The organism is Blautia segnis, assembly GCF_014287535.1.
GTDB classification, from domain to species: domain Bacteria; phylum Bacillota; class Clostridia; order Lachnospirales; family Lachnospiraceae; genus Blautia_A; species Blautia_A acetigignens.
This window is the reverse complement of record NZ_JACOOT010000038.1, coordinates 57,672-115,342: the sequence shown is the minus strand read 5'-3', so window position 1 is coordinate 115,342 and position 57,671 is coordinate 57,672. Positions and strand designations below refer to the sequence as shown.

At 42.3% G+C, this 57,671-nt stretch carries 53 protein-coding genes, 1 CRISPR repeat array and 1 riboswitch (1 of these 55 only partly in view); of the genes, 8 read left to right on the top strand and 45 right to left on the bottom strand.

Going from position 1 to position 57,671, the window contains the following annotated elements; all coding sequences use genetic code 11:
• Nucleotides 1-160 precede the first annotated feature (160 nt).
• A complete protein-coding gene (locus H8S54_RS16370; protein WP_186901838.1) occupies nucleotides 161-1,000 on the top strand; it encodes an AraC family transcriptional regulator in 840 nt (279 codons plus the stop codon).
• Between the two features lie 102 nt (nucleotides 1,001-1,102).
• Nucleotides 1,103-1,865: direct repeats of the CRISPR family, unit length 36 nt; unit sequence GTTTGAGTACCATCTACTTTTACATCATTCTCAAAC.
• A 55-nt stretch (nucleotides 1,866-1,920) separates the two neighbouring features.
• Here the strand turns inward: H8S54_RS16370 and csn2 are convergent.
• The 26 genes from csn2 to H8S54_RS16240 all read right to left on the bottom strand — a co-directional run bounded on the left by csn2 (nucleotide 1,921) and on the right by H8S54_RS16240 (nucleotide 28,920).
• The gene (csn2, locus tag H8S54_RS16365) at nucleotides 1,921-2,586 is read right to left on the bottom strand and encodes a type II-A CRISPR-associated protein Csn2 (protein ID WP_207725629.1); all 666 of its coding nucleotides are present in this window, start codon (nucleotides 2,584-2,586) and stop codon (nucleotides 1,921-1,923) included.
• Nucleotides 2,587-2,588: 2 nt separating this feature from the next.
• Entirely contained in the window at nucleotides 2,589-2,894 is a 306-nt protein-coding gene (cas2, locus tag H8S54_RS16360) for a CRISPR-associated endonuclease Cas2 (protein ID WP_186901836.1), read from the bottom strand.
• Nucleotides 2,895-2,898: 4 nt separating this feature from the next.
• On the bottom strand, nucleotides 2,899-3,771 hold the full coding sequence (cas1, locus tag H8S54_RS16355) for a type II CRISPR-associated endonuclease Cas1 (protein WP_186901835.1): 873 nt from the start codon (nucleotides 3,769-3,771) through the stop codon (nucleotides 2,899-2,901).
• Nucleotides 3,768-7,808 (bottom strand): type II CRISPR RNA-guided endonuclease Cas9, encoded by a 4,041-nt coding sequence (gene cas9 / locus H8S54_RS16350; RefSeq protein ID WP_186901834.1) that lies wholly within the window; start codon nucleotides 7,806-7,808, stop codon nucleotides 3,768-3,770. Before cas9 ends, cas1 begins: the two co-directional genes overlap by 4 nt.
• A 301-nt stretch (nucleotides 7,809-8,109) precedes the next feature.
• Nucleotides 8,110-8,451 (bottom strand): arsenate reductase family protein, encoded by a 342-nt coding sequence (locus tag H8S54_RS16345; protein WP_186901833.1) that lies wholly within the window; start codon nucleotides 8,449-8,451, stop codon nucleotides 8,110-8,112.
• A gap of 130 nt (nucleotides 8,452-8,581) precedes the next feature.
• Entirely contained in the window at nucleotides 8,582-8,761 is a 180-nt protein-coding gene (locus tag H8S54_RS16340) for a chorismate--pyruvate lyase (RefSeq protein WP_186901832.1), read from the bottom strand.
• A 3-nt stretch (nucleotides 8,762-8,764) separates the two neighbouring features.
• Entirely contained in the window at nucleotides 8,765-9,373 is a 609-nt protein-coding gene (locus tag H8S54_RS16335) for an HDIG domain-containing metalloprotein (protein ID WP_186901831.1), read from the bottom strand.
• A 113-nt stretch (nucleotides 9,374-9,486) separates the two neighbouring features.
• Nucleotides 9,487-9,714, bottom strand: a complete 228-nt coding sequence (locus tag H8S54_RS16330) for a purine biosynthesis protein PurH (protein ID WP_186901830.1) — start codon at nucleotides 9,712-9,714, stop codon at nucleotides 9,487-9,489.
• A 216-nt stretch (nucleotides 9,715-9,930) separates the two neighbouring features.
• Nucleotides 9,931-10,278 carry a molecular chaperone Hsp90 gene (locus H8S54_RS16325; protein WP_186901829.1) on the bottom strand — a complete coding sequence of 116 codons (348 nt, stop codon included), beginning with the start codon at nucleotides 10,276-10,278 and terminating at the stop codon, nucleotides 9,931-9,933.
• Nucleotides 10,279-10,423: 145 nt separating this feature from the next.
• Nucleotides 10,424-11,686 carry a M20/M25/M40 family metallo-hydrolase gene (locus tag H8S54_RS16320; protein WP_186901828.1) on the bottom strand — a complete coding sequence of 421 codons (1,263 nt, stop codon included), beginning with the start codon at nucleotides 11,684-11,686 and terminating at the stop codon, nucleotides 10,424-10,426.
• A 33-nt stretch (nucleotides 11,687-11,719) separates the two neighbouring features.
• Nucleotides 11,720-12,676, bottom strand: coding sequence for a tRNA dihydrouridine synthase DusB (dusB, locus tag H8S54_RS16315; RefSeq protein WP_186901847.1), 957 nt, complete (start codon nucleotides 12,674-12,676; stop codon nucleotides 11,720-11,722).
• A gap of 83 nt (nucleotides 12,677-12,759) precedes the next feature.
• The gene (locus H8S54_RS16310; protein ID WP_021926114.1) at nucleotides 12,760-13,098 is read right to left on the bottom strand and encodes a DUF6145 family protein; all 339 of its coding nucleotides are present in this window, start codon (nucleotides 13,096-13,098) and stop codon (nucleotides 12,760-12,762) included.
• A 23-nt stretch (nucleotides 13,099-13,121) separates the two neighbouring features.
• On the bottom strand, nucleotides 13,122-13,919 hold the full coding sequence (locus H8S54_RS16305; protein ID WP_021926113.1) for a biotin--[acetyl-CoA-carboxylase] ligase: 798 nt from the start codon (nucleotides 13,917-13,919) through the stop codon (nucleotides 13,122-13,124).
• Nucleotides 13,919-14,920 carry an ornithine carbamoyltransferase gene (gene argF / locus H8S54_RS16300; protein ID WP_021926112.1) on the bottom strand — a complete coding sequence of 334 codons (1,002 nt, stop codon included), beginning with the start codon at nucleotides 14,918-14,920 and terminating at the stop codon, nucleotides 13,919-13,921. Before argF ends, H8S54_RS16305 begins: the two co-directional genes overlap by 1 nt.
• Nucleotides 14,921-14,939: 19 nt before the next feature.
• Nucleotides 14,940-15,881 carry an SPFH domain-containing protein gene (locus tag H8S54_RS16295; protein WP_021926111.1) on the bottom strand — a complete coding sequence of 314 codons (942 nt, stop codon included), beginning with the start codon at nucleotides 15,879-15,881 and terminating at the stop codon, nucleotides 14,940-14,942.
• Between the two features lie 17 nt (nucleotides 15,882-15,898).
• On the bottom strand, nucleotides 15,899-16,327 hold the full coding sequence (locus H8S54_RS16290) for an NfeD family protein (RefSeq protein WP_021926110.1): 429 nt from the start codon (nucleotides 16,325-16,327) through the stop codon (nucleotides 15,899-15,901).
• Nucleotides 16,328-16,341: 14 nt separating this feature from the next.
• Nucleotides 16,342-17,124, bottom strand: a complete 783-nt coding sequence (locus H8S54_RS16285; protein WP_186901827.1) for a TrmH family RNA methyltransferase — start codon at nucleotides 17,122-17,124, stop codon at nucleotides 16,342-16,344.
• Between the two features lie 95 nt (nucleotides 17,125-17,219).
• Complete coding sequence (locus H8S54_RS16280) at nucleotides 17,220-17,876, bottom strand: potassium channel family protein (RefSeq protein ID WP_186901826.1); 657 nt, start codon at nucleotides 17,874-17,876, stop codon at nucleotides 17,220-17,222.
• A 55-nt stretch (nucleotides 17,877-17,931) separates the two neighbouring features.
• Nucleotides 17,932-19,224: a TrkH family potassium uptake protein gene (locus H8S54_RS16275; RefSeq protein WP_243176856.1), complete on the bottom strand. Its 1,293-nt coding sequence runs from the start codon at nucleotides 19,222-19,224 to the stop codon at nucleotides 17,932-17,934.
• Between the two features lie 111 nt (nucleotides 19,225-19,335).
• Nucleotides 19,336-20,325 carry a 6-phosphofructokinase gene (pfkA, locus tag H8S54_RS16270; RefSeq protein ID WP_117853022.1) on the bottom strand — a complete coding sequence of 330 codons (990 nt, stop codon included), beginning with the start codon at nucleotides 20,323-20,325 and terminating at the stop codon, nucleotides 19,336-19,338.
• Between the two features lie 105 nt (nucleotides 20,326-20,430).
• On the bottom strand, nucleotides 20,431-23,916 hold the full coding sequence (locus H8S54_RS16265; protein WP_186901825.1) for a DNA polymerase III subunit alpha: 3,486 nt from the start codon (nucleotides 23,914-23,916) through the stop codon (nucleotides 20,431-20,433).
• Between the two features lie 102 nt (nucleotides 23,917-24,018).
• A complete protein-coding gene (locus tag H8S54_RS16260) occupies nucleotides 24,019-24,864 on the bottom strand; it encodes a CvfB family protein (protein WP_117852791.1) in 846 nt (281 codons plus the stop codon).
• Between the two features lie 288 nt (nucleotides 24,865-25,152).
• Complete coding sequence (locus H8S54_RS16255) at nucleotides 25,153-25,893, bottom strand: amino acid ABC transporter ATP-binding protein (protein ID WP_330600207.1); 741 nt, start codon at nucleotides 25,891-25,893, stop codon at nucleotides 25,153-25,155.
• Between the two features lie 2 nt (nucleotides 25,894-25,895).
• Nucleotides 25,896-26,687, bottom strand: coding sequence for an amino acid ABC transporter permease (locus H8S54_RS16250; RefSeq protein ID WP_021926102.1), 792 nt, complete (start codon nucleotides 26,685-26,687; stop codon nucleotides 25,896-25,898).
• A gap of 23 nt (nucleotides 26,688-26,710) precedes the next feature.
• Nucleotides 26,711-27,526, bottom strand: a complete 816-nt coding sequence (locus tag H8S54_RS16245) for a transporter substrate-binding domain-containing protein (RefSeq protein ID WP_408610298.1) — start codon at nucleotides 27,524-27,526, stop codon at nucleotides 26,711-26,713.
• Between the two features lie 176 nt (nucleotides 27,527-27,702).
• Nucleotides 27,703-28,920 (bottom strand): glycerate kinase family protein, encoded by a 1,218-nt coding sequence (locus H8S54_RS16240; RefSeq protein ID WP_186901824.1) that lies wholly within the window; start codon nucleotides 28,918-28,920, stop codon nucleotides 27,703-27,705.
• Between the two features lie 298 nt (nucleotides 28,921-29,218).
• On the opposite strand from H8S54_RS16240, the gene H8S54_RS16235 reads away from it, so the two are divergent.
• Complete coding sequence (locus tag H8S54_RS16235; protein WP_186901823.1) at nucleotides 29,219-30,238, top strand: SPFH domain-containing protein; 1,020 nt, start codon at nucleotides 29,219-29,221, stop codon at nucleotides 30,236-30,238.
• A complete protein-coding gene (locus tag H8S54_RS16230) occupies nucleotides 30,238-30,447 on the top strand; it encodes a TA system antitoxin ParD family protein (RefSeq protein WP_021926098.1) in 210 nt (69 codons plus the stop codon). Before H8S54_RS16235 ends, H8S54_RS16230 begins: the two co-directional genes overlap by 1 nt.
• 57 nt (nucleotides 30,448-30,504) lie before the next feature.
• On the opposite strand, the gene H8S54_RS16225 is transcribed toward H8S54_RS16230, so the two are convergent.
• From H8S54_RS16225 to H8S54_RS16205, 5 genes are all read right to left on the bottom strand, one after another.
• A complete protein-coding gene (locus H8S54_RS16225; protein WP_021926097.1) occupies nucleotides 30,505-31,335 on the bottom strand; it encodes an alpha/beta hydrolase in 831 nt (276 codons plus the stop codon).
• 158 nt (nucleotides 31,336-31,493) lie between these two features.
• Nucleotides 31,494-33,506 (bottom strand): beta-galactosidase, encoded by a 2,013-nt coding sequence (locus H8S54_RS16220; protein WP_186901822.1) that lies wholly within the window; start codon nucleotides 33,504-33,506, stop codon nucleotides 31,494-31,496.
• A gap of 189 nt (nucleotides 33,507-33,695) precedes the next feature.
• Nucleotides 33,696-35,681 (bottom strand): extracellular solute-binding protein, encoded by a 1,986-nt coding sequence (locus H8S54_RS16215; protein ID WP_186901821.1) that lies wholly within the window; start codon nucleotides 35,679-35,681, stop codon nucleotides 33,696-33,698.
• 37 nt (nucleotides 35,682-35,718) lie between these two features.
• Nucleotides 35,719-36,648, bottom strand: a complete 930-nt coding sequence (locus H8S54_RS16210) for a carbohydrate ABC transporter permease (protein ID WP_021926094.1) — start codon at nucleotides 36,646-36,648, stop codon at nucleotides 35,719-35,721.
• A gap of 16 nt (nucleotides 36,649-36,664) precedes the next feature.
• Nucleotides 36,665-37,606 carry an ABC transporter permease subunit gene (locus H8S54_RS16205; RefSeq protein WP_186901820.1) on the bottom strand — a complete coding sequence of 314 codons (942 nt, stop codon included), beginning with the start codon at nucleotides 37,604-37,606 and terminating at the stop codon, nucleotides 36,665-36,667.
• Nucleotides 37,607-37,950: 344 nt separating this feature from the next.
• On the opposite strand from H8S54_RS16205, the gene H8S54_RS16200 reads away from it, so the two are divergent.
• Entirely contained in the window at nucleotides 37,951-38,589 is a 639-nt protein-coding gene (locus H8S54_RS16200) for a YesL family protein (protein ID WP_186901819.1), read from the top strand.
• A gap of 78 nt (nucleotides 38,590-38,667) precedes the next feature.
• Here H8S54_RS16200 and H8S54_RS16195 read toward each other — a convergent pair whose 3' ends face one another.
• Both H8S54_RS16195 and H8S54_RS16190 read right to left on the bottom strand, forming a co-directional pair.
• On the bottom strand, nucleotides 38,668-39,369 hold the full coding sequence (locus tag H8S54_RS16195; RefSeq protein WP_021926091.1) for an L-ribulose-5-phosphate 4-epimerase: 702 nt from the start codon (nucleotides 39,367-39,369) through the stop codon (nucleotides 38,668-38,670).
• Between the two features lie 196 nt (nucleotides 39,370-39,565).
• Nucleotides 39,566-40,276 (bottom strand): acyl-[acyl-carrier-protein] thioesterase, encoded by a 711-nt coding sequence (locus tag H8S54_RS16190; protein ID WP_117852772.1) that lies wholly within the window; start codon nucleotides 40,274-40,276, stop codon nucleotides 39,566-39,568.
• A gap of 266 nt (nucleotides 40,277-40,542) precedes the next feature.
• Nucleotides 40,543-40,639: riboswitch (purine riboswitch) on the top strand.
• A 118-nt stretch (nucleotides 40,640-40,757) separates the two neighbouring features.
• Here H8S54_RS16190 and H8S54_RS16185 point away from each other — a divergent pair.
• Nucleotides 40,758-42,086, top strand: a complete 1,329-nt coding sequence (locus tag H8S54_RS16185; protein ID WP_186901818.1) for an amidohydrolase family protein — start codon at nucleotides 40,758-40,760, stop codon at nucleotides 42,084-42,086.
• A 213-nt stretch (nucleotides 42,087-42,299) separates the two neighbouring features.
• Here H8S54_RS16185 and H8S54_RS16180 read toward each other — a convergent pair whose 3' ends face one another.
• The 3 genes from H8S54_RS16180 to H8S54_RS16170 all read right to left on the bottom strand — a co-directional run bounded on the left by H8S54_RS16180 (nucleotide 42,300) and on the right by H8S54_RS16170 (nucleotide 45,813).
• Nucleotides 42,300-43,607: an ATP-binding protein gene (locus H8S54_RS16180; RefSeq protein WP_021926088.1), complete on the bottom strand. Its 1,308-nt coding sequence runs from the start codon at nucleotides 43,605-43,607 to the stop codon at nucleotides 42,300-42,302.
• 401 nt (nucleotides 43,608-44,008) lie between these two features.
• Nucleotides 44,009-45,010, bottom strand: a complete 1,002-nt coding sequence (locus H8S54_RS16175) for a GTP-binding protein (RefSeq protein ID WP_117852766.1) — start codon at nucleotides 45,008-45,010, stop codon at nucleotides 44,009-44,011.
• Between the two features lie 224 nt (nucleotides 45,011-45,234).
• Nucleotides 45,235-45,813: a hypothetical protein gene (locus H8S54_RS16170; RefSeq protein ID WP_186901817.1), complete on the bottom strand. Its 579-nt coding sequence runs from the start codon at nucleotides 45,811-45,813 to the stop codon at nucleotides 45,235-45,237.
• A gap of 358 nt (nucleotides 45,814-46,171) precedes the next feature.
• On the opposite strand from H8S54_RS16170, the gene H8S54_RS18690 reads away from it, so the two are divergent.
• Nucleotides 46,172-46,825, top strand: coding sequence for a LytR/AlgR family response regulator transcription factor (locus H8S54_RS18690; RefSeq protein ID WP_330600210.1), 654 nt, complete (start codon nucleotides 46,172-46,174; stop codon nucleotides 46,823-46,825).
• Between the two features lie 23 nt (nucleotides 46,826-46,848).
• Nucleotides 46,849-47,934, top strand: coding sequence for an ATP-binding protein (locus H8S54_RS16160; RefSeq protein ID WP_186901816.1), 1,086 nt, complete (start codon nucleotides 46,849-46,851; stop codon nucleotides 47,932-47,934).
• A gap of 73 nt (nucleotides 47,935-48,007) precedes the next feature.
• Here H8S54_RS16160 and H8S54_RS16155 read toward each other — a convergent pair whose 3' ends face one another.
• The 3 genes from H8S54_RS16155 to H8S54_RS16145 form a co-directional block, all read right to left on the bottom strand.
• Nucleotides 48,008-49,570, bottom strand: coding sequence for a DUF5605 domain-containing protein (locus H8S54_RS16155; RefSeq protein WP_117852758.1), 1,563 nt, complete (start codon nucleotides 49,568-49,570; stop codon nucleotides 48,008-48,010).
• A 66-nt stretch (nucleotides 49,571-49,636) separates the two neighbouring features.
• Nucleotides 49,637-50,272 (bottom strand): beta-phosphoglucomutase, encoded by a 636-nt coding sequence (gene pgmB, locus H8S54_RS16150; protein WP_117852756.1) that lies wholly within the window; start codon nucleotides 50,270-50,272, stop codon nucleotides 49,637-49,639.
• A gap of 9 nt (nucleotides 50,273-50,281) precedes the next feature.
• The gene (locus H8S54_RS16145; RefSeq protein ID WP_330600206.1) at nucleotides 50,282-50,752 is read right to left on the bottom strand and encodes an alpha-L-rhamnosidase C-terminal domain-containing protein; all 471 of its coding nucleotides are present in this window, start codon (nucleotides 50,750-50,752) and stop codon (nucleotides 50,282-50,284) included.
• Nucleotides 50,753-51,030: 278 nt separating this feature from the next.
• On the opposite strand from H8S54_RS16145, the gene H8S54_RS16140 reads away from it, so the two are divergent.
• Nucleotides 51,031-51,270, top strand: a complete 240-nt coding sequence (locus H8S54_RS16140) for a DUF6061 family protein (protein ID WP_006858432.1) — start codon at nucleotides 51,031-51,033, stop codon at nucleotides 51,268-51,270.
• 76 nt (nucleotides 51,271-51,346) lie between these two features.
• On the opposite strand, the gene H8S54_RS16135 is transcribed toward H8S54_RS16140, so the two are convergent.
• The 6 genes from H8S54_RS16135 to H8S54_RS16110 all read right to left on the bottom strand — a co-directional run.
• A complete protein-coding gene (locus H8S54_RS16135; protein ID WP_006858431.1) occupies nucleotides 51,347-53,560 on the bottom strand; it encodes an FtsX-like permease family protein in 2,214 nt (737 codons plus the stop codon).
• Nucleotides 53,550-54,317: an ABC transporter ATP-binding protein gene (locus tag H8S54_RS16130; RefSeq protein ID WP_006858430.1), complete on the bottom strand. Its 768-nt coding sequence runs from the start codon at nucleotides 54,315-54,317 to the stop codon at nucleotides 53,550-53,552. Before H8S54_RS16130 ends, H8S54_RS16135 begins: the two co-directional genes overlap by 11 nt.
• A gap of 111 nt (nucleotides 54,318-54,428) precedes the next feature.
• Nucleotides 54,429-55,442: a sensor histidine kinase gene (locus H8S54_RS16125; protein ID WP_015529841.1), complete on the bottom strand. Its 1,014-nt coding sequence runs from the start codon at nucleotides 55,440-55,442 to the stop codon at nucleotides 54,429-54,431.
• On the bottom strand, nucleotides 55,439-56,107 hold the full coding sequence (locus H8S54_RS16120; protein ID WP_006858428.1) for a response regulator transcription factor: 669 nt from the start codon (nucleotides 56,105-56,107) through the stop codon (nucleotides 55,439-55,441). The genes H8S54_RS16125 and H8S54_RS16120 overlap by 4 nt, the downstream gene beginning before the upstream one ends.
• A gap of 108 nt (nucleotides 56,108-56,215) precedes the next feature.
• Entirely contained in the window at nucleotides 56,216-56,962 is a 747-nt protein-coding gene (locus H8S54_RS16115; protein WP_006858470.1) for a DUF6040 family protein, read from the bottom strand.
• Nucleotides 56,901-57,671, bottom strand: partial view of a MobA/MobL family protein gene (locus tag H8S54_RS16110; protein ID WP_015529842.1) — the end only. Its footprint extends 951 nt past the window's final position; the window shows 771 of its 1,722 coding nt (coding positions 952-1,722); its start codon lies beyond the right edge, outside the window — the gene reads right to left on this strand; its stop codon occupies nucleotides 56,901-56,903. Before H8S54_RS16110 ends, H8S54_RS16115 begins: the two co-directional genes overlap by 62 nt.

Here is a 57,671-nt window from a genome sequence, read left to right as displayed (position 1 = left end):
GCATATATTGTACCTATCCGTTGTCCCTGCATTTTCTGTTCTGTACAATTCTACTGTTTTTTCCTCCAAGTATCATACTGCCGTTGATTTTCTTCCACAATACAGTAAAAACGTAGTATAATATTGATACCACAGAACTTCCACAGGAGATTTTCAGCATATGAACAACAACTTCCACATTTTCCCAAGCGAGAACTTCATTGATCTGTGTCTCTATCAATACGGACATGAAAAATGTGCCCCCGGACATTTATTTGGTCCGGCGACACGGAATCATTATCTGTTTCATTATGTGCTTTCCGGAACAGGAACCCTGATGGCTGCTGATTCCAAGGGAGAAAACCACAGCTACCAGATTCGCAGTGGACAGGGCTTCATGATTTTTCCCGGCCAAATTACTACGTATATTGCAGACGTAAATGTACCCTGGGAATATGTATGGGTGGAATTTGACGGACTACGGACTACGGAAATTCTGAATGTCTGCGACTTCTCTGCTGATTCTCCTGTTTATCGTACCCGTTCTGCCGAGCTGCGGGAAAAAATGGCCAAAGAGCTTTTGTATATTTCTGAGCATTCAGACCAGTCTGTGTTTCATCTGATGGGACATCTGTATCTTTTTCTGGATTTACTGGCGCAGTCAGCTCCTGCACCAAAGCCTGCTGTCAACAGCAAAATGAGTGATTATTATATCAAAGAAGCGATTAATTTTATTGAACAGAACTTCCAGAATGATATTTCTATCGAAGATGTTGCCGCTGTGTGCGGTATTAACAGAAGTTATCTGGGGCGAATTTTCCGCACCAGCACCGGCCGCTCCCCACAGGAGTTTCTGATCAGCTACCGCATGACAAAAGCGGCTGAGCTTCTGAAGCTGACGACTCTCTCTGTAGGTGATATCGGCTGCGCAGTAGGGTACGAAAACCCTCTCCATTTTTCACGGGCGTTTAAAAATGTGTATGGGATTTCACCCAGAGAGTGGAGGAATTTGCATAAATGAAAATAGCGGGTATCACTGTTTCCAGGGATACCCGTTGGTTTGTTTAATACCACTTTACATCATTTTCAAACCGCGTGGGTCAGAATCCCCGTCTGAAGTCTGGTTTCCGTGCTATCTACTTTTACATCATTCTCAAACAATCCTTACCACGGGTATTACAGAAGCAATGTTTGAGTACCATCTACTTTTACATCATTCTCAAACTATCCTCAGCCTTACAGCAAGCCTCAACCCAGTTTGAGTACCATCTACTTTTACATCATTCTCAAACCATTACAAGGCCGATTTAAGACGTTCAAGAGTTTGAGTACCATCTACTTTTACATCATTCTCAAACGGACTACAACAAAGGGGCGTTAACGCCACGGTTTGAGTACCATCTACTTTTACATCATTCTCAAACATATCGTTAATTACTTTTCTCAGATAAGCTGTTTGAGTACCATCTACTTTTACATCATTCTCAAACATATGGAACTACTTTAAAGCACAAGGATGGTTTGAGTACCATCTACTTTTACATCATTCTCAAACAAAATATATGCTGTTGGTGCAAATTCCATGGTTTGAGTACCATCTACTTTTACATCATTCTCAAACATTGTAGTATTTTCCTTTACTAATCCGACTGGTTTGAGTACCATCTACTTTTACATCATTCTCAAACGGTTGAAATGCCAGAATCTCCGGCATACATGGTTTGAGTACCATCTACTTTTACATCATTCTCAAACGGATTATTATAACACAACCTCCTGTATTTGTTTGAGTACCATCTACTTTTACATCATTCTCAAACGATAACGTCCATCGCCTCGGTCGATGACTTGTTTGAGTACCATCTACTTTTACATCATTCTCAAACCTCAAATTCAAAAATGAAATGCCATCATCTGCATAAAGCATGGTACTCAAACACTTTAATAAATTTCACATCCGTCTTTATCTATAATATAACGAATCCCCCCTTTCAGGCAAGTCCTTTCCTGGTTTTCGATAAATAATGCATGGACTTCCTGGTATGTGATTTCCTGAATCAGCTCCTGCATTTGATTATCCGTCAGGAAACTTCTAAGATTAATAAAAACAAACACTTTTACAGACAATACCTCGATTGCATTCTTTATATAACAAACTAATCGTTCAAAGAATTTTTCTGTAGAGTCCTCGATTTTCACATCCATTATTTTTAATAACCCCGCCACATCCATTTCATTATTAAACTGCAAAATATGGTTTGTATTGCTTTCTAAGTCCAGAAGATATTCCTGAATATGCTGGGTTAACTGCAATGTCTTTGTATACATCATCTCATCCTTCGACAACTCATTTAGTTCTGCATACAGCTTATTAATAATTTTTCGCCCATTTAACTCCACAGCAAATGGATCCGTGATTATTTCTACATATTTAGAAATATCCAATTCTTTTATCCCTTGCGATAAAACAAACTTTCCCTCACATCTTGCACATTGCCCGTAGAGTTCCTGCAAATATCCAGCAAACAACTCAGGTGATTCAATAATCCACTCTGTAAATACAATTTTATCCTTCAGCAATTCACCCGACAAATCTGGATGTACCATTTTCACAGAACCACCAGCCTTTCATCACTATCCAAAACTTCACTTTTTACTTCTCCGATTATAATATCCATTTTGGCATATTGTTTTTCTGTCACCGTAAGCAATTGAATCAGTCCCTCTTCCGGTTTATTCTTATGAACATTATCCACAATTGCATTTACCGCTGTTCCATTCAAAGCCAGCTTACAGTAAACAGATTCCTGAAGCATCATAAACCCATTTTTTAGCAAAAACTTTCTAAACTTAGAATAGGCCCTTCTATTTTCACTTGTGATAACTGGCAGATCAAAAAATACCAATACTCTCATAAACCTATAACTCAATCTTATAAACCTGAATCAAAGAACTATCATCCTCATTCAACGCATCCAGTACACTTCTGCAGTATATTTTTATGGCATTATTTACATACTGTTTTCTCCCGTCAATCTGCACCTCCTGGTTTAATACATCAACAAGCTGTAACTTTTCATCATGGTCAAATTCTTCCAGATTCATCTGTTTTACTTTCCAATCGATCAAAACCCGAAAAGGCTCCATGAAATCCGATGCCAAATTAAATTGATTGAACATATTATCATGAAAAATTCCAAGCTGTGTCAGATAGCCGTTCGCAGTAATCTCTCTTGTAAAAGCAGAAAGAATAATAGAATAGCCATAGTTCAATGCCGCATTTATGTTACAGTCCGCCGTACGAGTAAAATTCATTCCGAAAAGTGCATTGAAATATACTTTTGCCGCATGCCCTTCCCGATTCGTCTTATCTCCCCATTCAATTTCAGTCAGATATGAGGCTAATAATTTTGACTCTTCCTTTCCCAGTATGTCCAATAACTCTTTCTGTTTTCTTATTTTTTCTGAAACGATTTCTGTCCAGACAGCCTCTTTGGTATTCTGCTTCCAGACAATCTGTTTTCTTATCTTGTTGCTCGTATCATGGCTTCCATAATAGTTGACCAGTTCGCAGGACGGATTTCTCTTCTCATCACAAAATATAACCTTAATTTTTCTTTTGGCCAGTTCTGCGATTAAACTTGTAGTCAATGATACCGCTGTAGACTCAATCAATACAGTCGAAATCTCGCTTAGAACAATCTTTGTTACCTCATCACTGCGAACTACCATATACCCTAACTGCAAATCTAGCTTCGCACGTTTTGAAATAACAATTATCCGCCAACTCATAACTTCAATAAATCAATCTTCTTTTCAAAAATACCGGAAGAAGACTGATTTATAATGGAAATACTTTTACACTCTGTAATATTGCTGTTCATTGCAATTCTTCCAGCCTTTGCAGGACCTCCAATTAATGTCAAATTTGCACAACCACTTTGACTTTGAAACATATGAAGAATTTCATTCAAAACAATACATTTGTCTTCTATTCTTAATTTTATAAAATTGTTCCTCTTTTCAGTCAGTGTAATTACCTGCACAGATAAACGCTTCTTATACATTGTATTTTGAAGCTTGTCCAAAAAAGTATCATATAAGCGCAATAAGTCTTCTTCTAAAATACCATCAACATTATATATCTGCAGGTTCTTATTTTCCTTTCGCCTCTGAATGAATTTGAGTATTTTCTTCAGACATTTTTCATCATTTGGAGACAGTATTAACTGATTTGCACATTTAAAAATCAGCTGTGAACCCGACCGCCCGGACAACCACATTTTAAAGCCATCTACATCAAATAACGTATCTGCTCTTATTTTTCTCAATACGATCTGAGGCTCTTTTAAGCCTCTGTCTTTCTCCAGATATTCGATTGCCGCGTCCTCGTTTTGCTCAATTCTGTTCTTTAAATATAACGGGACAAATTCTAAACTCCGAATTTCTCTTCCCTTTTTATCTCTTGATTTTACAAGCATGAAATATGCCCCTGTGGCTTTATTATATCCTCCATACTTATTAATATCTAACAGCCTTCCATCACTTGATTTTATTGGAATTTGACCCTTTCCCTTTTTCATAATCATCTGGTCAAATAATCCGTCTTTTACCTCATAAGATCTTCTTGTGACAAGAATATTATTCTTTTGCATTACCTTTTTTACTGTAATAATGGTACCTTTTTCTCCTGCCTTCCAGGCAATTTCTCCATTTCTTACTATGTCACGTGCAACTCGTCCACGTTTTTTAGGCTTGAACATTTCCTCTAAATTATATGTTCTACCAGGATTTTCTTTTATATACCAGGCGGCATTTTGAGTAAATTTCACGTAATATGAATTGCCAACCACAATATTTAAATATGCATCTTTTGCATGATGTAAGTCATTCATTTCACGTACTTTCATCAGCTCAAAATCTTGTCGGAAATTTGATACGGTTCTTGCCTTCACATATACAATTGTTGAATTAGGAAAAGCTTCTTTTAAAATATCGGCAACGATTTTTGTTCCCTGCCTTGTTTCAACAATCTGCCTTTCAATAAAACCAGCCAGTTCGTTTTCGTCAAACTTTGTTGTTCTAACCAAACGTTCATATTTTTTCTTACTTATGAAGCCTCCATCTAATAAAGACTTCCATAATGTTTTTCGTGCTTTCTGAATCTCTGGATTTATTGGATAGATATCTTCTTTTAATTCATTTTCTTTTCTCTCAACCAAAACCCGGTTATCCAGGCTGTCATCCATTGTTCTTGACTGTGGATAAATATGATCAATATCATACATATTATTATCCCATAATTTTTCAAAATCAATGGGACGGCCAGAATACATACAACGTCCTTTTTGTGTGTAATATAAATACAGTTTATCTCGTCTTAGCTCATGATCCTCTCGCTGTTCTAAACTTGAAACAATTTCGCTTTGTTCTTCTTTATAATTTCGATATAAATCCAACAACTGTTTTTTTCGAGATTCTGTTCTCTTACTTTCCTGTTTCTCTCTTGCCATTTCAACAAAAATTCTTTTCGGATCTGTTCCCATGCATTTGCGGATTTCTTTTACAACCTTCAACGTCTGCCAAATTTGGCGTTTTACCGCAGGCGAAACATATAAATTTTCAATGCTTTCATAATCAAGACTTACTTTTTCTGACCCAGAATTATAATCCTCCACATATTTCATAAATCCCAACGGTCCATATAGAAGCTGCATTAAATTATCGTTTGTTTTCCATAATGCAGTAATAATGTTTATAAATTCTCCAGTTTCAGGATCGGGAACTGTAACCTCTTCCAGAAATTTCTTTGAAAGTTTTCCCCAACCCTTGTATGACAATGTACAAATAGCTTTCATCTGACCTTCTGTTAGCTTCGGAAAAAGCTTCTTCAATCTCTGTTTCAGAAGTTTTTTATCTTCTCCAAACAAAACAATATTTAAGATGATCATTTCTTTTTCTTGCTGATTCAGTTCTGCGCCTGTTAGCTTTTCTTTAAAATCATGAAATGAGTTTAGTGATGCTTTAAAATCTCCATCAATGCCTGTAATATCTACAGTTCGATCCGCAATTCCTTCACATACCAGATAATTTCTTAGCTTCTTCTGTGTTACTTTCCGGCATCTGCAAAACACATCCGTATAAATTTTCTGTTTCAATTCTGGTGAAATAGAAGCACCATTTAGCTTCACATTATTTAATTCGTTCAACACCATGAATTTACTATATAATAATGAATCCTTCGGCAAGACATCTTCACCTGCCAAATACGTACATTTATTTGTCATTCTTCTAATAAATACTTCCGCACTTGACTCTGTATCAATAACATCATTAAAATTCCAGGGATAAATCTTATCGTAGCTTTTTCGCACTGCCCAGCTGAATTTTCCTCTGCAACCTGCGCTCTCTCCGCATAATGGTCCCACATAATACGGAATTCTAAATTCATAAAGCTGTATGATTTTATCACTGTTCTCTCGTATAAAAGGAATTTTTGCTTCCATATTTTTTAGAATTGATTTCAGTTCAAACAAATGCACCTGATACGGAATAACACTATTCCCCTTATTAATCTGCTTGGGTAGAAAATTTTCACAGTTTATTTCATTTTCCAGGTATTCTTTTATAACGGTATCATCTATTTTAGATAAAACATTTTTCTTTAAGAAATCGTAAAACTCTATTTGACTACAGCATTTTCCGGCAAGAGAAACTTTACGTCCGTTTTTCTTTGTCATTCCCACATATGCACAATAATTGTTCAACTTAGCATCTGTATTCACGAAAATATTTTTATAATCTTCCTTGGACAAATTACTTCGCACTATTTTCTTTAAATACATTAAGTCCTTTTTATGCTTTTCATATACCTTTACTTTCGCAGCAGATATAGAGACACTATCGCCTAAAATATCCGCCAGAACAGACCAGTCGTACACAGCCTTTGCCGACTCAATGATGTAAAACTGTTCCCCTAAGGTTAATGTTACCGCTTCTATATAATCATCATATCCACTGTCTGAAAATGAAATTTTTGGTCTTTCACTCTCATTTAAATCGTCATTTCCAAAAATATCACTCAGTTTAACTGTTCCGCCAGAAATTAATGTAAAAATTGCTTTTTCACATGCCGTTTTTGCACCAGATAATCTTATCAATTGAGATTTCTTGGCAGATCTGGTAAGATTCCGATTCTTCAAAATATTTTCAATGGCACTAATCTGAGCAGAATCAATTTCAAGATTCCAGTCTAATTCCTCTTCAGCTACATTTTGGAGCAGAGTTAAAAAAGTACTGTCAAATTTCTTGATTTTACTAATATCACCAGAAAGTAAAAAATGCCCTCTATGTTTTATCATATGGTGAAAAGCAAGGTATAACAAACGAATATCTGGAGTCTCCTCTGTTTCCATAAGCCATTTTCTAAGATGATATATGGTCGGAAATTCTCTATGAAAGTCTTTGTCTGTAAATCCTGAATCAACAAATAAAGCATACGGAAGTTCAGGACAATTTCCAGATTCATCTCTTTTATCTTCGGGATAATATTTACTTTCTTTCATTCTCAGGAAAAAACCCGGATCAATTTTGCTAATTTCCTCGGCAAAAATTTCCTGTAATATCTGAATTCTCCAATTTCTCCTGTCCAGCCTACGCCTGCTGGTTCTGAATGTTCTTCTTTCCTCTGCAGTTGATGCGCTGTCAAATAATCGCACGCCCCAAAGTGATTCTCCATGTTTTTTCAAGATATGATATTCTGAATCTGTTACTGCCCAGCCCAGAGAAGCTGATCCCATATCCAGTCCCAAATAATATGTGTTTTCCATAAAATTCCCCCTAATATTTCTTGACTTTTACAGTTCTTATCCGTATACTAAAAATAGTTTAGTACCATAAACTTTACATCATAAGTTCAAATAAAAATTTATTCAAATCGTCATGTTGCATGACCCCACAGTGTGTGGATAAAAAGACTCGCTTTTCGCGGGTCTTTTTCATTTCTTAGCCCACTTATTATTTCGATTGTAACATTGTTTTTGTGAACTTACAGCATCCAGTTTACTATAAAATCTCACAAACTTTTAAGGGATTTTTTGTAAACATCTATCAAACTATTTTTGTAAAAACTTATTTCCACCCCTTCCACACCTCTGGCTGGTAGCCGAGGGTGGATTGTCTGCCGTTTCGGACTACTGGGGTTTTGATGACCTGAGGATTTTCAAGGACTTTGGCTAGTTTATCTTCTTCGGCGATGTATTTGATCAGGGCGAGAAGATCTTTGTCCTTGCAGTTCTGGTTGATCATGTTTTCCAGGCCGCCGTTAGCCTGAGCTACAGAAGTAAATTCACCTTTGCTCATGCCTTTTTCTTTCATGTCAATGAACTGGTATTTGATTCCGCGTTCTTTGAAAAAACGCTCGGCTTTTTTGGTGTCGTTGCATTTCTTGGTTCCGAAAATCTGAATATTCATAGATATAACTCCTTCTTCTAATAAATTTCTCAAGAAATTTTTCACAGATAATTTGAGATTTTCCCAAAATAAAATTTCAGGGTGACTCGGGATTGTTCCTTTGTCACCCTGTTCTGTGCATTATTAAAAATTATCCGATTACTTCGTACTGCATCATTTCATATTTCAGCTTGGTGCCTTCTTTGATTTCTGCGGGCAGAAGTGCGCGGGCTACTAATTTAAGTTCCGGGGAGTCCACGTCGGTTCGGCGCAGGTTTGCGTAATCTCCGTCTATGGAAACAACTTCGTAGTACCAGATTTCTAATATCATTTTTTATTCCTCCTGCTCTGCTGCCATCTCTGCGTTAATGGTATCTTCACTTGCAGCCATTGCCTGTAAGGTCATGGTCAGAAGCTTCTCCAAATCCCAGCCAAGCTGCTGTGCGCCTCTTTCGATTACCTCACGGGAGCATCCGGCAGCAAAGCCTTTGCTCTTGTATTTTTTCTTGAGAGATTTCAGCTCCATATCCTTGGTACTCTTAGATGGGCGCATCAGTGCTGCTGCCCAGATAAGTCCGGTAAGCTCGTCTGCTGCAAAAAGTACTTTTTCCATCTCGTGCTCCGGTTCAACATCAAGAGTTGTTCCACAACCAACGGTAATGCCATATCCATGAGATACAACTGCATGAATCACATCCTCGCCTACTCCGGCTTCACGAAGCATTTCAGGCGCTTTCAGGCAATGCTCTTCTGGGTAAAGTTCAAAATCAATATCGTGAAGAAGTCCCACGATTCCCCAGTATTCTGCGTCGGCACCATAGCCAAGCTCATTGGCATACCATTTCATAACAGCTTCTACAGTCAGGGCATGCTGAATATGAAATGGATCTTTGTTGTATTTTTTCAGTAATTTAAATGCCTCATCTCTTGCAATTGTTTCCATCTTCTGTCTCTCCTTTATGTCTGTTGTTCTTAATCTCTCATATGATTTCAAAGCACTTTCACTTCGGCATCATTTTGTACCGACTAATTTTCGCTTCATAGTGAAACGCAAATTTACATTGGACAGCGGTTTCTTCCTGGCATGTCCTCGCCTTTTACGTATCTGGCATTGAACTCCATGTTGATCTGACGGAGTTCCTTTTTGCCTTCAATGTAATCCTGATACATTTCTGCAAGTCCGGCCATGCAGCCATCACAGTTTGCCTCTATGTTTCCCAGGGATTCTGCAACTATTTTTTCCCGCTCCTCGCGGGTTGTCTCTGAAATTAAATATCCAGCCATCTTATACCTCCAAAATAACAGCTCTGTATTATTTTTACCACTATACAACATTAAAGTGAATTTGTACATAAGTTTCTTTTATTTCATTCACACAATTCCGGCAATATTAAAATAAGAGAAAGAATCTCTTCAGACCCTTCCTCTTAAATAAACTTTCCTGTTATCTGCAAGCGACACGGCACTTGTACCACGCACGCCTGCAAACCCTTTTATAAATTATTTCAGGATTTCATCCTTCTTATTCAGCAGTGCCTCGCAAGCTGCGCATGCAGGGCAATCACAGTATTTCTCGCCTGCTTCCTTGCGCTCTTTCGCATGAATCAGGACGTTCTTAACGCCATCTGCGCCAAATACTTTTGCACCCATATCAGACTCTGCGAAAGCAATCAGCCCGTCGATCGGCATGATGTCTGCTTCCAGCTCTGCAACATAAGCTTTAGCAGCCTCTGCTTCTCCCTCTTTTCCAACAGCATCCAGATAATTCTGAGCTGCCTCTTTGATTTCCTTGCAAGCTGACGGTGCTGCCAGCAGATCAGCGGTTAATTCCTGAATTGTTTTTCCCATAGTAAAATCCCCTTTCTGCGATATCGTATTTTCAACATTCCGGGAGAACTTTTCTCCTGGAGCGTGCCCTCAAAAGGCTTTCTGCTAGATGTGCGTGACACTTTGCGAGAATGATTTTTCAAATACATTCTAATTTTATTATAGCTTACTCCTTTGAAAAATCAACGTTAAAGTCGGTAATATGAGGAAGCTGATATTTACGGATTCCTTCAAAACCGGACAGTGCCAGGAGCAACAGCAAATCTCGCTGGGGGCCTTTCCAGGTTTCGGTGTGTTCGTACCATTCGTGGATGGTATGTTCGCCGCCGCCTTTGCCGCCCCAGCCCACAGTAATTGCTGGAATTCCAAGGCTGATGGGAATGTTTGCATCGGTGCTTGCGGCGCCTATGTAGAGGGTTTCCATACCAATCACCTGGTTAGCAACGTTGGCTGCCTGTACGATTTGGCATTGTTTTTCCTGGGTTCCGGCAGGGCGTTTGCCTTTTTGTTCAAAGGTAACAGTAATGCAATCAGAGTCATTAATTCCAAGTCCCCAGCGTGCATTCTCTTCCTCCACGGCTTCCTCTACCGCCTTATGGAACTTAGCGGAAAGTTCCGCTAACGCATTTGCATCCAGAGACCGCATATCTACCAGCATAGACGATTCCTCTGCGATTACATTCACAGAAGAGCCACCGTTTACTACGCCCACGGTGAATGTAGTTTTTGGGGCTGATGGAACCTGAAAATCGCTGATTTTGGCGATTGCGCGTCCCATTGCGTGGATGGGGCTTGGAATGCCGAAGCCGGTGTAGCTATGCCCGCCCGTACCGTGGAACGTTACCAGGTAGCGCTCACTTCCTACTGCCTGATAAATAATCCCCGAGGTATTTTTATCATCAATAGAAATAAATCCATCAAATGGATGACGTGCACTCCCATCAACACCAAAAACATGCTTCGTCCCCCGCAAATCTCCCAGTCCCTCTTCACACACATTCGCGCAGAAAACAATATCTCCCTCGCCACGGATTCCTACAGCATTCATTGCTCTTGCGATGCTAAGAAGTTCTGCCACAGCTCTTGTATCATCTCCGATTCCCGGACAGCTGTAGCGGTTTCCATCCTGCTTCAGCGTCAGGTCTGTTTCCATCGGGAAAACTGTATCAGTGTGTCCTGCAAGCACAATACGAGGACCATTTCCGTTTCCCTTTCGGACACCCAGAACATTTCCCACCTCATCAATGTGTACATCTTCAAGACCAGCTTCCTGCATCTTACCAAAAACATATTCTGCTTTCTTCTCTTCCTGATAAGAGGGCGCCGGAATCTGGCACATTTCCAAAGTTTCCTGCAACGTCCTCTTGTCGTCCTTTTCTAAAAACCTAAATGCTTCCTGAACCGTCTTGCATCTTAATAACTCTTCCATGATAGTGATTGCTCCTTACCTGCCGTATCCTTGCTACAGCCGCTCCAACAGCTGCTGTAATTCCTCATAGCTGCTGATGTTGTTGGACTCTCTGCGAAGTCCGGCACTATGAGGCATTCCGGCTGTATACCATGCCACATGCTTCCGCATTTCACGAATTCCGATAAATTCGCCCTTCATCTGGATTTGCGCCCTCGCATGCTTCAAAATCGTTTCCTTAATCTCTTCCAGCGTCGGTCTTTGCAGTTCTTCGCCCGTTGCAAAATAGTGATTCATTTCCCGGAAGATCCAGGGATTTCCCTCAACAGCCCTTCCGATCATTACAGCATCGCAGCCGGTCTGGCAAAACAAAGCCTCTGCCTTTTTCGGAGAATCCACATCTCCATTTCCAATTACCGGAATGGATACTGCTTCTTTGATCCTGGCGATAGTTTCCCAGTCTGCGGTTCCGGAATAATACTGCTGCCTTGTCCGTCCGTGAACTGCAATCGCAGCCGCTCCGGCATCCTCAATACGTTTCACAATATCAATAATATCAACAGGCTCTTTCTCAAAACCAATTCGCACCTTCACAGTAAGAGGCTTACTGATTGCGGAGGATACGCTTTTCACAATATCTGCGATCAGCTCCGGGTTCTTCAAAAGTGCAGATCCTTCTCCGTTATTTACCACCTTGGGCACCGGACATCCCATATTGATATCCAGAATATCAAATGGCTCCCCTTCAATCTCCTTTGCCACCTCTGCCATCAGCTGTGGCTCACTTCCAAATAACTGGAGAGAAATGGGGTGCTCCACAGGATCTATTTTCATAAGCTCCCTGGTATTTTTGTTCTTATAGGAAATTGCCTTGGCACTGATCATCTCCATACAGAGAAGCCCAGCTCCCTGCTCCTTGCACAGTCTGCGAAAAGCAAGATCTGTCACCCCTGCCATAGGAGCAAGAACAAAACGGTTAGGAATCTCTACATTTCCAATTTTCCATGACATTTTTTCAGGAATTTTATGCATGATATTCCCATTTTTCAAGTTACTGTCTAAATTACTATTCATATTAACCTTTATGCTCTGTTTTATTTTTCTTCCACATCTTCTCCCAGGAAAAATACCCGGTAATACATTTCCAGGGATTCCAGAAGTTCCTGTTTTTCCTGGCGAAGCTGTTTAATCTTCAATGCCCCACCGATGTCATCATAAAAGCCATCTGCTTCAGCCGCTTCTGTCTTAAACTGAAGATCGCCCTGATCATCAAACTCCAGAGTAAAGATTCCTCCGATTTCCTCTGTATAGAGTACACACATAATCTGAAGCTCTTTCTTCACATGATCCGGCAGAGAATTAAAGTCTTTATTAAAATAATATTTCTGCTCATAAGCACTTGCACCGCAAAGCACTACATTATCCTGATACAAATAGATACCACCTTTCTTTTATTTCACACGTAGCTGTACAAGCCCCGCACAGAAACCTCTCCTGCGCTGACTTCCACTACTGTTCCATCCGTTTTTTCCACAAGCAGCTCCCCGCTGTCGGTGATTCCCCTGGCAATCCCTTCATAAGGCTCCTTCGCCAGTACACGGACAGGCTGATTATAATTAGCCAGAATGCTTTCATACTCAGCTTTGAGTCCGCTGAGATTACAAGTTGCTGCAAATTTTTCATAATAATTTTCAAAGGCTTCCATTACAAGTCCCGGAATCTGGCTTCTGTCAAACTCTCTTCCGCTTTCCAGATAAAGAGAAGTGGCTTTGTCTTCCATTTCTGCAGGAAACTCTCTGATATTTACATTAATTCCCACGCCTATGACCGCATAATCGATTTTTCCATCACGAACTCCCATTTCAGTGAGAATCCCGCATATCTTTTTGTGGGAAACCACCACATCATTGGGCCACTTAATGCTTACCTCAAAGCCAAGCAGCTTCACAGCTTTCGCCACTGCCATACCCATTACCAGCGTCAGCATAGGTGCATACTGAGGCTCAAACTCCGGTCTCAAAAGAATACTCATCATTACGGAGGTTCCTTCCGGTACCTCCCAGGAGCGTCCAAGACGTCCTCTTCCTGCAGACTGAAATTCTGCAAGGGCAAGCGTTCCCTGCGGTGCGCCTTCTTTGGCAAGGCGCTTGATCCACAAATTTGTAGAATCCGTTTCTTTTGCAAAATGGACGGTTTTGCCCGCCCATTTTGTGTGTATCTGATCTGAAATTGTATTTTCGTTGTAAGCAAACATTATCTTGTCTCCGGCTCTCCTAAAGTAGCAACCATAACTGCTTTGATTGTATGCATACGGTTCTCTGCCTCATCAAATACCTTGGAAGCTGGGGACTCAAATACTTCGTCCGTTACTTCCATATCGGTAAGGTTGAAGCGCTCGCCCATCTCTTTGCCGATCTTGGTCTTAAGGTCATGGAATGCAGGCAGGCAGTGAAGGAAGATTGCTTTCTCACCAGCGTTCTTCATAACTGCGGAAGTTACCTTGTAAGGTGTCAGGTCATGGATTCTCTCTTCCCATACTGCATCCGGCTCGCCCATGGATACCCATACATCTGTGTAAATAACATCTGCATCCTTGGTTCCAGCCTCCACATCCTCAGTAAGAGTGATGGTTGCGCCAGACTGTGCAGCGTACTCCTGGCACTGTGCTACAAGCTCCTCATTCGGGAAATATTTCTTGCTTGTGCATGCTACGAAATGCATTCCAAGCTTGGAGCATGCTACCATCAGGGAGTTGCCCATGTTGTAGCGGGCATCCCCCATGTATACCAGCTTAATGCCCTTCAGGTATCCGAAATGCTCACGGATAGTCAGCATATCAGCAAGCATCTGAGTAGGATGATACTCATTTGTCAGACCGTTCCAAACCGGAACACCTGCGTATTTGGCAAGCTCTTCTACGATGTCCTGGCCAAATCCGCGGTACTCAATACCGTCATACATTCTTCCAAGAACTCTTGCAGTATCTGCAATGCTCTCTTTCTTGCCGATCTGGGAACCTGTTGGATCCAGATAGGTGCTTCCCATTCCAAGGTCATGAGCTGCAACCTCGAAGGAGCAGCGTGTTCTTGTGCTGGTTTTTTCAAAGATCAGGGCAATGTTTTTGCCTTTGTAATACTCAGTCAGCTCGCCAGCTTTTTTCTTTGCCTTTAAATCAGCGGATAAATCAAGAAGATACAGAATTTCCTCTGGTGTAAAGTCTTTCAGTGTCAAAAAATTTCTGCCTTTTAAGTTCATAATAATTCTCCTCTTTTGTTTATTCTTCAGTCTTCTTCTCATCCACTACAACTTCCTTCAAAGAAGCTGCAAGGCCCGCCAGGTTCTGAATCTCGGACGGGATAATGATCTTGGTAGACTTGCCGTCTGCCACTTTTGCAAGTGCCTCGAAGCTCTTCAGGGTAAGGACTGCACTGTCTGCTCCGGCTTCCTTAATCATGCGAAGACCTTCTGCATTTGCCTTCTGAACCTTCAGAACAGCCTCTGCCTGACCTTCAGCTTCCTTGATCATGCGCTCCTTCTGCGCCTCTGCACGAAGAATTGCAGCCTGCTTTTCGGCCTCTGCGTCAAGAATGGCTGATTCCTTTTTACCTTCTGCTACAAGAATAGTAGACTTCTTCTCACCCTCTGCAATAAGTATAGCTTCTCGTCTCTCACGCTCTGCCTTCATCTGCTTCTCCATTGCTTCCTGGATCGCAGCTGGCGGAATGATGTTCTTAAGCTCTACACGGTTTACCTTGATTCCCCACGGATCTGTGGCTACATCAAGTGACGCGCGCATCTTGGTATTGATAACCTCACGGGAAGTCAGTGTTTCATCCAGTTCCATATCACCGATGATGTTACGCAGAGTAGTAGCGGAAAGATTCTCGATCGCCATGATCGGGTTCTCTACGCCATAAGCATAAAGCTTCGGGTCTGTGATCTGGAAAAATACAACGGTATCGATCTGCATGGTTACGTTATCTTTGGTGATAACCGGCTGAGGCGGGAAATCAACAACCTGCTCTTTCAGGTTAACCTTCCTTGCCACACGCTCAACAAATGGGAGCTTAAAGTGTACGCCAGTTCCCCATGTTGCCTGATAAGCGCCTAAGCGCTCAAGTACGATCGCATATGCCTGAGGTACGATACGAATGCAAGATGCAAGGATCCATAACACCAGAATAATGACGATCAATAAAACTATCACTTTTCCCATATTTCCGCCTCCTGTTTTTATTTAGGCTCCACGATCAATCTGACGCCATGAACCGCCTTGATCGTTACTACAGTGTCAACCGGAATTGTTTTGGTATCATCGGATGTCCGGGCCATCCATTCAATATCATTAATGCGAACCTGTCCGGTCTGTGCCAGATTGTCGATTTTTTGAATCACAACAGCTGTTTTGCCCAGAAGACTATCCACATTTGTTTTCTCTGTGTTCTTATTCATAAGCTTCATGGCTACCGGTCTTGTGAAAATCAGAAGCACAAGAGAAACACCAAAAAACAGAAGAAGCTGAGGCACAATTCCAACTCCAATACCAGATGCAATGGCAGCTGCCAATGCGCCGCCGGCAAACCAGATGGTAGTAAGCGCCGTAGTAAGCCCTTCAATGACCAAAAGCACTGCCAGAATTCCCAGCCATATGATTGGTTCCATAAGACTCCCCCTTTTTATCGTCTCTGCCTTGCTGCTTCATACATCAGTATTCCTGCTGCCATAGCTGCATTAAGAGATTCCACTTTCCCGCACATGGGAATACGGATAAGACAATCCGCTGCTTCTGCGGCTGCTTCTGTCAGCCCGTTTCCTTCATTTCCAATCAGAAAAGCAGTGCCACCCTGATAATTTTCCTGATCATAGGAATTTTTTCCCTTCAGATGGGCAGCAAAGGTACGGATCCCTTTTTGCTTCAGTTCTGCTTTTAATGATACCACATCCTCCACATATAGAAAAGGCATTCTGTAAACAGATCCCATAGTGGAACGAATGACTTTTGGATTTGTGATATCCACACATGTTTTTGTGAGAAAAACTCCGGATACTCCGGCTCCTTCTCCGGTTCTGAAAATAGTTCCCGCATTTCCCGGATCCTGCAGATCCTCCAGTATCATAATAAGAGGAGAATCACCCTTCAGGATATCCTGCATTGTCCACACAGGCTTTCTCAGCACAGTAAGAATTCCCTGCGGGGTTTTGGTATCACACATCTGACGAAAAACATGATCTGCTACAATCTCTGCTTTTCCCTCAGGCAGCATGCTTATCTGCTCCATTAATGAACTATCCGAAGTCAGGGATTCCGTTACATAGACTTTAGAAATCCAATCCCTGGGAGCCTCCCCGAACATCTTCCGTCCTTCTGCTGCAAATAACCCCTGCTCTCTGCGGGCTTTTGCTTTCTGATTCAGCTGTATAATGTTTTTTACCTGTGTATTGCTCGCACTGGTTATCATAAATTATCCTCTGATGCTGGTACAATGAGCCTTAAATACCTAACCTATTGATTTATCTTAATTTTCATCATACCCGGTTGTTAGTTTTATTTAAATCATATGGTACGTTTCACCCGGTTCAGATCCTGATTTTTTCCGGCTGCGACCAAAACGCATCCTTCTTTCAGTTTCTCTGCGGGATCTATGTTTACATTCACTTCGTCGCCAAGCTTCACAGCCACTACATTGATTTTATATTTCTCCCGGATTTTCAGCTCCGCCAGACTTTTCTCTGCCCAATCCGCCGGTATACGGAATTCAGCCATACTGAACTCTGATGATAACTCAAAAATATCTTCAAAACCATTGGAGGTCAGATTTCGTGCTACTCGAAGTCCCATGGAACGCTCCGGATAAATCACCTGATCGGCCCCGATTTTTTCCAGAATACGTCCATGAAGCGTATTCATAGCCTTGGAAACAACACAGGGAACGCCTAAATCCTTAGCCTGCATTGTTGCAGTAATACTGGCTTCCATATTTTCTGCAACAGCAACAATTGCCACATCCACATTCTGTACTCCAAGAGACTTCAGTATATCTGGTTCACGCACATCTGCCCGTACCGCATAGGTAACAGTCTCCGCAATCTCCTGAATATTTTCATCCTTATCATCGATTGCCAGCACATCATAATCTGCATTCGCCAGTTCTCTGGCAAGTGTCATTCCAAACTGCCCTAATCCGATTACTGCAAAAGATTTTGCTTTCATGGTCTGCCCTCATGTTTTCATAGTATAAATGCTTTTTAATGATTTTATTTTCTGGTTATCCAATCATAATATTTTCTTCTGCCAGATGTACCTTCTCAGATTTCTTCTGTGCACGAGATACAACAGCTGCACCTAATGTCAGCGGACCGATTCTTCCAATGTACATGGTAAAAATCACAATCCACTTGGCTGGTGTATTCAATACAGAAGTCAAACCTCTGGAAAGTCCTACCGTTCCCACTGCTGATGTCAGTTCATAAAGTACATCAATAAACGGAGCATCAGGCATTACTGCAAAAAATGCCAACAGGGAAACAAACAAAACACTCACTGCCATTCCTGCGACCACAAGTGCTGAACGGACATAGCTGCTTCGAATTTTGCGACCACAGACCTCCACATCCTTCTTTCCGCGAAGGTTCGTTATAATGCTCAGCACCAGAACTGCAAGAGTTGTCGTCTTTATACCACCTGCTGTTCCCATCGGAGAACCTCCAATCAGCATAAGAAACAGACAAAGCATTGCAGTTCCATTGGTAAACGCAGCCTGATCAACTGTAAAAAATCCTGCGGTTCTGGTTGTTACAGCCTGGAACAGCGAAGCCATCAGTTTTTGTCCCAATGTGAGTTTTCCTATTGAAGCCGGATTGTCATATTCAAACAGAAAAATCAGGAAGGTTCCTCCCACCAATAAAATGCCGGTGGTCACAAGCACGATCTTGCTCTGTAAATGAAGTGTTCTGTAGAATCTGCCAAAGGAAAGCTTTTTCTGAAAAATCAGCTTAAAACGTTTTCCCAAATCCCACCACACTGTAAAACCAAGCCCGGAGGCAATGATCAAACTGATGGTAGTAAAATTCAGTAACGGATTCGTCACATAATCAGCCAGACTATTATCTCCCAACAGATCAATTCCTGCATTACAGAATGCAGAAACCGCAGTAAATACAGCCTGACCGGCGCCCTTCACCAAACCAACTCTGGGAATAAAATAAATCCCATAGCTAATTGCTCCGATTCCTTCTGCTGCAAACACACACAGTACAACTTTCCGTACAACCTTTACAAGACCTGACATCTGCTCCAGATTATAGGATTCCTGGATCATTCGACGGTTTTTCATGCTAATTTTCTTATTTAAATAAATGAAAATCACACTTGCCAGCGCAATCAAACCAATTCCGCCAATCTGTATCAGCAGCAAGATTACCAGCTTGCCGATTAAGCTCCAGTGGGTAGCTGTGACTACAGTTACCAAACCGGTAACACATACGCATGTAGTTGCTGTAAACATGGCATCTGAAAATGATGTGGTTTGTCCCGGTGCTGTACACAATGGCAGCCACAAAATTAATCCGCCTACAAAAATTACCCCCGCAAAGCTGAGGGTAATTATTTGTGCTGTATTCAGTTTATGCAATTTATATTGCAGATTTTGAATAAACATAAAATTCCTTTATTATTTCTTATAGTTATGAGAAAGGGACTCACAAACTTCCCACATATATGGAGTTACGCTCTTCTCCATTGCAAGAGCTTCGTTAATATCAAAATCAACGAAATCGCCATGACGATAACCAACGACACGGCTCTTCTTGCCCTCAAGAAGAAGGTCTACTGCCATAGCACCCATCATAGATGCATATACACGGTCTTTACAGGTCGGGCTTCCGCCACGCTGCATGTGACCAAGAATTGTTGCACGTGTCTCAATTCCTGTAGCAGCCTCGATACGCATTGCCATAGCCTGTGAATGGCCAATACCTTCTGCATTGATAATAATATGATGCTTCTTACCCATCTTACGGCTTTCAATAATGTTATTGATCAGCTTCTGCTCATCATAGTCATATTTCTCAGGAATAAGAACATCCTCAGCTCCGTTGGCAATACCGCACCACAGTGCAAGCCATCCGGCGCCACGTCCCATAACCTCGATGATACTGCATCTCTCATGAGAAGTAGATGTATCACGAACCTTATCAATTGCTTCCATAGCAGTGTTAACAGCGGTATCAAAACCAATAGTATACTCTGTACATGCAATATCAAGGTCAATGGTTCCTGGAATACCAATTGTATTGATTCCAAGATTTGCAAGCTTCTGAGCTCCGGCAAAGGAACCGTCTCCACCAATTACTACAAGTCCGTCAATACCATGCTTACGGCAGATTTCTGCACCACGCTGCTGTCCTTCCGGTGTACGGAATTCCGCACATCTTGCAGTGTAAAGAATTGTACCGCCGCGCTCAATTGTGTCAGATACATCTCTTGCTGACATATCGATGATTTCTTCACTTAAAAGGCCATTATAACCTTTCTGGATACCTTTTACTTTAAGTCCGTTGGAAAGTCCACGTCTTACAACTGCACGAATTGCAGCATTCATTCCAGGAGCGTCACCGCCGCTGGTAAGGACACCAATGGTCTTAATCTTGTTTTCTGCCATAATAATCTCCTCCATCTTATGAATCGTCGTGAGCTGTGTCTCCATTTTCATTGGAAACGCCCTCATTTTTCTATACACATATTCAGCATTAAGTTTATAGCATTTTCAAAGGTTTTTCAAGACTCTTTCAACAACTTTAACATTGTTATTTCCATATTTTTTACACATCTGGGCAAGCCAGTCATCCTGCACATTCACATGGTATGCTGCGGACAGTTTTTTCATCGCTTTTACGTCTTTTAAATAGACAATAACACTGTCCGTTCCCTGGGACTTTCGCAGATCCTCCAACAGTTCTTTTTCCTTCTGGCTGTAGTCTGCCTTGCTCTCAAACTGGATCCACAGTTCTTTTGGAATATCGGAAAAAGCGCGGACTTTTTCGAGAATCAGCTTGCTGGCTTTATCTTCCTCTGCTGATACACGCCCCTGAATAAAAACACGTGCATCCTCATTGATCATGTTCTGCCATTTCTCATAGTCTCTTGGAAAAACCATAACCTCTACAGTTCCAAGCAGATCTTCTACCGTAAGAAATGCCATGACTTTATTGGTCTTGGTGTACTTGATGTTTTTCTCCACGATCATGCCGCCGATGATAACCTTCTGGTTGTCTCTCACATGATTTTCATCTTCTTCATCCTCGTCTGTCGGCTGGAAATCTATGGTTCTGGCGGAGATCATTTTCTCCATCATATTGCGGTAACGCTCCAGAGGATGACCGCTTAAGTAAATTCCAAGAACCTCTTTCTCGTAGGCAAGAATGGTTTCTTTATCGTACTCTTCCACATTTGGCATGCGGATCTCAAACTCTTTTTTGTCCTCTTCGCTTGCAATGTCAAACAGGCTGAGCTGGCCTGCCATGGACTGCTTTTTGTTACGGGAAATGTCATCTACGATCTGACCGAAAACAATCATTTTCTGGTGGCGGTTTCCTTCCAGGCAGTCCAGTGCTCCGGCCTTGATAAAGTTCTCAAGAGCACGTTTATTAACTGCCTCTATATTGCGCTCAATAAAATTTTTCAGAGAAAGATACTCTCCATGTTCCTTTCGCTCTGCAACAATGGCATCAATTACCGGGCGGCCCACGCTTTTGATTGCGGAAAGAGCGTAACGGATAGAACCGTCTGATACGGAAAATCCATATTCTCCACTGTTAATATCTGGCGGCAGAATCGGGATGCCCATCTGACGGCAAACCTGAATATACTCGGCGACCTTGGTTGGAACATCAATGACAGAAGTCATCAGTGCTGCCATATATTCTACCGGATAATAATATTTCAGGAAAGCAGTCTGATAGGTTACATACGCATATGCCGCTGCATGGGATTTGTTAAAAGCGTACTGGGCGAAATCAATCATCTCGTCATAAATTTTGTTAGCCACTTTTTCATCAATTCCGTTTTTAATGCAGCCGGGAACTCCCTCTTCTTCATTTCCGTAAACAAATGCCTGACGCTCTTTTTCCATGACATCCAGTTTCTTCTTGGACATGGCACGGCGCAAAAGATCGCTTCGCCCCAGGGTAAAGCCGCCAAGGCTCTGCACGATCTGCATTACCTGCTCCTGATAAACGATACAGCCATGGGTCGCCTTCAGAATCGGCTCCAATTGCGGACAATCATAATGGATTGTATCCGGTCGGTTCTTTCCTCTGATGTATTGAGGAATAAAATCCATAGGACCCGGACGGTACAGGGAAATTCCGGCGATTACATCCTCCAGGCTATGGGGCTTTAGTTCCTTCATGAACCCTTTCATTCCCCCACTCTCCAGCTGGAACACGCCATCTGTGCGTCCGGTTCCCAGAGAGTCCAGTACTTTCTGGTCATTGTAATCTATTTTTTGCATATCCAGAGATATGCCGTAATTTTTCTTAACATTTTTTACTGCGTTGTTAATAACAGTCAGGGTACGAAGCCCCAAAAAGTCCATCTTCAGAAGACCAAGCTCTTCCAGAGTGGTCATTGTAAACTGGGTCACGATAGTTCCGTCCTGGGCACGGGAAAGAGGAACATACTCGGAAACATCCTTCTGGCTGATTACAACTCCTGCTGCATGCATGGAGGTGTGTCTTGGAAGTCCCTCAAGACGTTTTGCCATATCAATGAGATGATGAATATCCAGCTGCTCGTCGTATGCCTTTTTCATCTCCGGATTTACTTCCATAGCCTTGTTAATAGTGACTACTTTCACACCCGGAATCTTAGTTGGGACCATTTTGGCAATGGTATCTACCTGTGCATATGGCATATCAAGGACACGTCCCACATCACGGATAACTCCCCGGGCTGCCAGGGTACCGAAGGTAACAATCTGAACCACACAGTCTTTGCCGTATTTGCGCACAACGTAATCGATTACTTCCTGTCTTCGCTCAAATCCGAAATCCACATCAATATCAGGCATAGATACACGTTCCGGATTCAGAAAACGCTCAAACAGAAGGTCATATTTGATGGGATCCAGCAAAGTGATCCCCAATGTATACGCTACAATACTTCCTGCGGCAGAGCCTCGGCCTGGTCCTACCTCGATTCCATTTTGCCTTGCATAGTGGATGAAGTCCCACACAATCAGAAAGTAGTCTACGTATCCCATGTTTTTGATGGTGGAAAGCTCGTATTCCAGGCGCTCGCGCAGTTCTGGAGTAACCGGATCATAAAGTCTTTCCAGGCCTTCGAAGCAAAGCTTGTTCAGATATTCCCAGGATGTGTAGCCGTCCGGCACATCAAAGCGGGGCAGCTTGGTAACGCCGAATTCAATTTCCACATGGCAGCGCTGTGCGATCTTATGAGTATTCTCCAGTGCTTCCAGTGCATATGGAAAAAGAGCTGCCATCTCTTCTTCTGATTTCACATAATATTGTCCGCCTTCATAACGCATACGGTCAGTGTCAGACAATTTCTTTCCAGTCTGCAGACAGAGAAGAATATCATGAGGATCTGCATCCTCTGCATAGGTATAGTGGATATCGTTGGTGGCAACCAGATCGATTCCTGTTTCCTGATGCATGCGAAGCAGCTGCTGGTTTACATTCTGCTGTTCCGGGATGCCGTGATCCTGAAGCTCCAGGAAAAAGTTCCCCTTACCAAAGATGTCCTGGTAACGAAGTGCAGCCTTCTTAGCATCCTCATAAAGACCTCTGTTAATAAAACGGGCCACTTCACCAGCGAGGCAGGCGCTTAATGCAATCAGTCCTTCATGGTATTCCTGAAGAAGCTCCAGATCCACTCGTGGTTTATAATAAAAGCCTTCCTTGAAGCTTTTTGATACGATTTTCATAAGGTTCTGGTAGCCCTGGTTATTCTCTGCCAGAAGCACCAGATGGTAATAACGGTCGTCGCCGCTGCCGATTTCCCTGTCAAAACGGGAACCCGGGGCAACATAAACCTCGCAGCCCAGAATCGGATTGATTCCTGCGGCACGGGCAGCACGGTAAAAATCGATGATTCCGTACATAACGCCATGATCAGTAATGGCGGCACTGTCCATCCCAAGCTCTTTCACACGGGCAACGTATTCTTTTATTTTGTTGGAACCGTCCAGCAGACTGTATTCTGTATGGACGTGAAGGTGCGTAAATGCCATTTGTTATCTCCTTTTGTTAAAACAAAATAGGAAAAAATTGCATACCCTACTCCGCGATTTAACAGCCAGAATAAGGTATGCGATTTTTAATATTTTTCTCTTTTAGTATTCTTTCTTATAGATACGTCTGTCTCTGATTTCAATCTTTCCTTCTTTCAGAAGGTGACCAACTGCACGCTTAAATGCATTCTTACTCAGGCCAAACTCTCTCTTGATCACATCCGGTGAAGCCTTGTCGTCAAACGGAAGAACACCTGCAAATTCTTCAATTACACTCAGTACACTCTCTGCATCTTCGTTAATCTGGAGATATGCTTTCTGACGATCGGTAACATTCATCTTGCCGTCTTCTTTTACTTCGGAAACGCGAAGGTCAAGGATTTCTCCCGGGCGGTATTTCCCATTGGCTTCTCTTGCCGGAATTAACGCAGAATATTTATCATCAACCGCTACAAATACCCCGAAGCGGTCACTGATCTCATATACACGCCCCTTTACAGAGTCTCCTACTACATACGGAGTTCTGGTGGAAAGATAGTGATATACCTTCATAGTGGCACAAAGCCTGCTGCTTTTGTCTACATAAAGTGCCACCAGACATTCCTGTCCCTCTCTTACACGGCTGGTCTGCTCGTGATAGGGAAGAAGAAGATCCTTCTCAAGCCCCCAGTCAAGGAATGCACCAATCCTGGTTACCTGAAGTACTTTCAAAACTGCAGTCTGTCCCACCTGCAAAAGAGGTTCCTTCGTAGTTGCAATAAGACGGTCTCTGGAATCTTTATAAATAAATACTTCCAGTGTATCGCCTTCTTTCGTTCCTTCCGGAATCTGTTTCCCGGGAAGAAGCACTCGCTCTTCCTGTCCCGCATTTTTATTCTCAGCCAGATAAACACCAAAATCTACGGTCTTCACTACAATAAGCTTCTGTTTTTTTCCTATTTCGATCATGAATTCTCCTTACTTTATACACTGAAATACCATGCACAATTCGTGGGTCCCAAATCAGGTATCTGCTATATTGGCATGGATGTACTACTGCCTAACAAATTGCTGCCTTTTAACTTGCTTTTCAGTATACCACACATTTGCCTTCACTGTGAACACCAACTTACTGAAGTCAATATAAAAAATGCAGAAAATCGTCTGGCACAGGGATTTTCTGCATTTTCTGTAAGATTAAGGGCAATATAATGGACTAGAGTGTGTTTGGGAAAGGCTTTCCGCAATCTGCAGGCTCTAAGCATTTCTAAAGCGGCTTAAGAACTCCTTGGTCAACGGGTCTTTCGGGGTTTCAAAAAGCTCTTTTGGTGGGCGGTCTTCTACGATGATCCCGTTCGCCATAAAAATCACTCTTTTGGAAACGTCCCGGGCAAATGCCATTTCATGGGTTACAATGATCATGGTAAGTCCTTCGTGTGCCAGGTCTCGCATAACCTCCAGAACCTCACCTACCATCTGTGGATCCAGTGCAGATGTGGGCTCATCAAAGAGCAGGATTTCCGGTTCCATAGCAAGTGCTCTTGCAATTGCCACACGCTGCTTCTGACCGCCGGAAAGCTGTTTGGGCTTAGCATTAATATATGGTGCCATTCCAACCTTTTCCAAATAATACAGTGCTTTTTTCTCAGCCTCTTCTTTGCTTTTTTTCAGGACCTTTTCCTGACCGATAGTACAGTTTTTCAAGGCAGTCATATTGTTAAACAGGTTAAAGTTCTGGAAAACCATTCCTACCTTGGAACGATACTCAGGGACATTTACATTTTTACTGGTAATGTCTGTTCCGTGATAGTTTATCTCTCCGCTGGAGGGTGTTTCCAACATATTCAGGCAGCGAAGCAAAGTGGATTTACCGGAACCGGAGGGTCCGATAATACAGGTTACATCACCAGCGCTTACAGAGAAGTCGATGTCGCGCAGAACCTGATTACTTCCAAAGGCTTTTCCCAGATGCTTTACTTCAAGAATTTTTTCACTCATGATCATTTCTCCTCCTTCTTTTTCGGATAAGAATACAGACCACTTGTGTGCGTCAGTGTATCCGTTGTCGCCAGGTCATAGTTCTGCGGTCCTTCCATTTTATGTTCCAGAAGACGAAGCAGTCTGGAGCAGACAAAGGTCAGGATAAAGTACATTACCATGGCGATTGTAAATGCCTCGAAGTAGGTATAATATGCACCTGCAACACCTTTTGTGGTGTAAAAAAGCTCTACAATTCCGATGATGGAAAGTACACAGGTGTCCTTAATATTAATGATCAGGTTGTTGCCAATCTGAGGCATAATGTTTCGCAGTGCCTGTGGAAGGATTACGTTTATCATAGTCTGCACGTGAGTCATTCCAATGGCTTTGGCAGCCTCAGTCTGGCCTTCGTCAACGGAAAGGATTCCTCCCCGGACGGTTTCTGCCATATAGGCTCCTGTGTTAATAGAAACTACGAAAAATGCAGCAAACCACATGGACATGTTAATATTGAACAGATAAGCACTTCCATAATAAATGAACATTGCCTGTACCATCATAGGAGTTCCGCGGAAAAATTCCACGTAGCAGGCCATGATGAATTTCAGAATTCCAACCAGTGTTTTCTTTACTGTGGAATCTCTCTGATCTACTGGAATTGTCTGAATAATTCCAACTATAAAGCCAATGAGGCACCCTAAAAAGGTGCCTACAATTGCTATGATCATTGTATTTCCGGCTCCTGACAAAAATGAGGTGCCGTATTGCTGGAGCAGATACTGGATCCGTCCCCAGAAGCTTTCAGGAAGCATAATTTTTTCTCCTCCTTGCTACATTATTCTGACAGCGGCTGTACGGAAATTGCCTCATCCATCATCTTGGTATAATCATCCTCTGTCATTTTGTCCAGAACACTGTTTAACGCATCCAAAAGCTCAGTATTGCCTTTCTGTACGGAAATACCGATGTTGATGTCCTCATCAGATACATCGAAATCTCCGTCTGTGCCTGAGAAGTCAAGAAGTTTAAAATCCGGATAAGCTACACATGCTGCCATTCCGGTTGGCATATCGGTTACAACGGCATCACATTTGCCGGATTCCAAAGCCACCAGCATAGCCGGTGCACTTTCCTGTGCAGGAAGGATATTTGCATCTTCAATCTGCGGCAGGCAGGAATCATACCAGATGGTGTTCTGTTGGGAAGTACAGGTTACTCCTTTTAAGTCTGCTACGCTTGCTGCATCAGCGTAATCTCCATCACTTTTTACCAATGTGATAATGGACGCATAGTAATATGGCTCTGTGAAATCTACCATCTGCTGACGCTCAGATGTAATTGACTGTCCTGCAATAACACAGTCAACTTTTCCGGACTGTACAGCAGGTACCAGGGAATCCCAGTCCAGCTTTACGATTTCCAGGTCATAGCCCAGCTCGTCGCAGATATGTTTTGCCATCATGACGTCATAACCATATGCGTAGTCAGAGCTTCCTGAAATGGGAACTGCTCCGTTGGAATCATCTGGCTGAGTCCAGTTGTATGGAGCATAGCTGCACTCCATAGCTACTTTTAATGTTTTCTTTTCTTCTGCCTGTACCATTGTAAGTCCAAGTCCCGGCATTGCAGTTACTGTAACCGCAGCTGCCATAAGACCACTTGTCATTTTTCTCCATAAATAGTTCTTCTTCACGTTTGTTTCCTCCTCTTAATAGCCTTTCATTAATCATATAACATGAGGTTTTTCGCCCCTTTTTCTTGTTTCAGGGTAAAAAAAATGCAATGGCGGCGTTATCATGCTAACGCGCCATTGCGTTGTAGTTCATATTACTCTTGTTTGTGGGAGAAGTCAAGAGGGGAAACGGAATACATTTTAAATTCTTTTCCATAAATAAAAGACATTTTCAGCAAACGAAAGGTCTGCTCCACGGCAGCTGTCATGTTCCTTATTGCAGTGGCAGGGGACATGGCGGCTTCCAATGTGGTTACCTGACGCAGTATGGGAAAAAAGGCGTCTATTCCGGCTTGGTTGCATGCAGCGGCATCCTCAGTGACTGCGCCAGAGAAGGCGATGACGGGCTTGCCGTACTTTTTGGCAAGTCGGGCAATGCCGATAGGAGCTTTACCCATGACAGTCTGTCCGTCAAGACAGCCTTCGCCTGTAATCACAATGTCGGCATCTTTTATTGCTGTTTCGATTCCGATTTCTTCCAAAACAATATTAATTCCGGGTTCAAGCTTTCCACGAAGAAATGCGCGGAATGCAAACCCAAGACCGCCAGCGGCACCACAGCCAGGGTAATTGGAATCGTAGTTCTGCCTGGTACCAGCCATTTGGAAATATTCTTCTGTCAGTTTTGCATATTTCCTCATCCACTGATCCATCTGCTCTGCCATCCTTGGAGTTGCACCTTTTTGCGGACCAAAGATATGGCTGCAGCCATTTTCGCCGCATAAGGGATTATCTACATCACAGGCAATTCGGAAATCACAGTCTTTCAGCTCAGATAATATATGCTCACAGTTGATTGCCGCCAGTTTTTCCACACCTCGAGCTCCAAACGGTACCTGTTTTCCACCTTCATCCAGAAATTCTGCACCTAATGCCTGAAGCATTCCGATTCCGCCATCGTTGGTTGCACTTCCGCCAATTCCGATAATAAAATGACGGCAGCCTTTTCCTATTGCGTCTTTTATCACTTCACCAACGCCGTAGGTTGTGGTGTTCAGCGGATTGCGAAGTTTCGGTTGAACCAGAGTAATCCCAGCTGCTCCTGCCATTTCTATAATTGCAGTTTTCTCCTCCACAATTCCATACTCACAAATTACAGGCTCTCCCAACGGTCCTGTCACCTTTACTTTTTCCAGTTTGCCGCCAAGCCCTTTCGCCAAAGCCTGTACCGTTCCCTCGCCGCCATCTGCTAACGGATACACGATTGCTTCCGCATCCGTAAACACTCTCCGAATCCCTTTCTCTGCTGCCTCTCCCGCCTCTATAGAATCCATACTTCCTTTAAATGAATCAATTGCAATCACTGCTTTCATAAACTGTCATCCCCTTTTTCAGTCCTATCCACTCGTATATGGTGGAGCCTGCGTTTATATTAACATATCTTCTTCTGTACATCCTCAAATTTATTATATTTTTCCTGATATCACAAATCTCTGTATTCCCAAATTTAACCAAATAACTGCTTCCAAAACATTTATAGTTGACATTATGATATCTAAATGATATCATATCAATATCCAAAGGTAATATAAGACAGCTATTCCGTATCATAGCTGTCGCATACATTCAGGGATATCTGTTATAATCGTTATCCCGGTCAGGAGGCTTATTATGCAGGAAAAAGTTTTGGATAACAAGAAAAATGGTATGGGTATGATGGTACTGTTTATTCTGCTTTATGCAGCAGCTGCTGCCTTTATTACAATCGGTGCCATGTTTTACTGGATTCCATTGATGGTCATTGGAATTATTTGTCTATCTCTGGGATGGATTCCCTTTTGCGGATTAAAAGTGCTGAAGCCACAGGAAGCTCTAGTACTTACTTTGTTTGGTAAGTATGTGGGAACTCTGAAGAACGATGGTTTTTACTGGGTAAATCCGTTCTGTACAGCAGTGAACCCGGCAGCGAAGACCAAGCTGAACCAGAGCGGTGATGTAGATGGCGGAAATGCAGCCAAGTCAGTTCTGACTCTGGCCGCTGCAGGAACAACTGCTTCTGCAAGCAGTTCTTATGTAAACAAGAAGATTTCCCTGAAAATTATGACTCTTAACAATAACCGTCAGAAAATCAACGATTGTCTGGGTAACCCGGTGGAGATTGGAATTGCAGTTATGTGGCGTGTAACTGACACAGCAAAAGCAGTTTTCAATGTTGACAACTACAAGGAATATCTTTCCCTGCAGTGTGACAGCGCACTTCGTAATATCGTAAGAATTTATCCTTATGATGTAGCTCCTAATGTGGATACTACCGGAGACGGAGTTGCAGATGAGGGAAGCCTTCGCGGTTCCAGTGAGATCGTAGCCGGACGTATCCGTGATGAGATCCAGCAGAAGGTTGCAGAAGCAGGTCTTGAGATCATCGAGGCACGTATTACATATCTGGCTTATGCACCTGAGATTGCTGCGGTTATGCTGCAAAGACAGCAGGCGTCTGCTATTATTGACGCAAGAAAGATGATCGTGGATGGTGCTGTTGGCATGGTAGAAATGGCGTTAGAACGGTTGAATGAAAACAACGTGGTTGAGCTTGATGAGGAGCGGAAGGCTGCCATGGTTTCCAACCTTCTGGTAGTGCTGTGCGGCAATCATGATGCTCAGCCGATAGTTAATTCGGGAAGTCTTTATTAATGGCTGCAGATACCAGACCTAAGAAACAAATTCCTCTCAGGCTTTCTGCCAAGCTTTATGACCAGATTGCAGCCTGGGCTGAGGACGATTTCCGCTCCGTAAACGGGCAGATTGAATATCTGCTTACCGAATGTGTCCGGCAACGCAAAAAGAACGGAAAATATGTTTCCGATACAATGGATGAACCGCCGGAACTGGATATTGAATGAATTTCATATTTTTCAGAACAGGGAGTGCCCCAAACTGCGCTCCCCTTTTTCTTATCCTTACTTATTTTCAAACATATGCTTCATCCAATCCCCAGCCAGCTGGATCCAGCTTTCGCATTCGGGCTGGATACCGTAGCCGTTGGGGCAGGCGGTTTCTGCAGTGGCAAGGCCAAGGCCGTGACCGCCTACTGGATAAATATGCAGCTCTGCCGGGATATCCAATGCATGAAGTGCCTGGAAAAACAGCAGGGAATTCTCTACCGGAACGGTGTCATCCGGAGCGGTATGCCACAGGAAAGTCGGCGGTGTATCCTTGCTGACACTATATTCCAGCGATAAAAATCTGCGCTTCTCTTCATCTACATAGTCCTCGCCAAGAACTTTTTCAAAAGATCCCTGATGAGCCTTTTCCCCGGAAGTGATAACCGGATAGCTAAGCATCAGTCCATTAGGACGGAATTTCCCGGCATCCATTCCCAGAGCCTCCGCTACAAATGGCTTGTTCCAGAACACTCCAAGACTTGCTGCCAGGTGTCCTCCTGCGGAAGATCCCTGAACTACGATCTTGCCTGTATCAATATGCCACTTTTCTGCATTTTCACGAAGCATTGCAACTGCTGTGGCAAGCTGCAGAAGTGCTTCCGGGAACCGTGCCGGAGCTACGCTGTAGCGCAGAATTGCCGCATGATAGCCCATAGCCATAAACTTAACAGCCAGCGCCTCCGCCTCACGATCTGAAGTCATCTCATATCCGCCTCCCGGACAAATCAAAACAACCGGCCTCTTTCTCCCCAAATCAATCTCCGGTGAATTATCCAGGAAATAAGTGAACAAATTTGCCTTAAATTCTGAGTCCTTTAACTGGATTTCTATTTTTTCATGAATCATTGGTACAGCCTCCTATATATTGAATGATTTTTCAAACATAATTCTAACCCTATCTTAATACCAATTCATTAAAAATCAAGGGAAAATTGACACTCTGCGGAATGTTGCGACGACCTGCGGTGAATATACATTGCAAACGCACGTCCAGCAATCCACCGTCAATTTTCCAACAACATAACCCCTTTTGCCTCCAGCGTCACCACCGTTCCGCCTTCATACTGCTCCCCAGTAAGCAGATCTTTCCGCGCCTCATTCAGCACAAATACAGTCTCCTCATCATTATGGTTCAGCACAAACATCACGCCTTTTCCATCTTTAAACCTCTCCGTTGCCTCAACTCCCTCCGGAGCCTCCAGAACCGGAGAAATCCCTTTTTCTTCCATACGCTCCCGCATAAACATCCGGTAAAATTCCTGTGAAGACCGGGTTCCCACATAATACGCCTTTCCAGCCCCAAAGCTGTTTTCCGTAATCACAGGCGTGCCCGCGTAAAAATCTTCTTCATAAGAAGCCAGCTCTCTGGCCCCCTCCAAATGCATCAGATCACACAGCAAAGACGCCTCACAGGAAACACCGCCATACATAAAGTGATTTCTCTTATCCCGGGGAAGGGCATCGGACTCCTCCACCCAGATTCCCAGAATATCACGCAACTTTCCCGGATAGCCCCCTGTAATAACCAGGTCATGCTCATCCACAATGCCGCTGAAATAAGAAGTAATAAACGTGCCGCCCTTCTTCACAAACTGGCGGATCTTCTCATCCGTATTTCCCTTTGTCATATAAAGAAGAGGTGCGGTCACTACTTCATACTGCTCCAGATCGTCCTCCACGCCAATAATGTCCACTGCATAATTCTGTTCCTCCAGCGCCCTGTAATATAGAAAAACCTCGTCCAGATATTTCAGATCACGGCTCGGGCCGGCAGAGTACTCAATTGCCCACCAGTTGTCCCAGTCAACCAGAATCGCTGCCTTTGCCCGGCTTCTGGCACCCAGAGTCTTATCCCCAAGCTGCTGCAGTTCCTTTCCAAGCTGGGAAATTTCACGGAAAACTCTGGTATTCTCTGTCCCAACATGGTCAATCACTGCACCATGATACTTTTCACATGCACCAATGGAACATCTCATCTGGAAAAACAGCACCGCATCTGCCCCATGCGCCATTGCCTGATAGCTCCACAGACGCATAACTCCAGGACGCTTCAGTGCATTATACGCCAGCCAGTTGGTCACACTTGGCGTCTGTTCCATCAGCACAAAAGGCTGTCCCCCTTTGATTCCCCGCATCAGGTCATGATTCATGGCAATTCTGGAGTAAGGATCTTCATTTGCCGGATAATTGTCCCATGAGATAAAATCCATGGATTTTGCCCACATCTGATAATCCAGCGGCTTATAAAATCCCATGAGATTAGTTGTAATTTTGGCATCCGGAACCACAGAACGGATTGCCGCAGCCTCTGCCTGGTAACATTTCAGCATCCCTTCTGAATTGAAACGGCGGTAGTCCAGGGAAATCCCCTGAAAAGTAGTGCGGTCTGGCTCAAAATGTTCACTCAGCATATTTGGCAGCACAATTTCGTCCCAGTCATAGAAGGTATGTCCCCAAAAGCTGGTATCCCAAGCTTTATTTACTTCCTCAATGGTGCCGTATTTTTCCTTCAGCCAGACCCGGAACTGCTTTTCGCAGTTTTCACAGTAGCACTCTCCGCCATACTCATTGCAGATGTGCCAGCCAATCACGCACTCCCGTTCTCCATACCGCTCTGCCAGCTTTTTCGCCAGAAGAACAGAATACTTCTGATAGGTTGGACTGTTCTGGCAGGAATTGTGGCGGCTTCCAAATTTTCGCTTCATGCCGCTAAACTCGGTGCGCAAAATATCTGGGTGGCGTTTCGCCATCCACGCCGGATGAGCCGCTGTAGAGGTGGCAAGGAAAACCTTCAGCCCATTTGCCTCCACCAGATCCATGATCTTATCCAGTTTTTCAAAATTATAAGTATCCTCACTTGGCTGCAAAGCTGCCCAGGAAAATACATTCAAGGTTACCTCATCAATTCCCGCCAGCTTAAAAAGCCGCATATCCTCTTCCCAGATTTCCTCCGGCCACTGCTCCGGGTTGTAATCTCCGCCATATAAAACTTTATTGATTCTGCTGTCCTGAAACATTTTTTCTCCTTTTCAAATATGCCGCATTTAGTTTACATAATTCTAGTTTTCCAAATTTAAATAATCTCCATTATAAACAAAAGCAGGAGAACCCCTTTACGGATCCCCCTGCCCTCGTTTATAAATCCGGCATTTATTTCATTCTGATTTCAACTACTGCCTTGCACTGCAAATCTGCTCCAATTATCTTTATTCTTCCGGAGCCTCAGTAACCTCAGCCTCAGCTGTATCTGCACTATCTGCTGCTGTATCGATCCCTGCAGATGTATCAGCTTCCGCACTGTCATCTGCACTTCCGTCTGCAGTCTCTTCAGCAGCTGCATCAGTTCCGTGCTCTTCCTCATACTGTTTTACAGTAGCTACGCGGGCATCGTTCTGAGCCTTTGCGCACTCCATGTCATAATCCAGTACAGTCTGATAATCCAGGCCTTCCAAAGTATCCTGCATTTCTGCAAGAAGAGAATTAAACTCATCTTCATTGGACGCAAATACCATCTTCCAGGAATAATCTACGATAGAAGCCTTACACTGACCGCGAAGCGTACTAATCTGAGAGTCTTCCTCAGGTACTGCATATCCGCTTCCAGGTGCCACCAAAATCTGGTCATGGCTTGTAAGGTAATCCATTGTTGTCTCTGCTCCCGTCTGAGTTTTCCAGTCAGCGTAGAGAGTATTGTCCTGATTTTCAAGAACAGAACTCCAGGTTGTATAATCATAACAGATTCCAGTTTCCGGATTCACATCAAGCTGGTTTACTGCTTTGTAATTCAATGCGGAAACACCATCTTTCCATGTACCACCGCCCCATTCGTCCGGAACATTTACAGTCTCACCATAAAGAGCCTGTTTACCAAAATCTGTAAGAACCGGCTCACCATCTTTCATTTCCCAGGTAAGGCCTTCTGGCCCACAAGTACTTGCTGTCTGTGCACAGGATTCCATGATTCCCTCCGGAGAATACAGCCAGTCAATAAAATCTGCCAGTCTCTGCGGATCCTCTGCTTTACTTCCAATCATAATTCCAGCATTTCCACCGTTTCCGTTGACCTGACATCCATAAGAGAAAATACATTCATCTGCGATTGGAGCAAGCATGAAGCCTTTTCCCTCAGCTTTATTGGCATCTGTATTGTACGCAGACTGACCGAGCCATGGATATGGGGAAAACAATATCTGTCCGTCCTGATATTTTGCAAACAGAGTGTCATAATTTTGAGTTGTAGATTCCGGATCTACAAGTCCCATCTGATTTGCCTCAAACAGGAATTTCAGAGACCTTACATATGCAGAATCACTGTCAATAAAGCTCTGATAATCAGAACCGTCTGCTTTTGCAAGCACGAAACCGATCTCATCATATCCATAAAGGCTTGCTTCTGGCTTGGCATTTGACATCAGATTTCCGTCCCAGTCTTTAAACAGGGAAATGGCATAAGTCTGTTTTCCGCTATCACTGGTCGGTACTGCCTCCTGCATTTTCTGAAGTGCCGGAAGAAGATCCTCCAATGTGTTCAGTTCCGGATATCCGGCTGCCTTGTATGCATCCCATCTGAGATAAGCGCCATAGTTTGGCTCAAGACCTTCTGAAGAGGTTGTCGGGGAGTTACTGGAAGATTCAGAAGGAATTGCCCAGATTCCATCTTCTTCTACAAGCTGACTCGTTGTTTCAATTGCGCTGTCATATCTGTGAACGTTCTCAGCATCCTTCAGGTAATCTGTCATATCAATAACCAGACCAGCTGTTACCAGGTTCTGAAGACGTCCATTTCCGCATCCTGTAATAATCAGGTCACCAAGGTCTCCTGCCGCAGAACGTGTCTGGAAAAGAGTATCACCGCCGCCGGCTACGTTCTGTGCAATAATATTCAGTTCCATATTGAATTTGTCTTTTACGATTTTTGCAAACCAGCCAGACTGGATTCCCTGATAGTTTGCCATGCTGTCAAATACATCAACTGTAATAAAGTCCTTGTATTTGGAGTTTCCTTCGGTCTCGCCATCACTGCTGTCCGCACTTTCTGTGCTGTCGCCTGCTGTGCTTTCTACGGCAGTGCTTTCTGTGGAATCACTGTTGTCAGAACCGCAGCCTGCCAGAGTTCCGGCAATAAGTGCTGCACTAAGCATGCGCTGATTGCTTTTCTTTTCATGTTTTCCATCCTCCATTGATGTTTTCATTTTACTTGCTATGTATAAGTTTGTCACTTATTTTTTATCAACCTTTTACAGAACCGATCATAATACCTTTGACAAAGAATCTCTGGAATAATGGGTAAATAAACAGGATCGGAAGTACAACGATTACGGATACGGTCATACGGATTGAGGTCGGGGTCTGCTGAGTGGCAATGGCCGCCATATTCAGTGCACCGCCGGTACTGTTCTTAACCATTGTTGCAAGGGAACTTGCCTGGTTGATGTAGGTGTACAGAAGATACTGCAGAGAGTAAAGCTTCTGATCGGTAATGTAGATCAGGGTATCCTGGAAAGAGTTCCACTGTGCAACTGCCGCGAAAATAGCAACGGTTGCAAGGATCGGGGTACAAGCCGGAAGAATGATCTTGTAGAAAATCTTAAAGGTTCCAGCTCCGTCAATCTCAGCAGCCTCCTGTAAAGCCTTTGGAATGGATTCCACATAGGTTTTAACCAGAATAATGTTGTACGGCTGCACAATTGCCGGAAGAATGTAAACCCAGAAGGTGTTGTTCAAATGCAGGGTTTTCATGGTGATAAACATTGGAATCAGACCTGCGTTAAAATACATGGTGATTACAATTACACGATACCAGAAGCTTCTTCCCCACATTTTTTCCTGCGTAAACATGAACCCAAGGAATGCACTTGCCAGTACGGTAAGTCCGGTTCCCAGCACGGTTCTTGCCACGGAGATCAGCGCCGCAGTAGAAAGACCGGAAAGCTGAAGTACCTGCTTGTAATTTTCAAAATGGATTCCTTTTGGAATCAGGGTAATCAGACCGTTGGCACTTAAATCGTTGGCACTGATGGTGTTAATGATCAGATAATAAAACGGATACAGGCAGATCAGTGTCAAAAGGCCAAACAGCAGATAGTTAAATACGTTAAAAACCTTATCGGAAGCAGACAGAGGTTTTTTCTTTTCTTTAAATACAACTTTTTCTTTCATCTCTTTCTCCTTCCTTTTAGATAATGGATTCTCCACGGGTCTTCCTGGAAACAAAGTTTACAACGAACAGCAGTACCACACTTACCACACTCTTCAGCATACTGATCGCAGTTGCAAGGGAAAGGCTTGATCCGGTCATACCGATGTTATATACGTACAGGTCAAGCACCTGGATATGAGCCTTGTTGAAAGAGTTCTGGAATACGAAATACTGGTCCATACCATTGTTCAGGAAGTTTGCTACGGAAAGCATCAGCATTACGAAGTAGGTTGGAAGCAGCGCCGGGAATGTAATGTGACGCATGAGCTGGAAGCGGTTTGCTCCATCCACTCTTGCAGCTTCGTACTGTTCCTGGTCAATTCCTGTGATAGATGCCAGATACATGATCGCGCCCCAGCCAAGGCCTTTCCATGTATTCCACAGAAGCATTGTCAGCCATGTGTGGGAATCACTGTCCAGGAATTTAATTGGTTCGGAAATCCAGCCAAGGTTCTGCAGTAAGGTGTTTACCATACCAGTGTTGGAAAACAGACAGAACGCAACGGAATATACCATAACCCAGCTGATGAAGTTCGGCAGGGTTGTCAGGGTCTGTACCATTGTTTTGAACCATTTGCACTTGATCTCATTTAATAAAATTGCGAAGAACAGCGGGAGCATAGAAGTTGCAATTCCCAGCAAGCTCATTGCAAAGGTGTTCTTCATAACCTGGATCATCTGAGCAACCTGTGTCTTATTTCCAAATAGCATCTTAAACCACTGCAGTCCTACAAACTCGCATTTGCTAAGTGGAAGCGGCGGTTTGTAATCGTAGAATGCATAAATCCAGCCATGCAATGGGAAATAAGAAAACAGAAATACTAAAATTACAAAAGGTATGATCATAAGAGTCAGTTTCTTGTTTTTCTTAGAACCTTTTGGTGTTGCGGTTTTTGCCGCGGATGTAGCTTTCGCCATCTGTTTTTTCCCTCCTTCTTTTTAAAGATCTGTTTACCGCAAGTTGCAGCCAGCTGCTGCTTCTGCGTTCACAGCTCTCTTTTAGCTGTTGTCATGGTAGCACTAATTTTTATTGGAAAATACGGTGAAAATTTGACATGGTTTATGGAAATTTTAGAATTAATTCATAGACAAATGAGAAATCACTATTTTTTGCTGTACCCAAGATATGATTTTTACTGTAGACCGTAAAATTCTTTCTATATAATATGAGGGAGTAAGAACTCTAAATGAAACAATGTCATTAAGTAACATTGCTGAACAGTTGAGCTATTTACATCTGAATACTCTGGAGGTAAAACATTATGAAATTCAATCCCGACAGTCCATTTTTTCAGTTTATGAATTCTCTGGCGGCATTTATCGGACTGAACGTGATCTTTCTGATTACATGTCTGCCGATTTTTACCATAGGCCTGGCTCTGACGGCACTTTATACGGTAACCTTGAAAGAAGCACGCAAAGAAGGCGGATACATTTTCTCCACCTACTTCAAAGCATTCAAAGAAAATTTCCGCCAGTCTGCTGCGGCGTTTCTGATTCAGCTGGTTCTGGCACTTGTGTTTCTTTTTAATGCACATTTCTGGGGCGAACAGAATACCGTACTGGGAAATGCACTTATGTTTGTAATGACTGCACTTCTGGTGGTTCTTGCACTGACTTTTATGTACTGCTATCCTTTGATGGCAAGATTTGATAACACCCTGACGCAGTCCATGAAAAACGCATTTTTCGTTGCCATAACCCATCCTAAATTTACATTGGGGCTTGCGGGAATTTTGGCGGTATATCTATTCTTCTGCTTTGGATTTTCTGATTTTGCAAAGGTATTTATGATTTTGCTGGGATTTTCTTTTCTGGCATACTGCAATTCTATGCTGCTGGTGAAGGTTTTTCAGGATTACGAAGAAGAACCTGTAGAATGTATTTTGGAAAAAGAATGATTTTTCTATGAGAAACAGCCTTCCGGAAAGATGTCGGAAGGCTGTTGATGTTTTGTTGAAGCGTATTTGCAAACTATGTTAGATTTCCAAGGTTCCCTGTCCGTAATAAGCATTCTCGCCATGTTTTCTGTAATAATGCTTATCCTGAAGCTCCTGCGGTGCCGGTTTCACATCCGGATTGATCAGCTCGCAGCGGGAAGCCATCTTGGCAACCTCTTCCAGTACAACTGCGTTGTGAACAGCTTCATGAGCATCTTTTCCCCATGTGAAAGGTCCGTGGTTCTTGCAGAGAACTGCGGGAACAGCTTCATAGTCTCTCTTCTTGAAATAATCTGCGATCAGGATACCTGTATTTCTCTCATATGCTTCTGCAATCTCGCTTTTATCCAGGTTACGGACACATGGAACTTCTCCGTAAATGTAATCTGCATGGGTAGTTCCATAGCAAGGAATTGCGCGTCCTGCCTGTGCCCAGCTTGTAGCCCAGGAAGAATGGGTATGTACGATTCCGCCGATTTTCGGGAATGCATTGTAAAGCACTACATGAGTAGGTGTATCAGAAGATGGATTATATTTTCCTTCTACTTTATTTCCCTCTAAATCCACCACTACCATATCCTCTGGTGTCAGCTTATCATAATCTACGCCACTTGGTTTTATTACAAAAAGACCCTTTTCACGATCGATTCCGCTTACATTTCCCCAGGTAAAAGTAACCAGACCATATTTCGGCAGATCCATATTTGCTTTGTAAACTTCTTCTTTTAATTTCTCCAGCATAGTTGTGTCCTCCTTTGCACGTATACTATTATCTATACTATATCACTTGTACAGACGTATTTCCACTTGTATTTTGTATATTTCCGGTACTGTTTCATTATTGGCTGTAAAATAGCCAGCGGTCTGTTCCTATTATGTTTCAGCCTGGCTGCAAAATTTTTCTCTGCCTGGCAATACAATTGGCAATATATAGAAATCAGGCTTCTGTAAATTCTACCACAGCGTAGGGTTCGCCGCCTTCTGTGGAAAGGGCGACGGTAACTTTCCCGGTTTCCTGCTTCACTGACGGGTAAAAAATATCTCCCAGCAGTGCCTGTTTCTTGTACTCCGCTCTCATCTGACGGATCACAAAGCCCTCCGGCAGATAATCTGCTGCCATGCGGATATACTGGCAGTTGTTTACATGATGATGGGTGTCCAGATGGTGCTTCTGAATAGCAAAGGGTTCTTCCGCAGTCATGTTCTCCGGCAATGCAATTTTGCGCGGAGCATAATCCATGTCCAGTTTCTCATCCAGCACATAGCCTCTGGTATCTTCATCTGTAAGGCGTGCCGGCAGCCCGGTCTGGGTGTCAATATTTGTCCAGATGCTGTTCGCCCAGGATAAACGCTCCCCATCTTCTGTTTCCAGGGTAAAGTTACGCATTCCCAGGAAGCCCTTGAAACCATATGGGGCTGTGGTGGCAATGATGGATTCACCCATCTTGGGATAGCGTTCCACTATGATCTGCCAGGAAGAAAGTACCCAGGCTCTCTGGCGATTCTCAAGAACCTCCATTCCCTGTCCAATGCTTTCAGACTGGAATGTGCAGCAATCCTGATAATAATCCTGAATCCCCGGCAGGGTCAGGCATCCGTTCTCTCCTATTTCACTGTATCTAACACGGCCTTTAAAGCTGTAGCTCATATGATGTCAATCTCCTTTTTTTGCGTAGCGTAAAATCGCTTCCGCGACGGGAACCGCGAACTCCGCTTCGCTCCGTTTGCGTAGCGTAAAATCGCTTCCGCGACGGGAACCGCGAACTCCGCTTCGCTCCGTTTGCGTAGCGTAAAATCGCTTCCGCGATTTTACTTCATTATATACCAAATTCTGTGACAATGGTATGAAAATATGGCGAACATTTGTGAAATTTTTCTTGATTTGGCATGCAATTCTGTGTACAATAAAGTTATAAAAACAAAACAGCGAACGCTTATATATGTCCATAATCCGGTTGGACGTTTCTACCAACTACCCTAATAGTTGTCTATAAGCTGCATGCGAGGAGGTGTGCAGGTGTAGCATATTGCGGGTGGTTTTTTATTGGTCTGGCTTTGACTGAAACTGCACAGCCAAAAACTTCTTCCCATTATGCTTGGCACTTCTGTCGCGGAAAGGATGGTTTGATATGAAAAAAGAATTGTTTGCTTTAAAAGGTATGATCTGTTACAGCAAGAATCAACGTGAAATGATTTTTATGGAGGACTCCTATGTAGTCTGTGAGAATGGCATCTGCGCCGGAGTTTTTTCCCAACTTCCAGAGGAATATAAGAATGTTCCCGTGGAAGATCTGGGCAACCGCCTGATTATCCCGGGATTTACAGACCTGCATCTTCATGCTCCCCAGTATGCTTATCGCGGAACCGGAATGGATCTGGAACTTCTGGACTGGCTGAATACCATTACCTTCCCACAGGAAGCACGTTATGCGGATCTTTCTTATGCGAAAAAAGCCTACTCTATTTTTGTAGATGATCTGAAGCACAGCTTTACCACAAGAGCCTGCATTTTCGCCACCCTGCACCGTCCGGCTACCGAACTTCTTATGGATATGCTGGAGGAAAGCGGTCTGGCAACTATGGTTGGAAAAGTAAATATGGACCGCAACGGCTCACCGGAGCTTCAGGAGGAAAGTGCGCAGGCATCTGCGGCGGATACCCGTCAGTGGCTGGAAGATATTAAGAGACGTTACGACCACACTTACCCCATTCTTACTCCACGTTTTACCCCATCCTGTACGGACGAACTGATGACGGAACTTGGTAAAATTCAGAAAGAATATCACGTTCCTGTGCAGTCACACCTGTCTGAGAATTTCGGGGAAATCGCATGGGTGAAGGAGCTTTGCCCAACCAGCCGATTTTATGGGGACGCTTATGACATGTTTGGACTGTTCGGAACGAAAAATGCAGAAAGCGAACTTGATTACACAGCAGCGTCCGCAAACAGCAATTCCTGCCCCACAATTATGGCGCACTGCGTCCACTCCACAGACGAGGAAATTCAGATGATCAAGGATCAGGGTGTTTACATTGCTCACTGTCCGGAATCCAATACCGACATTGCGTCCGGCATCGCGCCAATCCGCCGTTATCTGGACATGGGCCTTCACGTAGGCCTTGGCACTGACGTTGCCGGAGGTTTCTCCCTCTCCATGTTCCGCGCCATCGCCGACACCATCCAGGTATCCAAGCTCCGCTGGAGATTAATGGACCAGAACCTGGCTCCTGTCACTCTGGAAGAGGCCTTTTACATGGCCACCATCGGCGGCGGTTCCTTCTTCGGAAAAGTAGGAAGCTTCGAGAAAGGCTACGAATTCGACGCTATGATCCTGGACGACCACAACATCCGCCACCCCCAGGAAATCTCCACCCGTGATCGACTGGAGCGACTGGTCTACCTGTCCGATGACCGGAATCTGGTCGGAAAGTATGTGCAGGGACGGAAGGTAATTTAACATTCAAAACATCTTGACATTTTATTAAATATTGATAATATAAAAAAGAAACGAGTTTTACAACCGTACAGCTATTGCTCAAGCGGCCAGCTCGTTTCTTTTTTTTCTTTATATATTTGTGGGAATTTTTACCAAAGTTTTTTCTATTTTCACCACAAAAAAACGAGCCAGGATTTCGAAATCCCAGCCCGCTTTTCACCTTGCCTTCATGAATTATTTTTCCAAATATTCTCTAATTCTATCAATATTGTACAAAGGAATGTTGGTCATCCATTCCTGTCTCCGATAATCCGACATTGATGTTCTTACTGCGTATTTCGGCTTATATTTTTCACAAAAAGCTTTAAGACTTTTTGCCCGTAAATTTTCTTCTGCCTTTACTTCCAATGGAACAATAGAGGTTCTTCCCTGTAAGAGAAAGTCAATTTCTCCACTGGAATTTGCTGTAGAATAATAGTATGGCTCTATACAATCCAGTGCGACCAGTTGTTGTAAAACATACTGTTCTGTTAATGCACCTTTAAATTCTGTAAAGATACGATTTCCATCAATAATTACCTGCGCGTTTATGTCTGTCATGGCCATCAACAGCCCCACATCCAGGAGATACATTTTAAAAACATCCAAATCCAGATATGCCTTCAGCGGAAGTGCAGCTTTCCCTGCCCTCTGTACCTTATGAATAAGTCCGCAATCCAAGAGCCATTGTATTGCCAACTCAAAGTCTTTCGCTCTGGCACCTTTCCGCACCTGTCCATAAATGTACTTTTTATTTTCCTTTGCAAGCTGCATAGGAATTGAATTCCACACCAGATTTAGCCTTGGAACTAAAGAAATTTCAGCATGTTTCGAAAAATCCTGCTGATAATAGTTCAAAAGGTTCTTCTGTATCTCTCTGACACGGTTAAAATCTTTGGTTTCCGCATATGTCTGTACTACTTCCGGCATACCTCCTACATAATAGTACTCCCGTAACCGATCTATATACTTGGACTTGAACATAGTCACCATATCGGTATCTGGTCCCTGCAGAATTTCTACAAAACGTTCTTCTCCCAGAGCACATAGAAATTCCTGAAATGTCAACGGATGTAAATCCATAAAATCCACTTTACCAACCGGGAAAGACGTTCCTTTGTGCAGTGCTACACCAAGAAGGGAACCAGCTGCCACGATTGCATATTCAGGTGCATTCTCACAAAAATATTTTAAGGAAGATAATGCCTTTGGAACTTCCTGCACTTCATCAAATATCAGCAGTGTATTTTGGGCATCAATAGAGATTCCTGTTTCCGCACTGATTGCCAGCACAATTCTCTCTATGCTGATTTCCCCTTCAAACACTTGCTGCATTCTTGTATTACTATCAAAATTTACATAAGCAACATTCTCAAAACAGGTTCTTCCAAACTCTTTCATCAGCCATGTTTTTCCCACTTGCCTGGCACCTCGGATAATCAAAGGTTTTCTGTTTGGTTTGGTTTTCCACTCTTTTAATTTTTCCAATGCAAAGCGTTTCATCTATTTCCCTCCCCATTGATTGTGTTAAATATCCATATGAATATTATATCCTGCTCTTTTCATTTTATTACCATCTCATGCTTGAGTCAACACTTTTAAGGCTGAGTTTATGTTGTAACAAAACATTTTTAAGGTCGAGAATATGTATTATTAGAACATTTTTAAGGTGATATCATTATTCTGCAAGGATTCTACCCAAATTTTTCTATGGCTACGGCAACTGAAGTCAGACAAAATATACCGCGCAGTATTGGAAGAATTATTGTCGATTTTGATAGCATAAGAAACGAATATTTACTGGAAGATATAAAGAAATACGGAAAGCAAATTTATTAACCGATATAACATTTTGGGGAAGATTGCCGCAGAGCAAACACTTCTGCGCTGCCGCAAATCTCTAATTATTCCCTTTCCAGATACCCCCGTATCCGTTCTTCGTTCATATTCTCCCCGATCACAATCACCACTTCCTGGCCTACAGAAATTGGCCTCAGGGAAAATTCCTTGCGGGTGGCGTTGAGCTCCAGCCACTGGGCTCCATGGTCAGGAACGCCAGCTGGCGTCTTTGCCTCCTCATCACAGCTAGTATCCACCTGCTCAGCCAGCTTCACGAATCCCTTAATTCGAAAAACATCCCCGCACTTCGAATCTTCCAGGATCTCATGGGCCGCCTTTTCCAGCTTCTCCTCCGAAATTTTCAGTTCCATAAAATACAGTGACTGGAATCCCTCTTTCTCATCAAAGCACTGCTTCTCAAAGTCCTCCATCACATACCCACTGTGAAAAATCCTCTGGAAATCCTCATCCGTAAACTGCTCCCAATCTTTACATAGCACGTCCTGTTCTGTAAAACGCCGCTTGCACTTCACGCTCTCCAGTGCCCGGTTCAAATGCTCCACCGTTCCCGTAATTTCCTCTGCGGACGCCTCCTGGCTTTTACTCAGAACAATGCATCCGGCATCCGCTGCCTCAGATGCCAGCAGATATTCCGCCTGTGGCTGTAGCTTCTTCTCCAGCCTTGCGTCAAGAATGGTGATTACATTTCCAATCTGATACCATTTGTCCAACGGTTCTTCATAAAGCGCATCAAAAAATTCATCCACATCAAAAATTCCAGACGGCTCGATCAGCACTCGGTCATAACCGCACATTCCCATTGCGATCAGCTTGGTCTTAAACCTTCTTCTGTGGCAGTCCTTGTCACATCCGCCGGAAACCATTTCCAGCTCGCAATTCTCGCCTTCCAGATCATGAAGCAGCATCATATCCACATTCACTGCCCCGAAATCATTTTCCAGAATCCCAATATTCTGCCCCTGCTTCATCAGCCAGGATGCATATTTCTTTATAAATGTAGTTTTCCCTGAGCCAAGAAAACCTGTAATTAAGTCAACCTTTACCATTGTAGATTACCTCTTATCAGCCATATAATTATATTTTAGTCCAACATTTCGTTTTTTCTTAATTTTCCCACTCTTGTTATACCATTCACAACATTATTTGGAAAGGATTTTTCCACAATATGAGAAATATTCTTCCACAAATAAAAGAAGCCTCCGAGATTCATGCCTGATCCCGGAAGCTTCTTTTATTTATTGCTTCTTTTCCGTGCAATTTTTATTATTTTTTACTGAATCGCAACCTGTGTATAAGGTGTTAAAGTAACGCTTAACAATCCATCATAGAATGCCTCTGGATCCTCTGGCTGCATAAATCCGGTACCCATACCAAAGTCGCGTCCTTCATAACCGCTGTTTGTCGCATACATTCTTGCATATAATGTTGTGGAAAGCTTAATGGTCAGTGTGTTTTCTCCGGAAACAAGATATCCGCCAAGATCCACTCTGTCACTTGCATTATTTGCATCCAGAGCAGTTCCATTAATTGTGATCTCACCGATCTGATCCTTTCCATAAGTTACATCCAGGTATGCTCCGGTTGTATCGCTCCAATCCTCTGGTAAAGTAAAGGTTGTCGTATACTCACCAACACCGGAAACATAAAGCATATCGGTTACGCCCAGCTCATTCAGCTGATCTTCTGTAGCTGCAATATCTTTCCACTTACCAAACTTCTGCTCGCCAAAATCAACGTCTGTGATCTTGCTTACACTTGGATCATTTTCATCCTCACCAGGTCCATAGCTGTGAATGAGCAGATTCCAGGAAGCATCTGTAAGATCCAGAGTATCCAGTGTCTTTTCCACATCTGCAGAAGCTTCTTCACTAAGAACAGCCTCCCCCTTAAGGCTTTTTCCATTTGGTTTTGTTCTATGGTTATTTTTTATGGTAATACGAACATTATCACATATTTTTTGTGAAATCTACCCATTTTCGCAACTGGTCTTTTTCAGGCGCAACTGGAAACGCACAAGTAATCTTATACGTTTGACTTTTTATAAGTAATTTTATACAATATCGTTATCCATTTACGCATTCCCAGCATGCAGCATTTACGAACAGAAAGAAGGAATTTTATCCATGCATATTTTTATCTGTGATGACGACCGGATATTTGCAGACAAATTTGCAGAACTGGTTAAATAAGAACTACATAAACATCAGATTGATACAGACATCCATACCTTTTTATCTGCATCCGCACTCACAGATGCCTTTCAGAAAAAGCAGCCCTGTGATATTCTTTTCCTGGATATTGATATGCCCGAAACCAATGGAATTGATCTGGCCGTCTCCTTAAAAGCATACGAGATCAAGCCTTATCTTATTTTTGTTTCTACAGTAGAAAGCCTTGTATATCAGACCTTCAAGGTAAATCCTTTTTGGTTTATCCGCAAGCGTTTCTGTGAATCGGAATTACCGGAAGTTATCACTGCACTGCTGGCAGATATGCGCATCCATCTGCTGGAAACGATTACCCTGAATTGCGCACATTCCATTTACACGCTCCACCCGCTTAGCATTTGTTATGTGGAATGTCAGAACAAAATCCTGCACATTCATTATGCAAATCCAGTACAGAATATTTCCATTCCCTATACACTTTCTTCCCTGGAAAAAGAACTTTTACCCTATGGTTTTCTTAGGGTGCATAAAGGTTTTCTGGTAAATTACCGCTACATTTTTACCATCAACCGACAAGACATCCAGTTGGACAACGGGGACCACATTCCGGTGAGCAAGCACCGTGTGGATCCATACGAAGACCAGACGATGTTTTTCCCTTACAGGAAGGTACACCCAATATCCGCCCGTTAATGCTTCTTATTTTTGCAGTTTTTATGGGCTGTCTTCTGACAAAAGCAACCTTAAGCCATCTGGTAATTCTGACTCTTTTTTATATCCCGGTAAGCGGTCAGCTTCACCCGCTTTCTTATACCATCAGTTATCTGTGGCCAGCAGACTTGCTTCCTGACTGGAATATGATTTATGTGATTCGTGCCCTGTGTATTTTGGTTTTGTCCGTACTGCTGACCTGGATTCTTATCAAGCTTGGGCGATTACTTATAAAGATCACAGACCCCTTTTTTCTATGTCTGATTACGGTCTGCGCCATTGGATTAAACATTGCGGATATCTACCTTGGTGCTATTATGAATTCTATGTTTATCCTGAATATCACCTACACTTTGCTGGTAATTATCTCTCTTCTAATCTTCCTTCTCATCGGAGAATCTTCCCGGCATCAGGCAGAAAATCAGCGACTTTTATTTCAGCAGGAAATCGAAAACAGCTATCGCAATTATATTTTTGAACTTGAAGAAATGTCCCAGCAGATCCGTCTTTTCCGGCACGAATACCAGGGAAAACTGCTCCTTATGAAAACACTTCTGAAGAAGCAGGATTACCAGACACTGGACCAAGAATTGCAGGATATGCTTGAGGATATTCCCACTGCGGAGCAGCTTGTGACTTCCGGGAACTACGATTTTGATGTAATTGTCAATCGAAAGCTTGCCGAGATCAAAGCTCATAACATTCCCATTCAGGTACATATCAGCGTGCCAAAAGAGCTTCCATACAGCACAGAAGATCTGTTTTCTTTGATCAATAATATCATGAATAATGCCCTTGAGGCAGCCCGGGAAACCCCTGACCCAAGGATTTTTTTCAATGCGAAAACCCAGAAAAACTACTTTATTCTCACCGTACAAAACTCTTCTTCCGGCAATGTACTGGAGGATAATCCAGACCTGAAAACCACCAAAAGCAACCCCAGCTACCACGGCTACGGCATCCGTCTCATCCGCCAGATTGCCGAGAAATACAACGGCGCAGCGGACTTTTCCGCCACAAAAGAGTCCTTTATCTGCCGGGTCATGCTGACGCTGGATGGCGTGGATGAAGAAAAAAATACACCTGTATAAGGAAAAAAATGGCGGCAGCATATCGCTTTATGCTCCGCCATTTTTTGATTCTGTTAGTATTATTTTTTCCAATCTATTTCTTTATAATCCTAATCGCCATCCACTCTTGTCCTGGAAGCTCGACTTTCGTAAAGCCACTATGCACACCAGTATCGGTAATCGTCATGTTCCAGGTATCAATAACCTCAACCTGATAAGAGGCATCCTCCGGCAGTTCCAGTATTCTGTATGCAGGTCTTCCGATTCCGAAATAATGAAGTTCATAGCTGCACCATGTGGTTTGCATCCAGTTGCAGATTTTATTTTCCTCTACCGGAATACTGATTACTTCGTCAAAGGGTTCCTCATTGATTGCCTTCAAGCATCCCCCCGGTGTTTCATCCCAGATTTTTTTCAGGAATTTAAGCCGTGGTTCGCTGTCGCCATGAAGCACTCCACCCTTAGCCCACCAGAGAATGTCCTCTGGATGAATATATGTCTCTCCATGTCCGGCACATCCGCCTCGCAATACGCTCTCCCAGAACCGCCTAACCAGCTCCTGCCCGGAAATATTCCCCCAACCACGGTCAACATTTCCTTCATAGCCAATTTCATCCCATACTACTGGCTTTTTATACTTTTCCAGATGCTGTTCAGTTTTTTCTACATGTTCGTAAGTTGTATTTTTCTGCATACTGCAATGAGTAATCCAGTCTTCTGTATAGTCAAAAAATCCCATACAGTTATGAATAGAACATAAATGTCCGTATGCATCATTCTGGCGAACCAGTCTGCCATAATAATTCCATTCCTCTTTCGTAAATGGCATCAGATCATATTCATTTGCCATAGACCACCACACGTTGTGATATGCACTGTATCTCGCCACCATATATTGCAGATATTGCTCATTACAAGCCTTCTCCATAGTAGAAAATCCCCATTTGTCATAAGGATGAAAAAGAATAATATCCGCTTCAATCCCAAGGTCTCTGAGCTGAGCAATTTGGTCGTCCACTTTTTTAAAATATGCAGAATTTGGTTTATAAAAATTAAAGTCTCTGATATCCTTCGCTTCTTTTGTTTGCGGAAAAGTAATTGGAATTTTCCCTGCAGCCTTTTCTTCATCCTGCCCTCTGCTTATTCCTCTTTCAAAAGGATAATACTGTGGTTCATTCTCGTTGAACTCATAATATTTGGGAAATATGCAGAAACGTATTTTATTGAAACAGCTGTTCTTCAAAGTTTCCAATGTCTGACGCTGCAGTTCCTCTGTCTGATAAAGCCAGGCGTAACAGGTAGTTCCAACACTGTGATAAATAGTGCCATCTGCATATGCCAGATATCTACTGTTTTTAACCTGCACAGGGCCATGATTTCCACCGTCTGCGGCAATTACCTCAAATTCACCCTCATATTTGTCAGATTTCTTATTCAGCTGATAATTTCCAGTTTCAACTTTATAAGTATAATGGCCTTCGTAAGACGGCATAAAACGAACCTTGTAAACGTTGCCGCCATCATAAAAGCTTTCCACTTCCACAGTTTCCTTTTCCCCGTGGAAAGCCGCTTTCAAAGCTCCTGCCTGAACAGGCTCTGACATATTTTCTACACAAAAAGTCAATTCAAATATATCCCATTTCTTTACACTTTCCATTCTACTCCTCCAATGTTGCCCGTACTCTGGAATTTTTTATTTTCAGAACTGCAATTTACCGGACATTTATTCCTCCAATGTCAAAAGTTCTCCAAAGCTCTTGATTTTCTTATCCGTAGCTCCATATCCAGCTGCATCTCCAATTCCCACAGCCTGCATGCCTGCACTTTTTGCCGCGTCAATTCCTGCATAAGCATCTTCCACAACATAGCATTCCTCTGGCTTTTCGCCAAGAAACTCTGCCGCTTTCAGAAATACTTCCGGGTCCGGCTTAGACTTCGTAATATTCGTTCCATCAGAAATTGCATCAAATGCACCCAGCAGCTCTACCTTTTCCAGAATAAATTTCGCATTTTTACTGGAAGAGCCAAGTGCCAGTTTATAGCCCCTGTTATGCAGCTCAGCGAGTGTATTTCTTACTTCATCCGTCACATCATCAGGTGTCATACCACCTAGAAGTTCCTTGTAAGTATTGTTTTTGCCTTCCATTAATTCTGCTTTTTTCTCCTGAGAAAGAGCTGGTCCCTCATATCTCTCCAAAATAATTTCCAGGCTTTCTGCACGGCTTACACCGCGGAGACGGTTATTAATCGTCTCGTCAAAATAAATCCCCATCTCATCTGCCATTTTTTTCCATGCCAGGTAATGAAACTTATCTGTAAATACAATAACACCATCCAAATCAAAAATAAATGCTTTCATAATATACTCCTATTTATAAATTACATCTAACTGTAAAAGTTCCTCTGCAGCGCTCTGTACCATATCCGGATGAAAGCCCAGAAAAAACATATATTGCAGTTCGTTCAAACTCAGGTTCAGGTCCTCCGCATCTTTTCCCTGTATTTTTGCCAATGCTAATGGCATTTTTCTTTCCAGAATTTCCAGTGCCCGGGGATCATTCTGCATTTCCTCCAGACGGGAATCCATGGTGTACGCTTTTCTGTAATCGCGCTTCGTTCTGTATCGGAACTCATGAACACCAGGCTCCAGCTTTATCTCCTCCTGCAGATTTTTCTTTTCTGTTTCCGCCACTGACGGCAGTACTGCAGTTGCATGGCAGCCAAAGGGTACCTCAAAACGAACGGTTACCGAACCGTCCTCATTTACCGACCATGCAGAGGTATATTTTCCACTTACGGAATCGTACCTGTATTCCACAAATCTCAGTTGATATTTCACATATTTTAGGAAATTTAATAACTGTTATATTTGATTATCAAATTCTTCGCAAACCCTTGAAAATACTAAGTTTGTAGCAAGTGTACTTCCCCTTACTCTTTCCCTTGTGTTACATTCTCCCATTAGCTTTCATGAACCTTAATATGGGAAAAATTAAGGGAAAGAAAATTTCATAACACAGTATAACATATAACAATAACGACATGGTGAACTGATTGAAATGTTTTCGATATTTAACTCTATAACTGATTATCAAAAGAAAATGGAGATAAGATACGATGAGAACAATTTATGCAGAATACAACATAAATCACGATAGTATTGATGTTTACACAAGTGCTGGATATATGCTTCGCATTGACTGCTGGGAAGCTGAAAAAGATTTAAAAACCACATATGGATCAGAATGTGCACTTACTTCATTAGCTGTGGATGAGCCTTTGGAATATGCAAGATTATATCTTGAGGGCAATTTACAGATGTGGGTGGATGCAGAAGATTCATTAGAACTTTATTAAGTGAAAGAGGGATAGTGTTCATTAAGAGTGCTATCCCTCTTTAAAGAATGTGCGAAATGCAATAATTACATATTTTCTATGGATTAACAGAGCGCCTAAAAATAATCCATGTACTTATGAAGTAACAAATCAATAAAATTACCAAAATCCCCATTGTTGCCCCTATTTGTAACATCAATGTACTAAACCCAATATAGGCTGAAATTTCTGCTGATATGGTTTGGATAAAGTAAGCTATTACAACAGCAGCTACAATGATTGCTGTGATAATTGGAAGCCCAAACCAAACACTTAATTGTTGCAAGATAAGTTTTCCGATATGCTTTTCTTCCGCCCCCAATTTTCGGAGTACAGAGAAGCGATATTTATATTGTCCTGCGTCTAAGAGTTGTTGCAAAGAAAGTACGGTAAGACATATAACCATCAGTACGACAGCACCATAAATCATTGCAGTCTGTAAAATAAAGTTATTTGCTATGGAACTATTGATTTGCAGTGTGCTAAAACGCACGCCATAAATAGCCCCGGTTTCTGCCTGCTCGGGATATTTCTCTGTAAAAAGTTTTTCCAGTTTCCTTGCATTTTCATAGGAGATATTTTCCGTTGTTGTAATATATCGGTTTTTTATTACTGGCAACAGCTTTTCACAAATATTGTCTGGAAGTACATACAATACATTTGTATAGGAATTGTACGCTGTTTCTCCAATCGGATCCTCATAATAGGACTGCCCGGAAAGAGTCAATTCTCCTGCGTCTGTCATAATGCTGGTGTGTTCTTTCAAAAAGCTATCCCGTTCTTCCTCGGTGGCGATTGCTTTCCATTGTGTTGTAAATTCATCTTCCTCCAGAGAAATCTGTTCGTAACCCAGCATTTCCCGTATAGTGTTATAATCACTCAAAGAAATTGCTACAATCGGAAAATCATATTTCTGTCTGTTGTGAAAATCGTCTTTCTCTGGCAGATATAGATTGAACGTGCAATCATAAACTGTATCTATTTTGTGTTCTGTCAGAAACTCAGTAATGATTTCATAACTGTCTTGCGGCAGATTTTCTTCTTCATATACGTCATTATATCTTGAATATACCTGCACATCATACATAGAGCGCATATCCAAATAACCTGAAGCCCAGCCCGTCAAAATAGGGGCGGCAATAAACATGAAGATTGCAAGGACAAGGGTTATACAAATCAGCGTCATTGTTTTGCTGGTTGTATTTAGTTTTGATATAATTTGCCCGAAAAAGAACAGGTTTTCTCCCTTGTATCTATGTTCCGGCGATTTTACTTTCCATGCTACAATCAAGCTGCTGGCAAGATAAATCAATGCACAAATAAAGAAGAGCAAATCAATCAATACAAATACCAGATATTGATTCAGTATTCCACCATGTAAAGGCAAATAGTATTGATTGGTAAGAGCAGGTACGCTTGCTGCTAAAAAGGCGTGCAATACAGAACAAATAAGCAGCCCATCAATCAACTTTTGAAAAGCAATTTTTTTCTTTTTCAACATCCATAATGCCGCCCAGCCTAATGTAACAACAGGGAGCAAAATATTTCCCCAATACATGATTTTCACCGGGAAAACAAAGCGGGAGTCATAATAAAATCGGACATTTTGTATTCCTGAAAACAATTCCCATAAAGTAAACATTAAAAACAGAATTACTACGACAGGAATGAATCGGCTCTTTTTCAATTCTGGCTCATTTTCTTTCTCTGCGGAAAGCATATCAATAATTTTTGTTTTTTTGATTGTGCGTGTATTGAAAACTCCTACCACAAAAAAACTTACCACAAAAAATATCACTGTCAGCAAAACGGTGTCCGGGAACAATGTCCATGAGATTTCATAAGGCTCTCCATAAGCAGTAAGGAGCATTGCGGTAATGAATTGAGAGCAAAATACACCGCAAAAAATACCAATCAAAATGGAAAACATACCCATAATCAGTGTTTCTGCAAAGAAAATCCTGCCAATAGTTTTTTGTTCCATTCCCATAATGGACTGGACAGCAAACTCTTTTTGCTTTCGTCTTAGCATATAATGATTGACGAACCGTATCAAAAATAACAACAGCAATGTTATCATGCAGATTGCAATTTTCATTCCGTCACTTAACAGAGTAAAATCATACTCGCTGCCTATATCCGGGCTATAATAACTACTGGAAATAGACAAGAACGCATAAAACAAGGTAACACAGATTGTCATTGTGACAATGTAGACCAGATAGTCTTTTACAGACCGTTTTGCATTTCTGAAAACAAGTTTAGCATACATGGCTTTGTCCCCCTCCGATCATGGTAAGGACATTCAGAATTTTATCAAAAAAAGCACTTCTGCTGTCGTTGCCCTTGCGCAGTTCCATAAAGATTTCTCCGTCTTTCAAAAAAAGAATACGGTTGGCATAGCTGGCGGTAAAAGCGTCATGAGTTACCATAAGAATTGTCGCCCTAAGCTGTTCATTGATACTTTGAATGGTAGACAGCAACATTTGTGAGGAATGGCTGTCTAATGCCCCTGTCGGCTCATCTGCCAGTAAGAGCTTCGGGTTGTTGATAATTGCTCTTGCACAAGCACAACGCTGTTTTTGTCCGCCGGATACCTGATAAGGATATTTGTTTAGAATATCGCTGATATTCAGCTTTCCGGCTATATCCAAAATGCGGGATTCTACGCTCCCGGCAGGGACTTTGTTGATTGCTAATGCCAGTGCAATATTTTCTGAAATCGTCAATGTGTCCAGCAAATTGAAGTCTTGAAATATAAACCCTAAATTCTCCCTGCGAAAACGGGCAAGGGATTTTGGTTTGATTTCCGTTATATCTGTTCCATCTAAAAAAATATGCCCTGCACTTACGGTATCAATCGTAGAAATACAGTTGAGCAGCGTTGTCTTTCCAGAACCGGACGCACCCATAATTCCGAGAAATTCCCCAGCTTCCACAGAAAAGCTAATGTCTTTAATGGCTTTGGTAATATTCCCTTCATTGCCATAATATTTCTGGATATGTTCCAGTTTCAAAATCGTATTCATCTGATAAACCTCCTTAACTGTTCCATATCTTTATTGTAAATGGAGTATCTCATTTTTTGTATCAAGTTTTCTTACACAGTTCTTACAAAAATGTAAGAAGTGCAGAACCTGTCAGCCCTGCACTCCGATAATAAAATCATTCATTTGAAAGATAAGTGAAATCGTTGTTCCTCTGTTTTCGGAATAAGCAGTAAGCCCTATTCCCAGTTTATCACATAGACGCTTGCAAAGATATAAGCCAATTCCAGTAGAATTTTTCCCGGTTCGCCCATTCTGACCTGTAAATCCTTTTTCAAAAATACGGGGTAAATCACTTTTAGGAATACCTATCCCATTATCGCTGATAGATAGCACAATCTTGTCATTCGTTTTTGTTGCCCTAAAGTGCAAAATAGGCTGCTCTGCATGGTATTTGATTGCATTACCGATAATCTGATTTAAGATGAACCGCACCCATTTTTCATCGGTATAAACTTTTGTTTCTATATCGTCTATCTGAATTGACATATTGCTTTGACGCAAAAGATACTTATTATCTGCGATTGCACTATGCACAACATCGCATAAATTGACTTCACGGACAGAATAGTCTTTTTCAGCGTGTTCACTCCGGGCATAGTAAAGTGCCTGTTCTGTATATTGGTTGATATTCTCTAACTCTGCCAATACCTCTCTGGAAAAGGGAGAACGGTTATTCTCACACAGCAGCTTCATCGCTGTAATTGGTGTTTTTACTTCGTGTATCCATTGTTCAATGTATTCTTTATATTCCCTGCGTTCCCTCTGTACTTCGCCAATCCGTTCCAACATAGATTTTTCAGCCATTTTCATAATCTGGTAAAAAACCTGTTCATCAGCCCTTTCCGGCACTTGCATGATTTCCGGCAATAAATATCGTTCTTCTAATTGCTCCGTCATATTGAGCAATTTATTCAGATATTTTTTTCGTGAGAAATAAAATGCCAGCAAAGATAAAACAAGGACAATCGACCAGACTGCAAAAATAAACAGGACTGTTTGGATAGGATTATCGCTTGCAATCAGGAACAAAGCAAGGACAAGCATACCCAGCAGATTGATTAAAATAACGGGGAGTTGATTTTTCAAATATTGTTTTCCACTCATAATGTATATCCTTGCCTGTGTTTTGTTTTAATGAAATCTACAAGTCCGATTGCTGCCAGTTTGTCGCGAATACGGGTAATATTGACACTTAGGGCGTTATCATCAACATAAAGCTGATTGTCCCAAAGAAAATCCACAATATCATTTCTGGAACAGATTTTTCCGGAGTTCTTAAAAAGGTAGTAGAGGATTTTCAATTCATTCTTTGTCAATTCTGCTTTCTGTCCTTTGTACTCTATCATGCTACTCTCCAAATGCAGGGTAGCTTCTCTCCACATATAAATTTCTGTTTGAGGGGAACGGTAGGCTTTCTTTAACAATGCAGCAATTTTAGCAAGAAGAATAGCGGGATTATAAGGCTTTGTGATAAACGCATCTCCACCCAGCATAATGCTGTTCAGTTCGTCCATATCTGTATTGCTGCTTGTTACAAATACAATCGGAATATCTGAAAAGGTGCGAATCCCCGAGCATATTTCAAAACCGTTATTCCCCGGAAGTTTTATATCCAGAATAACCAGATGTGGCGCAGCTTCTTTTAACTGCTCTATTGTTTTGGAAAAATCCGTAACTGCAAATACTTCATATCCATTCCCAGACAAAAGAGTTTTAAGCTGTGTTTGTATCGTAAAATCATCTTCAATGATTAGTATTTTTTCCTTCATAGAGATACCTCCCTGACACTTTATTATACTGTATCAGAGAGGTTTTCTCAATCGTATTATTGAATGGGAATTTTAGAATGATTTTGTACATAGCTTTGTAAAAAATGCTTAATAGTTTCTTTTCTCAAGGTACGATTCTAAATAACACCTAAGTCCAACATATGCGCCCTGCAAAAGTACAAAAAGCAATAGAAGATTTACTGACAGTGCTTTTTTGATTGCTTCTCCAAAATAAATGATGACAGCAGCACTTGTCAGTATCATCAGTAGAGTAATGACATCCCAACACTTTTCCCTATATAATTCTATAACCTTTATTTCTATCAGTATCGCCAGTATCCCTGTTCCTGCCACACATATTCCTACAATCAATATTAGCAATATCCAATATACCATTCCGGCTATAAAAGGATTTGGAATTTTTGTGCTAATCTGTGCCACAGATTGCCCGACCTCAATCGTCCAACCGATAAAAGTTTGTATGAATGACGCTGCATCATGGAAGAATGATTTGCAATCGGAAAGGAGCACATCTGACTGTACTGCCTGAAAAAGAGTGGTTGTCAGCGAATACCATGCAAGAAGGAACAAGGTTGTTTGGAACATTACCGTTTTTGCTTTATATTGTCCTGCAAGTCGCTCTTTTTGTGTTTCGTATTTTGCTTTTGCATTCTGATAGTCTGTCCGGTCACAGGCTTCACATTTTTCATAGAGTACCGGCTTTTCTACCGGTATCTCTACGATTTTCTGATGTGTCCGGGCATAATCCCGTTGTTGTGTTAAGCATCGTATTTTATCTTGACATTCCCCTATCGTGACGTTTGCGCTTCGCAGCTTCTCTTTCTCGTTCCGCAATGCTCTGTCTGCTAGCTTCAAGTCGTTCTTTAATGCTTGAATATTCCCGGCTCTGTTCTCTTTGTTTAATTTCTCGTTCAAGGTCAGAGATTCGTTGAGCTGCGTCTTTAGTTCCACGATAAGCTGGTCTTTCTGTTCCAGTTCTTCTTGTATCTCCTCGGTCAAGAGGAGAAGTTCTTCCAACTGTTCGGCGTTCTTTGATTCTCTGGATTCGTTCATCTATATCACGTCCTTTCTCTATCTGCTGTTCCAGTTCAGCAATTCGGTGTTCTGTTTCAGTAATAAACTGTTTTCGCTGTTCAGTTTCTGTACCAATTTCTGCCATTGCTGATTTTCGTTTTCCAAAAGTTCTATCTTCGTTTTCTGTTCTTCCATCTTGGAAAGCAGTTCCTCGGTATTTGGCAAAATGTTGAGCAGCTCGGATAACTCGCTGTTTAATTTTTGCAATTTCTGATTCTGTTCCTGCATAAGAGAGAGTTGGGTGTCCCGGTTCTGCATTTCCAGAATCATTTCTGCCATTAAGGTCTGCTGTTCTTCGATTTGCCCAATCATGGATTCCATTAAGGGTATAATTTCCCGGCTTTCTTCTAATGTCATTTAATCGCTCCTTCCATAATGATAATGCACCCGATACTTTTCCAAAGGTGTCCAGTATCTTTTGCAATAACGTGTTTTGTTGTTTTATGATTTGATTTTCCGCTACTTTCCA

Coding starts and splice junctions, on each gene's coding strand:
- cas2 (WP_186901836.1), bottom strand. CDS start 2,894: ATGAGAGTATTGGTATTTTTTGATCTGCCAGTTATCACAAGTGAAAAT.
- H8S54_RS16340 (WP_186901832.1), bottom strand. CDS start 8,761: ATGATATTAGAAATCTGGTACTACGAAGTTGTTTCCATAGACGGAGAT.
- H8S54_RS16280 (WP_186901826.1), bottom strand. CDS start 17,876: ATGAAAGCAAAATCTTTTGCAGTAATCGGATTAGGGCAGTTTGGAATG.
- H8S54_RS16330 (WP_186901830.1), bottom strand. CDS start 9,714: ATGGCTGGATATTTAATTTCAGAGACAACCCGCGAGGAGCGGGAAAAA.
- dusB (WP_186901847.1), bottom strand. CDS start 12,676: ATGTCATGGAAAATTGGAAATGTAGAGATTCCTAACCGTTTTGTTCTT.
- H8S54_RS16225 (WP_021926097.1), bottom strand. CDS start 31,335: ATGATTCATGAAAAAATAGAAATCCAGTTAAAGGACTCAGAATTTAAG.
- H8S54_RS16160 (WP_186901816.1), top strand. CDS start 46,849: ATGGGCTGTCTTCTGACAAAAGCAACCTTAAGCCATCTGGTAATTCTG.
- cas1 (WP_186901835.1), bottom strand. CDS start 3,771: ATGAGTTGGCGGATAATTGTTATTTCAAAACGTGCGAAGCTAGATTTG.
- H8S54_RS16260 (WP_117852791.1), bottom strand. CDS start 24,864: ATGATCGAAATAGGAAAAAAACAGAAGCTTATTGTAGTGAAGACCGTA.
- H8S54_RS16255 (WP_330600207.1), bottom strand. CDS start 25,893: ATGAGTGAAAAAATTCTTGAAGTAAAGCATCTGGGAAAAGCCTTTGGA.
- pgmB (WP_117852756.1), bottom strand. CDS start 50,272: ATGAAAGCATTTATTTTTGATTTGGATGGTGTTATTGTATTTACAGAT.
- H8S54_RS16195 (WP_021926091.1), bottom strand. CDS start 39,369: ATGCTGGAGAAATTAAAAGAAGAAGTTTACAAAGCAAATATGGATCTG.
- H8S54_RS16370 (WP_186901838.1), top strand. CDS start 161: ATGAACAACAACTTCCACATTTTCCCAAGCGAGAACTTCATTGATCTG.
- H8S54_RS16155 (WP_117852758.1), bottom strand. CDS start 49,570: ATGGAAAGTGTAAAGAAATGGGATATATTTGAATTGACTTTTTGTGTA.
- H8S54_RS16250 (WP_021926102.1), bottom strand. CDS start 26,687: ATGCTTCCTGAAAGCTTCTGGGGACGGATCCAGTATCTGCTCCAGCAA.
- H8S54_RS16305 (WP_021926113.1), bottom strand. CDS start 13,919: ATGTTTGCTTACAACGAAAATACAATTTCAGATCAGATACACACAAAA.
- H8S54_RS16230 (WP_021926098.1), top strand. CDS start 30,238: ATGGCTGCAGATACCAGACCTAAGAAACAAATTCCTCTCAGGCTTTCT.
- csn2 (WP_207725629.1), bottom strand. CDS start 2,586: ATGGTACATCCAGATTTGTCGGGTGAATTGCTGAAGGATAAAATTGTA.
- H8S54_RS16185 (WP_186901818.1), top strand. CDS start 40,758: ATGAAAAAAGAATTGTTTGCTTTAAAAGGTATGATCTGTTACAGCAAG.
- pfkA (WP_117853022.1), bottom strand. CDS start 20,325: ATGGCAGAAAACAAGATTAAGACCATTGGTGTCCTTACCAGCGGCGGT.
- H8S54_RS16325 (WP_186901829.1), bottom strand. CDS start 10,278: ATGGGAAAAACAATTCAGGAATTAACCGCTGATCTGCTGGCAGCACCG.
- H8S54_RS16240 (WP_186901824.1), bottom strand. CDS start 28,920: ATGAAAGCAGTGATTGCAATTGATTCATTTAAAGGAAGTATGGATTCT.
- H8S54_RS16335 (WP_186901831.1), bottom strand. CDS start 9,373: ATGGAAACAATTGCAAGAGATGAGGCATTTAAATTACTGAAAAAATAC.
- H8S54_RS16245 (WP_408610298.1), bottom strand. CDS start 27,526: ATGGCAGCTGCGGTTACAGTAACTGCAATGCCGGGACTTGGACTTACA.
- H8S54_RS16290 (WP_021926110.1), bottom strand. CDS start 16,327: ATGGAACCAATCATATGGCTGGGAATTCTGGCAGTGCTTTTGGTCATT.
- H8S54_RS16220 (WP_186901822.1), bottom strand. CDS start 33,506: ATGTTTCAGGACAGCAGAATCAATAAAGTTTTATATGGCGGAGATTAC.
- H8S54_RS16190 (WP_117852772.1), bottom strand. CDS start 40,276: ATGAGCTACAGCTTTAAAGGCCGTGTTAGATACAGTGAAATAGGAGAG.
- H8S54_RS16285 (WP_186901827.1), bottom strand. CDS start 17,124: ATGATAACCAGTGCGAGCAATACACAGGTAAAAAACATTATACAGCTG.
- H8S54_RS16215 (WP_186901821.1), bottom strand. CDS start 35,681: ATGAAAACATCAATGGAGGATGGAAAACATGAAAAGAAAAGCAATCAG.
- H8S54_RS16180 (WP_021926088.1), bottom strand. CDS start 43,607: ATGAAACGCTTTGCATTGGAAAAATTAAAAGAGTGGAAAACCAAACCA.
- H8S54_RS16135 (WP_006858431.1), bottom strand. CDS start 53,560: ATGTATGCTAAACTTGTTTTCAGAAATGCAAAACGGTCTGTAAAAGAC.
- H8S54_RS16140 (WP_006858432.1), top strand. CDS start 51,031: ATGAGAACAATTTATGCAGAATACAACATAAATCACGATAGTATTGAT.
- H8S54_RS16130 (WP_006858430.1), bottom strand. CDS start 54,317: ATGAATACGATTTTGAAACTGGAACATATCCAGAAATATTATGGCAAT.
- H8S54_RS16200 (WP_186901819.1), top strand. CDS start 37,951: ATGAAATTCAATCCCGACAGTCCATTTTTTCAGTTTATGAATTCTCTG.
- H8S54_RS16320 (WP_186901828.1), bottom strand. CDS start 11,686: ATGGAAGAGTTATTAAGATGCAAGACGGTTCAGGAAGCATTTAGGTTT.
- H8S54_RS16125 (WP_015529841.1), bottom strand. CDS start 55,442: ATGAGTGGAAAACAATATTTGAAAAATCAACTCCCCGTTATTTTAATC.
- H8S54_RS16120 (WP_006858428.1), bottom strand. CDS start 56,107: ATGAAGGAAAAAATACTAATCATTGAAGATGATTTTACGATACAAACA.
- H8S54_RS16205 (WP_186901820.1), bottom strand. CDS start 37,606: ATGGCGAAAGCTACATCCGCGGCAAAAACCGCAACACCAAAAGGTTCT.
- H8S54_RS16235 (WP_186901823.1), top strand. CDS start 29,219: ATGCAGGAAAAAGTTTTGGATAACAAGAAAAATGGTATGGGTATGATG.
- cas9 (WP_186901834.1), bottom strand. CDS start 7,808: ATGGAAAACACATATTATTTGGGACTGGATATGGGATCAGCTTCTCTG.
- H8S54_RS16345 (WP_186901833.1), bottom strand. CDS start 8,451: ATGAATATTCAGATTTTCGGAACCAAGAAATGCAACGACACCAAAAAA.
- H8S54_RS16210 (WP_021926094.1), bottom strand. CDS start 36,648: ATGAAAGAAAAAGTTGTATTTAAAGAAAAGAAAAAACCTCTGTCTGCT.
- H8S54_RS16265 (WP_186901825.1), bottom strand. CDS start 23,916: ATGGCATTTACGCACCTTCACGTCCATACAGAATACAGTCTGCTGGAC.
- H8S54_RS16175 (WP_117852766.1), bottom strand. CDS start 45,010: ATGGTAAAGGTTGACTTAATTACAGGTTTTCTTGGCTCAGGGAAAACT.
- H8S54_RS16295 (WP_021926111.1), bottom strand. CDS start 15,881: ATGGGAAAAGTGATAGTTTTATTGATCGTCATTATTCTGGTGTTATGG.
- argF (WP_021926112.1), bottom strand. CDS start 14,920: ATGAACTTAAAAGGCAGAAATTTTTTGACACTGAAAGACTTTACACCA.